Source organism: Oligoflexia bacterium (assembly GCA_035326705.1).
Lineage (GTDB): Bacteria > Bdellovibrionota_G > JALEGL01 > JALEGL01 > JALEGL01 > JALEGL01.
Genome location: DAOLES010000004.1, coordinates 192,008 through 249,678 on the forward strand (window position 1 = coordinate 192,008; position 57,671 = coordinate 249,678).

The window sequence follows — 57,671 nt, forward strand, 5'->3', positions numbered from 1 at the left end:
GATTGACATAGAAGACACGGGGATGAGCAAATTAAAAACGACGATTTTTAATTTGTGAAAGTAAAACCAATGTATATTTCATTTAATCAAGCACACACAGTAGCTTTTCTATTATAAAAACTACTGTGTGATAGATTTACATATTAATGAAAATAGGAAAATTCAGTACCATTATTTAATTTTGGAGCTTTGTCAGTAGAGGGTGAATCGTCGTCGTTGCTAGAAGGTGTATAGTAAAATGCGTGTTGAGCATTGAGTTTTGGTGTGATGGTGGAAGTGTGTTTTAGTCTATCATAAACTGGAAGTTCAGTTTCATTGTTGACAGTGGCGTTACAGGTTTCAGGATCTTCAACACTGAAAACATTCACTGTAATGTCTTGGCTGTAGCTGTTTGCATTAAGTCGTGAATAATTGATGCTTAATGACATATTGTTGATTGGATCATTTGAACAAGCAAAAAGTTGTGGCGTTTGTTCTTGGCCTAATGAAAGCGCTTCATTAATAATAAAGCGATAAGCGGGGTTGTCTTGCGGCCTATTATTTTTTATAGGCGTATTGTTATTGTAAATATTGACTTGGCCAAGGGCAATCAATTGTCTTGAATAAGGGTCATAAGTAACATTGATATCAGAGGTCATATAAAATAAGTTGTTATTGCTGCGATAGATGGGTAGAGCTTCCTTTGTAGCCGTATGATATACAGATGTATATGCTGAAGCATAGTTGTAATTATCAAACTTGTCAGTTTGAGTGAAAGTTTTAGCATAAAGAATATCTTCATGGTTGCAATGGGTTTCTATTTCTATCTTTACAGCATAGTTGTTATGGTGAATATGCGTATAGGTGATTTTTAAAGCAGCAGAGTCTTCTTCATCAGTTAAAAGGTTTTTGCTGTTGACGGAAAGTGTGGCTACACCAGCATTAAAAATAAGGGGGGTATTGCTTAGGTTAAAGTTATACAATAATGACGAAGTATCAGCATTTGTGTTGGGGCTATAAATTTTTACAGATCCATCCAAAGATGCGCTGTTTGAAAGACCAAATATTTGCTTTAAAATCAAGAGATGCCTCAAAGATATTATTTTTACTAACCAGGTTTTTTAAGCTTTTAACAGGATATATGCCGGCATGGGCAGCTCCTAAAAATAAAGTTATTATTAAAAAAAGCTTTTTCATGCGGTCCCCTTTAAGTAAATGTTTTTATTGACAAGCCAATAACAAAAAGCAAGTAAAAAATCAAGGGACGTGGCGTTAAGTCACATCATAAACGAATGATTTGCATGTCCTTAAAAAAAATAAGGGTACATACAGATAAAAATTTATTTACAATAAGTTTATTGATTCTTTTTAACGGCGACCAGATTGTATTTATCAAAGCCGGCTTCCGCTGAGGTAAAAAGAACAGCAGTTAATAGCCAGTAAGGTACCTCTTTGTCCGCAATGACCAAAATATTGCCTTCATAGGTGGTGGCTTTTTCATCACGAATTTTGGTTTCAGCTTTAACCATGGCGGCTTGTGTTTTTAAGGCTTTAAACAACTCAGGAATCATGTAATCTCTGTTACGCGCCTTGCGTTTCATGCTTAATACGGCTTTTGAATCAAGCGTGGCAACAATGTCATTATTGACAATGATTTGACCTTCACCGCTGTCATAATTGCTAACAGTGAGTTTTGTTGCATCTACAGGTGTGATTTGATGGGTTGACTTTGGAAATTGAAAGTTTTTAGTAGAATCCACAGTTAAGGTAGAACCAGAATAGCTTTTGAGCAAGAACACTAGAATGATTGTCATCATGTCCATCATGGCCACCAAATTAAGTTCTTTAGAATGACTGCTATCTAAGCCTCTGCCTCTGCGTTTACGCAAACGAGCGCGCCAGAGGTGAAGACTTGCATGTTGTTCTGTTTCTGCTGATGCCATAACTTTCCTTAGATTTTTTACGCCTGTTTATAAAACACTTAGTGTTACACTTGGAAACAGACCTTCATCTCCATCTTCTTCTTTATCGCGCAAGGCATCCATGGTTTTTATAATATCATCGTATTTCACAGACTCATGCGCTAAAATTAAAACCTTTTCTTCTTTAGGGAACAGAGCTTTGATCGAGTCGCCACGCTTTTTGAGCGCTTCAAACTGATATTCACCCTTCACTTTGGGAATTTGTGTTTTGGGCAAAGACTTTCCACCTTGTACGCTGGGATCTACTATAAAACCAGTTTCAGTTACCCTAACCATAAGCAAAAGCTCTTTTTTCTTTAACTGCTCTTGTGCAGTGGCAGCGTTGGGGCTTAATTGAGGGATAGAGGCATTTAGAATGGTAAAACTTAAAAAGCTGGTAATACTCATTAACATGAATAATACCAAGTTTACCATAATGTCCAAGTAGGGAACGAGGTTGAGTTCACCCACTTCAACTTCTAAGCCGCTTTCTCGCTGACCTCTGGACATAGATTAAGCAGCCTCACTCTCATGTCTGATGGTTAAAAGGTTTTCCAAACGACTGGTGTAGTAATCTAAATCACCAATAATCTTTTTAGCCCAGCCAGAAAGAATCAAGTGAGCAATGATACAGATTACAGCAATACTCAAACCCAACATGGTGTTGTAAAGTGCTTCAGCAATACCCACACCCATCGCTTCAGCTCTGGCTTCAGCAGAAAGACCGCCCAAAGCACCAAAAGATATACTCAATCCCCAAATGGTTCCAATTAAGCCTACCAATGTAGCAATGTTAGCAATGGCCCATAAAGAACCAATGCGCTTTTCAATCCTTGGTGTAACTTGCAATAAAGCTTCATCAATACCCATAGAAACGGCCATACCTCCAAGAGGAGCTTTGGCTAAGCCAGATTTTACAACAGTCGCCAAAGGAGATTTGCTGGTGTTGGCAAAGTTTCTGGCACTGTTTAAGTCATTGGCCAAAATATGGCGTTCAATGGTTTGCATGAATGAAACACCATTGACGGAGTATTTTGCCCAAAGCATATAGACACGTTCTAAGATGACACCAAGAGCGATAATAGAGACAATAGTGTTAAGCTGCATAAAACGACTATGCCAGTAAACATCAAAAAAAGATGACATAATTAAACCTCCAAATTTTTGTGTAAGCTATCATGTTGTACACAATTTTTTTATATTTAAACAATTATCCTATTGTATACCAATTGTATCAGTTGGCAACTTTCTGAATTTTTTCTGCAAGGTAATCGTGCTGGGGCCAGGTATGTTGAGATAAGTTTTTTTGTGGGGCGTGCAGTCTAAACCGACGTTTACAATGCAAAACCCTCTCAATAGAAGCTTGTAAACGTAAGGGATCTAAGGTCTTTTGTTCTAAAGCGTTAACAATGGCATTGTAAACATTTTCGGATTCCTGCAAAGATTTGCACACCAAAAGTAAATCAACACCAGCATTTAGCGCTTCAACTGCAGCAGAAGATAGGTTTTTATTTTTGGCCACAGCATGCATCTCCAAATCATCACTGACAATTAGACCTTCATAGCCAAGACGTTTGCGTAAAAGAGTTTGTAAGAAAAAAGGAGATAAAGTAGCCATGTTGTGTGGATCTATAGCACTGTAAACAATATGAGCTGTCATAATCATAGGCACCTTATATGCAATGGCTCTAATGAAAGGCTTAAGCTCGCGTTGCATCAGTGTTTTTAAAGAAGTATCAACGCTGGGTAAGGCCAAGTGGCTGTCTAATAGGGTGTCACCATGACCTGGGAAATGTTTAGCACAAGAAATAATGTTATTTTGATTAAAACTATCAACGCTAAGACCCACCAAATTGCTGGTTGTTTTTTGGGTGCTGGCAAAGGCTCTATCATTGATAATTGGATTTTTGGGATTGGTGTGAATATCTGCTACAGGTGAAAAATCCAAGTTAACACCAATGCTTTTAAGTTGTCTGCATATGGCATTGATTTGTTGCCGAGCCAATTTAGGAGATTGGGTTTTTTCATAACTTTGTCCCAAAGCTTGGTTACCGGGAAAGTGGGTAAAAGGTTTACTTAAACGTTCTACGCGGCCGCCCTCCTGATCTATGCCAATAAAAGGGGGTGTTGCAAAGTGTTGCCAAACTTCTTGTGATAAGGCTAGACTTTGTTCAGGGCTATCTAAATTACGCCTAAAATAAATTACCCCGGCAGGGTCTACTTTTTTGATGAAGCTGATTTCATCTTTATTTAAATACGTACTATCAAAACCAATCATCATGAGTTGACCCAAGCGACGTTTTAGAGTTTGAATTGGCCAAGAGCTTTTCTGTTTTTTGCGTGCATTTTGTTGCATATTCATTGCATTACCTTAAACTGATCCACAATGAAAATACCAAATAAAGTTTTAATGATTTTTCTGTCTTGCTTAGGCTGCTTCATGCATCCGCAGAAGGCTATGGCAAAAACACCTGCTGATAATCTTGAACAACGCATTGATTGGGTGCTTGATAAAGCTAAAATTAAACAAAATAATATTGGTTTGTATATGTTTAATGAACAGCAGGTTTTGTATACCAAACATGCACATAAAACTTTAAATCCAGCATCAGCAATAAAAATTTTGGTAACAGCGGCAGCTTTGGAGCATTGGGGACAAGCGCATGAGTTTTCTACCAAGCTTTGGTTGAATAAAGGGCAACTTTGTATCAAAGGAGGCTTAGACCCATATTTTGTCAGTGAAAATTTATGGTTGTTGGGACAAATGTTGCGTAGAGAGTCCATCAATAAAATTCAATCATTGATTATTGATAATAGTGACTTATCGGTACAGCATGGCCTAAAGAAAAATTTTTCTGGAGATGCCCACCGAGCATTTGTTGCCCCACAAAGTGCCTTGGCTTTAAACTTTAACTCATTGACGGTACATGTTTATCCTGCTGTCGCTAAAGGTCAACAAGCTACGGTTTTAATTGATCCAGATTTGCCTGAGGATGCTTATCATTTAAATGCTCAGGTCAACACGGTTAATAGTGCTGGAAAAAAAAGTATTGTTATGCAAGTAAGCTACGATGAAAAAAAACAACGCTTAAACATTAATGTTAATGGGGTCATAGGGATCAATGAAAAACATAGAACCTTGTATGGATCTGTGTCTCAACCAGAGTTTTATTTTGCGCAAGCTTTAAAAAATATGTTGGCTAAAGAAAATTTACTGGCAACAAAACAAGTTTTTGATGTGCAATACAAACCTTGTGCAACAATGGGTACTGCTTTGGAATTTAAATCTAAACCTCTGACCCATATTGTTTGGGGGATGAATAAGTACAGCAATAATTTTATGGCTGAAATGCTGTCCTATGCTTTAGCTAAAGACGGGGTTGATTTAAATGATTGGCTTAAAAAAAATAAAGGACCACTAAAAGATGCGGTTGTTTTAAACAAAGCTTCAGGCTTATCTAGACAAACTGAAATTTCTGCTCATGATTTAGCACAGTTATTTTTTGTTTCAGCCCAACATCCAGTATACGGCACTGAGTTTTTGCATGCCATGAGCGTTGCAGGCCAAGACGGAACTTTACGCAATCGCTTTAAAAGTAAAGCTATGTTTGGCAAGATAAGGGCAAAATCCGGTACACTTAACAATGTTACTGCTTTGGTTGGGCAGGCAAATACAAAAAAATATGGGGCTGTTTATTTTGCTTTTTTGTGGAATGATACCGGTCAAAGTGGTTGGCATCTGCGTGATCTTGAAGAAAAAATATTGGCGGAACTGTTTTAAAACAATCTTTAACACAAGGGCTATGGTACAATAAGAAGATGATGCAAAAATATAAAAATGTAGGCTTTTCTTTGATTGAACTAATGACCGTCTTGGTGATTGTTGGCCTTTTAGCTGCGATTGCGGGCCCTATTTATTTAAACTATATTCGTAAAGCCAGAACTTCAGAAGCCATCAACAATTTAGGTATTATTGCTTTGTATCAGGAAAGTTTTTTTGCAGAAAATGAAAGTTATGTAACCGTGGGGCCAAGCCCTGCTAAAGTACCCAATTATCAAACAGGGAGAGAAAAATTTAATACTTCAGTCTCCGGTTGGAATTTATTGGGTAGAGTGATACGCAATGGTGAAGAGGTGTATTTTCAGTATGAGGCAATTGCAGGGCAAATTGATGAATCCGGAAACAATGTGACCGGAGGTCTTGGCGATTTAAAAGCAATTGATGGCTCTTATACACCAGGAGGTTCAGACTGTAACCATAGTGCCATAACGCCCTCAACCACCCTTGGCATCCCAACTCCGGTGAGCAGCAACTGGTATTATATAACGGCCGTGGCTGATCAAAAGGGGCCGCTTAAAGACTGCTCCTTGTTTATTAAGGTCATTGATAGAAATGACATTTATGAAGAAGACCCTACACAATAAAAATACTTCTAATCAATTTTAGCTTTTGGGTTATTGCAGTTAATAAAAGACAATGCTGATTAGGTAATAAAACCGGGCTAACTTTTAAAAGTATTAATTGTTGTTGTAAATAATAGTTTTGGATTGCACCTGTTATCTGAGCAGGAGTCTAGGTAAAAATTAATTGTACCATTGTTTAACAGTTGGCCAGTAAGGCTTGAATTTTCATTTTCTCCATAAATAAACTGCGCTGGATTTTCTGGATCAATCTCAATATTCCATTGCAAAGTGGGAGTATTGTTTTTGTTTTTTAGCTGAATGTTTTTTTGGGTATCATTATAGACCCATGTCCAGCCGTAGTAATCTGTGTTGCTGATGGTTTTGCCATCATAGGATGGTTTTAGGTGTGCATCAGTGGAGCCGCTAACAGGTAAGAAGTAGCCCGTAGAGGTTGCTTTGCCATTCCATGTTGGACTTCCCTGAGCGTAGATTGAAAAAATACTCATAAACAACAGACATAAAAAAAGTTTAAACATGTGTTCTCCCCAGGAAAATTTTTATGAACTGGTAACATATTTTTAACTTTTAACGCAAGGGTATTATTTTTTCTGAATGTACTGCTTATCCAACAAGTATTGAAAGACTTTGGCGGTTTCTAAATCCGTGAGTTCACTGATGTCTAGGGCAGCTTGTAAGGTGCCTTCGTTGAGGATATTTTGTAAAACGGTTAAAACTTTAGGATGTAACCTAGATAAAGGTGCTGTAAGGGGTTTGCATAAAACAAATTTTTGCTCAAACTTGGGTAAGGTTGATTTTAACTTTTTAAGTTCATCCATTTGTCTAAAGGCTTCCATAAGCAAGCCTTCAATGTTTGCGCTCAGTGGTTCTTTGTTTTTGCTGGTTATTTCTGTTGCCAACAGCTGAAAATCTCCTTCATCCCAGCTTAGCATGCGATGCACAGCTTTTAAGCCGTTAACATTAGCAAGATCGGCCTGCATGATAGCGCCATTTTTTAGTAAAATTTTGCCGGTCTGTTTGTTTTTATCAATTTGTAATAAACCGCTGCGTTTATTTTGTGCCAAGTTTTGGAGTAAATCGGGTAAGCTCATTAATGAAAGATTGCCGGACAGTGCACTGGAAGCATTGTTGCTGATTTTAAGCTCTTGCTCTTCTTTTATTTTTGCAAAAGAAGCTTCATGATGGTTGACAGAGCGTTCAATTTCAAAATCTTCACTGACTTGTTCAAAGTCAATATTATCTTCTGCATTAAAAGTGTCATTGATAGAAGGTTGTTCGCTATTAACCGCTTCGTCTTCTATGCTTTCACTTAAATCAACCAAATCAAAGTCATCTTGCCCAGAACTTTTTTCATCAAGTGAGTTATCATGGACAAAGTCTAAATCATCCAATTGATCCTTATCACTGTCCAAATTAGCGGCTGTTTGTGGGTTTGATTGCGGTTCTGAAATAGGAACTTCTTCTTCAATTTTATGAGAAGTGTCAGGAAATTCCTGAATTTTATCTTGGGTGTTAATTTGATCAGAGTTGGATGTTTTGACAATGTTAGCAGCGTCTTCTTCTGATAAAGCAAAGGTTAATTTGATTTTACTGGTGCCAAGGCTCACCACATCGTTGTTGCTGGCTTTTTGTTTTTCTTTGAGAATATCATCGTTTAAAAATGTACCATTGGTGCTGCCTAAGTCTTGAACAAAGACGCCATTAGGTTCAACAGAAATTTGACAATGATTGCGGGAGATTTTTTTTTCACTGAGATAAATGTCACAATCTTCACCGCGTCCCATGACCAATGTTCTAGGAGGGATGATGCGCAGCTCTACGCCTTCATTTTCACCCTCTAAAAAAGTCAATAAGACTTCGTTATGCTTGTTTGCTTTACTCATGTTTGTATGTGTCTTCTAATCTGCCTTGGCGCTTTCAAAAAGTAAAATAGTTTTTCCAATTTGAATTTTATCATGCGGATTAAGCACCTTATTGTTAATCCGTTCCTGGTTGACAAATGTACCATTGGAAGATGCCAAGTCTCTAATAATCACTCTTCCCCCTTCAACAACTTCAATTATAGCATGTTTTCTGGATACGTCAGCGTCGTTGAGAGAAATATGGCAGCCAATGCGGCCAATAGCAAAAGACACTTTCTGAATGGCAAATTTTTTACCTTTGTCTGGGCCTAAAATAATACGCATACGAACCACACGTTCTTCAGGTTTGATGGGGCGTTGAACTTTACGATCCACTTGAGTTTTACTGGGTTCATAGTGAACAAACTCTTCATCAATAAGACCCGAAAGTCCGGAGTAACTTCCGGTTTTTAAGTTATGTGATGAGTTGGTCAGTTCACTGCTAATTCTAGGATTTTGTCTAATGCACAATAAGGTTTGACCAATTTGTATGGCTTGGCCAAGATGAATTTGTTGTTGGGTTATAGACTGGCCATCAATAAAGGTGCCGTTACTGCTTCCTAGGTCAGTGACCCTTATGTGTGGGCCATGAATTTCTATAGCCAAATGACTGGAAGATACTCGGATGTCACGGACCAATATATCTCCGTTTTTTCTACCCAAAATAATTCGGGTTTTGCCAATGGCAACCCGTCGGCCTTTTTCATTGCCTTCTAAGAATTCAAGGTAGTAACCCAGTTCAGGCGCAAGGTCAATGGCACTAAAATTTGATTTTTCTTCTGACATAGATTTGTTACTTCAATGGGTTCATCTTATGAAGTGAGTTTTTTGTCAAGTCGCAGGGTCATATATAGAGAGTAAAAAATTGCTCATTATCCATGAGCTTGATATGCAAAGCTTATGTCAGAAAAAGCATGTTGGGTAGAATATTCAGGGTCTAAGTTTTGGCTATTGGTTTTTGCTTTAGTGTATTTCCCAGTGGCCATTTTTTTAATTTTATTAAGAGGTAAGTTGCACGTCCACCAAGGCACCTATTACTTTGATTATACGGGTTCAGTGTTTTGGTTGGGTTTTTGGTTGTTGGTCTTCTTCCCTATTGGCTTACTGTTGGTGCTGATCAACGGCATCTCGTTTAAGCAGATTAATGGACAAAATCATAGTTCGATTAACAATGAAGCCATAGAATTTTAGGTGTAAATTTGAAGCAGCACGCACGAAGAAAAAGATTTTTGTACAACGAGTTTTGGCTGGCAAGCCAGCCAACAGGTTGAGCGGGTAGAAAAACTTTTTCTTCGTGGTGCGTATGTATGAAGGAGAAAACGATGGACTACAACCCGATTATGGTGGCCATGGATGTGGCTGATTTAAATGTGTTTGATGAGAATCTTGAGCGGCTTGCACCGTATGTAGGAACGTTTAAAATTGGCTTAGAGGCCATGACTCAGTTTGGCGCGCAGACTTTGGTCGATAAAATTCATAATGCCCGAAGCAGTGTATTTTTAGATGGCAAGTTTTGTGACATTCCCAACACTGTAGGTAAAGCCAGCCAAGTGGTGGCGGATATGGGAGCGGCGTTTTTTAATGTGCACGCCAGTTGTGGTTTTAAATCCATAGAAGCAGCAGCTAAAGTTAAAGGTGAAAGCAAATTATTGGTGGTGACCGTTCTCACCAGCATGTCTGAGCAAGATAGCCAACAGATATTTTCTGGTGCTACCCAAGATAAAGTGAAGCAGTTTGCGCAAATGGCAGTGGATGCTGGCGCTGATGGTGTTGTTTGTTCTCCTTTGGAGCTGGAATTGTTCAATGCTGAGCCTGGTTTGAAAGCTCTGCTTAAAGTAACTCCGGGTATCCGTCCAGAAAGTGCCCAAAAAGATGATCAAACACGCACACTGACACCCAAGCAAGCCATAGAACAAGGCGCAGATCATTTGGTGATTGGCAGACCCATCATGCAAGCTCAAGACCCCAAGCAAGCGGCGAAAGCGATTTTAGATAGCCTTCAAGCCTAAGTATGTGCATTGGGTAGTGGGGGGCGGTTAAATTGGCAAAGGAAACCGTAACTTACTTTTTTTAAAGAAGTAAAGTGCAAGAGCATGTAAAAAACTACTGAACTAGCTATAGTCAGGTTAAAAGTCTACCCAACACTAAACTGAAAAAACAAGTGAAATCATAGACCAACGTTAAAAATAAGGGCATAAAAAGTGAAGGGTTTGGTGCAACAAAAGCTTGCGTTTTGGGTTTATGTATGTAATATTCCTGCTCTGAAAATAAAAAAGTGTATACATTTAAGTAGGTTAGCAAAAAAACAAACCTACACAGATTGAATAAAATAAGGATTAATAACCGTGGAAAAAACAAAAATTATTGAAAAATTCAAGCAACATGAGGGTGATACGGGTTCACCAGAAGTGCAAGTGGCACTTTTAACCGATAGAATTTCACATTTAACAGAACATTTTAAAACCCATAAAAAAGACAACCACTCACGACGTGGTCTATTGAAAATGGTGGGTAACCGCAGAAGTTTGTTGGATTATCTCAAAAAAACCAACGTAGATCGTTATAAAAAATTGATCAAAGATCTTGGTTTAAGAAAGTAGATTACTGCTTTTTTAAACAGTTTTCTTATGTGCGGATTGATAAAACCGCACATATTCTCTCTGCATACGCTACTAAATGATACACCTTCTTATTTTCACAAAAAACTAACTATTAATTAATAAACCTATCAAAATTATATGGTTCTGGGAGAGAGGCCTTGTGCCGCATCTCCCCTGGGTGGGTTGAATCGATCAAAAACGACGCTTTTTGATCGAGAAGGGGGGAAGCTCCCCCCTTAGAGAAAAGAACCAGAGGAGAAATAATAGAATGATTAAAAAAACAATCGAATTTCATGGAGAGACCCTCAGTATTGAAGTGGGTAGAATGGCCAAGCAAGCCAATGGCTCTGCATTTATTCAGTATGGTGAAACCGCGGTATTGGTCACCGCAACCTGTGGTAAAAAAAATAAAGAAGGTATAGATTTCTTACCTCTATCTATTGAGTATATTGAAAAAATGTCTGCGGCAGGAAAGATTCCTGGCGGCTTTTTTAAACGTGAAGGCCGTCAATCTGAGCGTGAAATTTTAACCTCACGTTTAACCGACCGTCCAATTAGACCTTTGTTCCCAAAAGGTTACGCGCGTGAAACCCAAGTGATTACCAGTGTTTTATCCTATGACGGGGTGAATGATCCGGATGTGTTATCTTTGTTGGGTGCGTCTACAGCTTTGGCCGTGTCTGATATTCCTTTTGCTGGACCGGTTGCGGCAGTGAGAGTGGGCCGTATCAATGGTGAACATATTTGTAATCCATCGCATGAGCAAATTGAGCAATCAGACCTAGAGTTGGTGGTTGCCGGTAGTAAAGATGCTGTGGTGATGGTTGAAGGTGAAGCAGATATTGTTCCTGAAGCTGAACTGTTGGCAGCTATCAAGTTTGGGCATGAGAGCTTACAACCTTTGTTGCAAATTCAAGAAGAAGTGCAAAAAGAAATAGGGAAAATCAAATTTGAAGTTGTTGCGCCTGAAAATAAAGTTGAAGAATTGATGGCTTGGGTTGAAGAGAATCGGGGCACAAAATTAAGAGAAATTTTAACCATTAAAGAAAAAATTGAGCGTTATACCGCTTTATCTGTATTTAAAGATGAGGTTATGGACGTTGCTTGTGCTGAAGGAGCGGTGTTTGAAGGTTGTCAAGCAGACGCTGCCAGCGCCATTGATAAAATGATATCCAATCATATGCGCAGCAATGTTTTGGAAAATAAGATTCGTTTGGATGAAAGAAAACCAAGCGAAATCAGAGCAATTACTGCAGAAGTGGGTGTTTTACCCAGAACGCACGGTTCAGCATTGTTTACCCGTGGTGAGACGCAAGCTTTGGTGAGCACCACTTTAGGTACCAGTGAAGATGAACAGATTGTAGATACTTTGATTAGCAACGCGCGTGAGCGTTTCTTGTTGCATTACAACTTCCCTCCATTTTGTGTGGGTGAAACCAAACCTTTAAGAGGTCCAGCCAGACGTGAAATTGGCCATGGTTTCTTAGCCCGCAAAGCGGTGGAAAAAGTCTTACCAACAAAAGAAGAGTTTCCGTATACCATTAGAGTATTGTCTGATGTTCTTGAGTCACATGGCTCTTCATCTATGGCAACAGTCTGTGGCGCAACTTTATCCATGATGGATGCAGGTGTGAATATTAAAGCTCCTGTGGCAGGGATCGCTATGGGCTTGGTTAAAAAAGATGATAACTTTGTTGTTTTATCTGATATTTCAGGTGATGAAGATCATATTGGTGATATGGATTTTAAAGTGGCTGGAACCAAAGACGGAGTTACAGCGGTACAAATGGATATTAAAATTGATGGGATCAGTTGGGATATCATGGAGCAAGCCTTGCAACAGGCTAAAGAAGGTCGTTTGCATATTTTAGACAAAATGCAAGAGGGCTTGGGTGAAACCCGTGGTGATTTATCTGCACATGCTCCGCGTATTGAAACCATTCAAATTAAACCAGATAAGATCAGAGACGTGATTGGTACCGGTGGTAAAGTGATTCGTGGTATTGTTGAGGAAAGTGGTGCTAAAGTTGAAGTCAATGATGATGGTATTGTCAAAATAGCTTCTTCTGACAAAGCTTCTTTGGAAAAAGCCATGCAAATGGTTAAAGACATTGTTGCTGAAGCAGAGATTGGTAAAATTTATAAAGGTAAAGTCACCAAAGTCATGGACTACGGTGCCTTTGTAGAAATTTTACCTGGCAAAGAAGGCTTATGTCATATCAGTGAATTCTTAACCACGGAACCTATTGAAGATGCGTCAGAAGTGGTGAGTGAAGGTGATGAAATTGAAGTTAAAGTTTTAGACGTTGAAGGCAATAACCGAATTAAACTTTCTCACCGTGAAGTTTTAGAGCCAGGTTCATCTGACCATGTTCCAGGTTCTGGCAGAGACAGAAAACGCACTAGTGGTGGTGGCAGAGGCCGTGGCCGTAGTGGGCGTGACAGTCGTCCTAGACGTTAAGTCATTTCTAATAAAACCATTTGTTTGAGGGCAGAGCGGATTATGCTTGCCCTCAAGCTTTTTTGACTGGTAAAACAAGCTGTTCTAATATTATTTAAGTTCAAATATAGTCTGACAGTTTTTAAAAACTATCCAGTTATGCAAAATATAAAAATAAACCTTAAGGTTTATAGAATTACCTTATCATCGGATACTATGCTAGGCTTGATGAATGAATCTATGTTTAATCTGTAAGTCTAACAACACCCGTCAAGTCTTTGCTAGCCGGGTTTCTGTCACCTCCTGTTCCAAACCCATAGAGAAAAAAGTAGATGTTTTTTACTGTGAAGTCTGTGATTATGTTTTTAGTCCCAGTCAGCAGATAGACCCTGACTTTTATGAAAAAGAATATGACTTGTTGATGCAAGATGGTCAGAGTGAGTTTGTGGTGTTTAATCAGGGACAAGCCAAAACACTTTTTGATTCAGTTTTGGATTTTCTTTTTGAGCACATAGATCCTAAAAATATTCAGAGGGCGAAAAAAATTTTGGAAGTAGGAACCGGCAAGGGCTTGTTGCTCAAACGTTTGCAAGAAAAGCTAACAGTAAAGCATTCTGAGTTTAAGGTATATGCGGTTGAGCCCAATAAAAAAAGTGAACCCTTTCTTAAAGATAATTTAAAAGATGCCAATATCAGTATTTCATTGCTAGAAGATGCGCCGTTTTTTAAGGAGGACTTTGATCTTGTTTTAAGTCATGGGGTGCTTGAACATGTAGGTGATCCAGTTCATTTTTTACAATCTGTTCATGCTTGTATGCGAGATGAAACGCTCTTGTATATTGGGGTTCCCAATTTTGATTTAAATCCAACGGATATTATTACTTATGATCATCTGTCAAAATTTACGCCCTTGTCTATAAATAATCTGTTTAAAAAATGCGGTTTAGAAGTTGTGGCAAACAATGTAGAAGAAAAAAAATTGTTTATGTTTTTTTTGTTAAAAAAATCTCAAGCCAATTCTAAAATTGAAGAGCAAGCTTCTGATGTTAAGAGCCAATCTTTGCAGTCTGTAAAAAAAGTTGAACAAATGATTAGTCATTTTCAATCAGCATATACTTTGGCACAGGAAACCCATAAACCTTTTGTATTTTACGGAGCCGGAAACATTGGATTGTTTTCATTAAAAAAATACAACATTCCTGTTTCTCAAGTTGCTGGCATTTATGATGATAACCCTACGTTTTGGAATAGCAAAAGATACAATATTACAGTGCGTAATCCAATAGAACTCAATCAGGAACCAGAGGGAACAGTGATTTATATATCAGCAAACCCACTGTATGTTCCTGAAATAAAAAATAAAATCCAACAAAAACATGGTAAAAAATTTAGAGTTTTTCCAAGGGAATGAATCTTACGCGGCTAAGCTTATAAATCTAAAAACCAAGCATTTAAAAAATTTTATAAACTATAAAGTTATCGTTTTTTAAACAAATAGGGGTCTGAGTACTTGATAACAATTGATCATTGTTTCCCATTTGATGGCTTTGAATAATTCTGTACTGGCCGTTAAAATTTTCTTTATCACACAGAAATTCTAAATTGTAGCCGTCTAAAATAGAGTAAGTGCATTCAGTAAGGGTATAAAGCAAAGAAGATTGAATGTGTTGAACACTGTTATGAGAAATATAGCGAGCCCCTTCAATTTTAGGGCAAGATTGAGCATATGATACATTAGACAAATAAATAGCAGCGAACAACAAAACCATTATCTTTTTCATCAGCAAAATTTAACAAAAAACAATACATAACGCAACGCATGTTTTTCAATTGATTTATGCTAAAATTAAATCAATAAATGCGCCTTTGAGGTTGATTTTAGCCAGTTTGACACGGTAGGTGTCCCCGAGTTTTATTTTATGACCATTGCGTCGGTTTTGGAACATCATTTCTTTTTCAAAAAAATCAAAAAAACCTTTTTTAAAATCTTTAATGGCTAAAAAACCTTCTATGGGCACTTGTTCAAATTTCATAAATAAACCACGACTATTCATGCCTACAACGTATGCTTTATAAACTTTACCAACTTTATCATACAAAAAACGTGCAGATTTTCTTTGATACATGTCTCGCTCTGCTTTTTGTGCCACACGTTCTTGCGCTGATATGTGCACACAAACATTTTCAAGCGTGTTAAATTTTTGAGGGAAAACATGAGCGGTGTCTTTATTATGAAGATGGTTTTTAATAATTCTGTGTACAAGTAAGTCTGAGTAACGCCGAATAGGGGAGGTGAAATGTAAGTAGTGGCTAAAACCTAACCCATAATGACCACTGTTGTTTACGGAATAAAAAGCTTGTGACATGGCCCTTAGGGCCCAGGATTTAAAAACTTCAGATAAAGGGCTGTCATCCAAACTGCTTAAGAATGCATTAAATTCATGTGGGTTGGAAATGCCAAAGTCTCGTGGAAGTTTGTAATTGTAAGTTTGTAAAAGATGGATCAAGTCTTCAACTTTAATGGCCTCTGGTTGTGGATGCACACGATATACTGCCATATCTTGGGTGACATCTTGTGAAAGTTTTTCTAAATAATGAGCCATACAAACATTGCTGCACAACATACATTCTTCAATCAGTTGTCTCGCTAAAGTTTGTTTTTTTTCTGCTATATGCGTAGGTGCAAAGTTTTTATCTACATGAATCACATGATCTTTTAAGTCAAAGTCAATGGAGCCTTCTTCAAATCTTAATGCCCGCATGTGTTGGGTTAAGGTTTTTAAGGCAGTTAACATTTTTCCGGTTTCTGCATGTGCAAAAGGAACAGCAGTGTTGGGTGCATCAAAATAATCATCCACTTGATCATAGGTTAAGCGTTCTTTAGACTGTATGATGCCTTCATAAAGATCAAAGTGATCAACACGGTTATCAACATTAAATTTTATTTTTAGCACCATGGCATATTTATCTTCTTTTGGACGTAAGCTGCAGAGCATATTGGATAGAAGTTCGGGTAACATAGGTATAACCATGTTAGGAAAATAAAAACTATTGCCACGAAAAGCAGCCTCTTTATCTAAAGCTGAATTGGCATGAACATAATGCGCAACATCCGCTATGGCTACATATAAATATTTTCCGTCAAAACATACAGCATCATCAAAGTCTTTTGCATCAGCACCGTCAATGGTAACAAAGTTTAAATCCCTAAAATCTTTACGTTGTTTTGAAACTTTAATGCTTTGGTCTAAAAGATCTAACTCGTCATGAATTTTTTCTGAAAAAAATGGGCTAAGTTTGTTTTCTGCCATAATAATTTTATGGTCGGTGGCTGGGTCATGAATAGAGCCCAGTAGATTGATTTTTTGAGCAATAAAAAAAGGGCGTCCCTTGACCACTTTTTTTTCAATATCAATGTGATAAATATCATCAGAGTTGATTTTTTTAGGGAGTTCAACTCGTTGTGAAAGATGTAAACGTAAGGCTTGACGTTTTTTTAATGGGAAAAAAATAAATGTATTGTTTCGTTGGTTGCTTAAGCTGCCAATAAGCTGGTCTTCTAGGGGTTTAACAGTGGCATGTGCCATGTGTTTGCTTATGGGTTTATCAAGAGGATGTTTTTTATATGTCCTTTTGCTTTTTTTACTGGCTTTAGAGCTGCTATTTTCTGGGTTTTTTAATGCAATATAGGTATCACGCTTACTCACAGTGAGGTATCCTTCACGTTCAAATTGAAAAAGCAAAGCCTTTATTTTTTTACGTAAACTACCACGCGCTTTCCAGGACCTGCAAATTTGACTATAGGTTTGTGGCCGGTATTCGGGGTCTTGGAAGTAAGCTAGAAAATTTTTTTTATTCAGTGGCGGAATAAGAAATCCCTTGTTTAAAGATTATATATTTTACAGTAAATCTGTCTGTTTCATATTCATTATAACAGCAATAACAAACATTGGAACTTTAAAAAACATGTCATATCAAAAGGTAGGCCGTATCTTTTGATAGTGATATACTTGATTTGTATGCGTAATAAAAAATTTATTGCTGTGGGTAGTCAAACAGTTGATAATGAAGATGTGGCCTATGTCTCGGCTATGCTCAAAGATGATTTTCTAACGCAAGGTCCGCAAGTTGAGAAATTTGAACAAAGCTTGTCCAGTTTTTTACAGGCGCCTTATGTTAGCGCTATGTCCAGTGGGAGTGCAGCTTTACACATTGCCTGTAAAGTTTTTGGCTGCGATCAAGACACGATCTTGTATTCTTCACCCATCACTTTTGTTGCAAGTCAAAATGCTGCCCTGCACTTTGGGGCAAAAAACCAATTCATTGATGTTAATCCTTCTACAGGAAATATGGATATAACGGCTTTAGAGCAAACCTTGGCACAAAGTAAAGCTAAAAACAAAATCATTATGCCCGTTCATTTTGCAGGTTTGGCTTGTGATTTAGATGAGATTAATGCTTTGGCAAAGCATTATGATGCAAAGGTCATAGAAGATGCTTCACACGCTTTGGGAGCAAAGTATAAAGGGAAATTTATTGGAGCGACTCACGCTGAGCATTTGGTAACTTTAAGTTTTCACCCCTTAAAGCATATCACTACGGCAGAAGGAGGGGCTGTTACTTGTATGGATTCAGAGCAGTTGCAACAATGCAACTTGTATCGCAGCCATGGTATTGATAAAAATATACAAACCATAGAAGATCAAAAAGGCAAACTGTGGCACCATGAGATGCATGTTTTAGGCTTTAATTATAGAATGTCAGAGATACATGCAGCTTTGGGTGTAAGCCAAATCAAAAAGTTGCCAACTTTTTTAGAAAAAAGAAAAAATATGGCTTCTGTGTATTCCAACCAATTAAAAGAAGTTGACTGTCATTTGCCCAGCACTGAAGCGGATAAAGAGCACGCGTGGTTGCTGTACATGATCCAAGTTGATTTTAAATCTCGCAAGCTTGATAAGAATGACTTTATGTTAGCATTAAGAGAAAAAGGTATTGGCTCGCAAGTGCATAACATACCTGTCTATAGGCAGCCATACTTTATAAAACTATATGGTGAACAACGGCATAAGTTTCCTGGGGCAGAAAAGTTTTTTGAGCAAACTTTATCTATCCCTTTGCATCCTGGTTTGACCGAAGAAGATCAGGCTTATGTGGTTAAAACGTTAAAAGAGTTATTGTAGAGACTATGCTAAGTTAAAAATTATTTGCAAAATTTAGAGAGAAAACCCGATCAGTCAAATGGCATGAAAACTTTTTTAAGCATAATGGAGGGTTTGGATTGTTGGTGTTTCAAAAACTTGCATAAGTTTGGCTCTGCGCCTATACATAGGACATGATGAAAAAAGTATATGTTGTTTTGAGTTTAACATTAATGGGAGCATTGTCATCTTGTGGGATTCAAGCGATTCCTATGGCCAAGAATGAAGTGGATGCCACTTTGTCTGAAGTGACCAATCAGTACCAACGTAGAGCAGATTTGATTCCAAACTTGGTCAAAACCGTTAAAGCTTATGCTGAGCATGAACAAGAAACTTTAGAGGCCGTGGTTAATGCTAGAGCCAAAGCCACCAGTATGAATATTGATCCCAGTAAAGCAACCCCAGAACAATTAGAATCCTTTGCCAATGCGCAAGGAGGACTCAGTCAGGCTTTGGGCCGTTTGTTGTTGGTTGCTGAGCAATATCCCAATCTAAAAGCCGATCAAAATTTTAGAGACTTGCAAGCTCAGTTGGAGGGGACGGAAAATAGAATTACCGTGGCCCGCAACCGACACATTGAAGCCGTCAAACACTTTAACAACCAAATTACGGTTCCACCCAGCAGTTGGGTGAATAGCTTGTTTTACAAGTTCAGCAAAATGCCACAGTGGACCAGCACAACAAAAACGCCGGAGCAACTTGAAACAGCACCAGCAGTGGAGTTTTAAATTAGCGTCTTGATAAAAACGATTCAATTGTATGTTTTAACGCTTGTCTTGGCAATGCCAGTGTTTGCGGTTGGAATTGATATTCCTGTATTGACCGGGCCTGTGGTTGATCAGGCAGGTTTATTTAATCCGCAACAAAGAGATGAGATAGAACGTTTTTTATACACTTTGGATCAAAAGACAGATGTTCAAATTGCGGTATTAAGTGTTCAATCTTTGCTTGGAGAAACAATAGAGCAGGCTTCTATCCGCGTTGCGGATCAATGGCAGCTAGGCCATAAAAAAACCGATAAAGGTCTGTTAATTTTAATTGCCAAAGATGAGCGCAGGGTTAGAGTAGAGGTGGGGCAAGGCTTAGAAGGTGATGTCCCGGATGCTTACAGTAAAAGAATCATTGAGCGCTACATTGTCCCTAATTTTAAACAAGGTCTGTTTTACAAGGGAGTGATGCAGGGAGTGTTTCAGCTGTGTAATTTGGTGTTGAGCCCAGAAGAAAAAAAGATTGTTTTTGCACAAGGGGATCAATTTAAAGCCTTAAATAAAAGTACAAATCAAGAGTCTATCCCTTGGCCATTTGTTTTATTTTTTATTGTGGCCATTGCTTTAAAGCTTTATTTTGCAAGATCGCGTTATTCCCAGCAGGGTTCTGGCTATAGACGCAACCGCAATGGTTTTGACCATTTTGATGATTTTTTTGGTGGTGGTTTTGGAGGAGGTTCCTCCTCAGGCAGCGGTTTTGGTGGGTTCCGTGGCGGCGGTGGAGGTTTCAGCGGCGGTGGAAGCTCGGGTTCTTGGTGAGGAGTATGTGTAATGCAAAACAATGAACAACAACCCTTATGGATTCAAGACTGGATTAAAAAAGATTTCTCGCAAGCCATTGAACAGGCAATTGAAAACGCAGAAAAAAAATGTGCCTTGGATTTTTTTCCGGTGGTGGTGAAGAGTTCAACAACCTTAGGCCACATTTTTCCCTTGTTAACCTTGCTGCTATTTGCAGTGTATGTGAGTGCGCTTACCTTAATACCATTGCCCAAACTTGGCTTGTGGGGTGTTGGTGTGCACGGCATGATGGTTTTGATCATGATGATTTTGGCTTACAGTTTAAGTGAAAACCTATGGCTTGCCCGTTGGCTAACAGCCAAAAAGGATCAGCGCTATTCAGTTGAGCAAGCGGCGCGTTTGGCTTACTATGAGCATGCCATTGATCAGCATCCCAGTGTATTAATTTTTGTGTCTCTGATGGAGCGGCAAGTTGTAGTGTTGTGCAATGAAAAAGTGCAAGCCAAGCTTAAAGGCGATATTTTTAAAGATCACATTAACAAGTTATTGCCCTTACTTAAAAGAAAACAATTACAACAGGCTTTGTGTCAATGCATTGCCGGTTTGGCCAATAGTATGCAACAGGCTTTTCCCTTACAAGGAGAAAAGCCCAAAAATGCCTTAAGCAATAAAGTATTGCTTAAAAAACCAGATGATGAACAAGCTTAGTAGTTAGCACTGGCTTGCATGATGACATGAAAATCAACAATTTCAGGTTCATTTTGTCTGGTGTCTACTTCAGGATCTTCAATGTAGATAGTCAAATAACGGTTTGCTTTATTCACAACGGTTCTTAGACGAAAACTTTGTCCATACAACCAAACATCCTCTGCATTTTGCCAGACATCCTCTTGACCATCAACTTTTTCAAAGTCATTGATTTTAATGCTTAATGCTTTGTTTCTGCTTTCTTGGGTGAACTCAATGTTAATGGTCCAGTCACCCAAAATGCGTAAAAAATTGGCTTGCAGGTGCAGTTGGTCATCTTTGCTGTAATCTATGGTTTTATCAATAAGATAGGTGTGTTTGTGCTGCGCATAAGAGGCAATAGCATTGACAGGTGCTTGCGCATGAGCGTTGCTTAAAAAAGCAAAGATTGAAAAAAATGTTAAAAAGCCTAGATATAAATGTCTCATAATAACCCCATTTGAATATGTTTAATAAAGAATAAACAGTTAGCTAGAAACCATATAAAAAGAAAATAAATAAAAATTATATATCTATAAAAATTGTCTATAATAATAGCTTTTTAAAAAGGTTAATAAAACTAAATCCTTAGGAATCCTAAATAGAAAATATTGTCTTTTTTACTTTATAGTCTTGCCAAATTGGCTTTGATCTTTAATATGCCTTCTCATGAATTTTGAAACATGGATCAAACAGACCTGTCCAGGGGTTAGTTTTAAAGCAGCCACTGCCGTACTGGAGTTGAGTGCAGAAGGCGCAACATTACCGTTTATTGCGCGTTATCGTAAAGAAAAAACTGGAGGCCTGGATGAAGTGGCCATACAAGCTGTTTTAGATGCCAAAGAAAATTTTGAAACCATCATCAAGCGACAAGCCTATATTGTTGACGAAATTGCCAAACAAGAAAAGTTAACGGATGAATTAAAAAAGAAGATTGAAAGCACCTTTGTTCTATCGGTTTTAGAAGATTTGTACCAACCTTATAAACTCAAGAAAAAAACCAAAGCCACTGTTGCTAAAGAAGCCGGTTTAGAGCCTTTTGCCAATTGGTTGTGGGATTGTGGGCATGGCGTCGCCAAAGCCCAAGATGGAGAAATCGCTGAAAAAGTAGCTTTAGCCTACCTTAATGCTGATCATAAAATCAACAGTGCTGAAGATGCCATCAAAGGCGCACAAGATATATTGATTGAACGTTTAAGCGAAGACGCGGACCTCAAACAAAAAGTGAGAGACATTGTTTTTCAAAAAGCTTTTTTGCACAGTGAAAAAGGTAAAAATGCCAAACCGCACAGTAAGTTTGAGCCCTACTTTGAGTTCTCACAAGCTGTGCAAACCTTGATGGAAGAAGGCAGTTCGCACCGTTACTTGGCCATTCGACGCGGTTGGATGGAACAAGAGTTGAGCATTAAGTTTGATTTTGCCCCAGACAGCGGCCAAAGCTTGGAAGATCATTTGCTTGAATTGTATTACGCGGCAGCGTGTAGCGAGGAAAATTTTTCAGAAAAAGACCTCTTGCATAAAGCGGCGCGCATGGCGCTAAAAGTCTATGTGCTTTCCAGCATAGAAAATGAAGTACATAAAGAGTTAAGAGAAGCCGCAGATATTGCAGCCATTACTGTATTTGCTGAGAATGTAAAAAAACTGTTGTTGGCCGCACCTTTTGGGCCTAAGGCTGTTTTGGGTGTTGACCCTGGTATTAGAACGGGTTGTAAATTGGCCGTGATAGATGCCTCAGGCAAATATGTGTCTGATGCGGTAATGCATTTAAATACAGAGGCCAATAAGCAAGCGGCAGCCAAAGGTTTGTTGGCTGTGATTGCAGCTTATGACATCAAGGCCATTGCCGTAGGCAATGGTACCGCAGGTCGTGAAACAGAAAGTTTTGTTAGGCAAGTGCTTAAAGATGCCGGTGTAAAAGTGGATGTGACCATGGTCAATGAGTCTGGAGCTAGTATTTACAGCGCCAGTGAAACGGCAAGGGAAGAGTTTCCCAATTTAGATGTGACCGTGCGCGGAGCCATTTCCATTGCCCGTCGTTTGCAAGATCCTTTGGCGGAGCTGGTCAAAATTGAACCCAAAAGCATTGGGGTAGGCCAATATCAGCACGATGTCTCACAAACGGCTTTAAAAAAACGACTAGAGTTGGTGGTGGATGTTTGTGTGAACTCGGTTGGCGTTAACTTGAACACAGCTTCCTATCATTTGCTTTCTCGTGTGGCCGGCATTGGTCCAAGTTTGGCTAAAACCATTGTTGATTACCGAGCGCAAAACGGCTTGTTTCAATCCAAGCAAGACTTGTTAAAAGTTTCACGTTTTAGTGACAAAACCTTAGAGCAAGCAGCAGGCTTTTTACGCATCCCAGAAGCCAAAAATCCTTTGGATAACACCGGTGTTCACCCAGAGCGTTACAAGGCATTGACGGAAGTTGCTGAAAAAATGGGGCAAACCTTAAAAAGCTTAATGGGTGCTCAAGGCGTACAAGCTTTGAGAAACAGTGAGCATGGTAAAAACTTAAAAGCTTTGATGGGCGAGTACACCTATGAAGATGTGCTTAAGGAATTGGAAAAGCCAGGCCGTGACCCGCGTGAAACCTTTGCTGTATTTTCTTATCGAGATGATATCAGTGAGGTCAAAGATCTTAAGGCGGATATGATTTGTCCTGGGATTGTCACCAACGTCACCAACTTTGGTGCTTTTGTGGATATAGGAGTGCATCAAGATGGCTTGGTGCATATTTCACAAATGTCTCATGACTTTGTCAAAGACCCTAGAGATGTGGTGAGTCCAGGGGATCATGTCACGGTAAAAGTGATGGATGTCAACTTGGATAAAAAGCAAATTGCTTTGAGCATGCGCTTGTCTGAGCAAGGAAGTCAACAGCAAAGTCCCAAAACGTCCGCGGCGGACAGACCTTCTGCTGCAAACAAAGAATCAAGAAAATATAACCCTGGACAACGCTCCGGGGGTGCTCCGGCAAAGCCAAAGCAAAACGGTCCAGCCAAAGCCACCCATAATCCATTTGCGGCCTTGGCAGATTTTAAAGTGAAAAAGTAAGATCATGTCAGGCTATGGTTTTTAATCACTAAGGAATATATGGATAGTACAAATAAAGAGATGACGTGGTCGAGGCGGTTATTTCACTGTTGCCAAAGCCTAAGATAGGCGTTTCTTCGTTCAATAAATTGCGGAAAGAATACGATAAACGGCGGATGCTGTCGCTGGGGTTGGCTTGAATATTTTGTGCTTCTTGATACTGGGCATCTCTGAGCGTATTAAAATTAAAACTCATGACGCCCGGTGCTGCCGGCCTAATGGCATAGGATAAAATACATTGTTCAATGCAGACATTGCCTCTAACATCAGGATAAGCGGGAGAAAACTCAATGTTAACCCCTTCTTCAAATGTGGTTGAGGTGTCGTTTGTTCGGTAATTGATAAAACTGACGGCTTCTGGCATGCGAATTTGTTGAAACCTAATGCCGCCTTGCGGATCAATAATGCAAACGTTGGCTTTGTTGATGGGGCGTAAATCAATGTAATCAGAGTAATAACCAACATTGGTGTTGGTGCTTTCTTTATAAGGCAGTTGTCGACCATTGATTAAAACTTTGTAACCATCGTCTAAGCGTAAGAAAGATGCGGGTTGACCAATGGGATTAATTTTAATCTCAACATAAACACTGTTAAAAATAGCATAAGAGCTTAATAAAGTGAGTCTAAAATTACTATTGTTTTCCTGGCCATTGACCGGGTTGGTCACTGTAGGCGTTACAGAGTCTGGATGGACGCCGTTGGGGTAATTGTCTAAATCTTGGCACAAGTCATTGATTTCTGACTGGCTGAAGCTTAGCTCTTGATCAATTAAAGGTTCTTGAATGACCTCTTCATATTGAGTGAAAGTGTTTGGATCACCAATGCTAACATTTGAACATGCGTTTAATAGCCCTGCTGTTGTCAATAAACTGACAGCAAGAAAAATATTTTTTTTCATTATCAACCTTTGTGTTATCTTTTATTTAAAAATCCCCAATAACATTTATAGTCTAGCAAATTTTTTTAAGGTAAGTAAAGTTAATATTTTAAGTATTTGATATTAAAAGATTTTAATTTTATATGTCAATTGTAGCATGTTTTTAAAGGCTAAATATTTTTTTGAGAGGCTTATGATCTTGCTACGAAGGGCTCAAGTTATACGACTTAATCGTTTCCAAAGCATGGATCGACAATCAGTGAAAAATCATGTTTTTGCAAAAGATATTGCAAGTGACTAAAGCGCGAGGCATCAATAAAAATATGAAGGGTGTCATTGGGGTTTAATCTTTGCGCAAAGTGCTTGATGTTTTCAAACGCAGTGTAGTTTGGAATAATTAATGTATACAACATATAGTCTTTGGGTTGATTTTGATGGGATGGTTCTAAGGCAGGTAAATCCAGCATAAGCTGTTCTTGGAAGCGTTGCAAATCATAAGTATGGTATTGATGGGGGAGTTCTATTAAAGTTTGTTTGTAGAGTGGTAATACATGGCTGAATCGTTTTATATCTTTTTGCAATTGTGACAGATTAAAAGGAGCGCCGTCAACCCTAAGCATATGAATGATTTGCGCAACTGTATCCAATGTGATGCCATTGTCCTTGAAAGCTGAAAACGTTAAACACTCTGGGTTTTCGTATTTTAGGTAATAATGAAAAAGGCGCAATGAATCTAAAAGCGTAAGATAATGCTGTTCAAGTTTAGGGTGCTGGGGCTCACCAACGCAATAGGCTTTTAAGTTTTCGGGCTTGAGTTGGTTTAAATGTTGTTGAAAATCTAAGACTTCAAACAAACTTTGCATCAACAAACTGTAGGTGTCTTGTAAACCAAAGATTTTTGATTGCTCAAAAGATTTAGCTAAGTCTTGAAGGGTGGTGGCCAACAAGGTTTGTTCAGTGTCAGCAATATTGAAGAAGGTATTGGGTTTAAAGCTTTCTTGATTGGCAGCGATAAAACCAAAACTGTGATCAAAATAAGCATGGTCGTACATCAGGTAATGTTGTTGAGAACTGTCGTTTTCTGGGTTTAAGCTGGACTTGATCACATCAACTTGGTTTTGCAAGCAAGCACTATGATTGCGGGCATGCAAGTGGATGCTTTGGGCAAAAAGAGGGGTCCAGAACCAGCAATACAACAAAAGCGTAAGCAATGATTTTAACATTGAAATCAGCTTAATCTAATTTTCTAAAAAAATGCAAACAGTTTACGCAGTGTATTATGAGTTGGCGCGTAAAAGTGACCATATATGGTACCATATATGGTCACTTGTCCACAGCTGTGGACAAAAATAATAACAATAAAAACAAACACTTAAGTTAATATAAAGGAGCTTGTACCAAAGCTATCCACAAAACAAAATCCTTTGTCATAAATATTGTTTTGTATGATGAGCGCGGGTAGACTGTGGCCATGGTGAGCAGAGCATTTGAAAATACCTATCTTACGGCCAAAGGAGAGCCTAGGGCCAAAGTAGAGTTAAGTGCATTACAGACCTTGTGGTTGAATACCGGAACCTTATGCAATTTAAGCTGTGAGCATTGTTACATAGAATCATCACCCAGAAATGACAGACTGGCTTATTTGTCTGCCCAGGATGTTGAGCCTTTTTTGGATGAAATCAAAACCCGTCAGCTAGGCACCCAAATGATAGGTATTACAGATGGAGAACCGTTTATCAATCCTAGTATTATAGAAATTTTAAATTTATGCCTGTCACGTGGTTTTGAAACCTTGGTTTTAAGCAATGCGTTTAAAGTGTTAAACAAACATGAGCAAAGTTTGCTTGATTTAAATCAGCATTACCCAGAGCAGTTTTTTATTCGTGTATCTTTGGATCATTATAGCAAAGATAAGCATGAAGAAGAGCGGGGTGAGGGAACGTTTGAAAAAACCATGCAGCGTTTACAATGGTTGCATGCCAATGATTTTCAGCTTTCAGTGGCAGGTAGGGCCATGCTGGGAGAAAATTTAGCGGATAGTCAAGCAGGCTATAAATCTTTGCTTGAGTATTATGCAATTGATTTAGACTTAGAACAAAAGTTAATTATTTTTCCTGAAATGGCCAATGATAAAGATGTGCCTGAGATTAGTACAGCTTGTTGGGATATTTTGGGAGTAAAACCTGAACAACAAATGTGTGCGCATGAGCGCATGTTGGTTAAACATAAAGGTGCAACAAAACCAGTGTTGATGCCCTGTACTCTATTGGCTTATGATGAGCAGTTTGTCATGGGCAATACTTTGCAAGAAGCAGATAAACCAGTTTACTTAAATCATCGTTTTTGTGCCCAGTTCTGTGTGCTAGGGGGGTCCAGTTGTTCTGGCGTCAAATAAAGGTGCTATTGCTAGTTTTAGGCGGCATGGTGCGGTCTGCAGTGGCGATTGATTTGGATGTACAGCAATGGGAGTTGATTAATTACCGCAAAATCAAAGCCAATACCGTAACTAACGTCAATGATCATATGCTTATCAACGTTGATCAATCATCGTCAGCTTTGGTGTATCCTTTTGCAACAGCCAAAACAGTTAAAGGCATAAAGATTCGTGCTCAGATGCAAGGTGATCTGAACTACCAAGACATGGTACCGGGAAGCATGGGAGCCGATGATTTTCCCTTACGAATAGGTTTGATTGAACAGGGAAGCAAAAAACTTAATTTTTTGCAAAAAGCAATGGCCCCCCAGTGGTTGAAAACCTTAAATGCTTTTTCTGCTAACTATGGTGGGTTAAATCAAGTGTACAGCTTGCTGTTTTATACCCAATCCCCAGACTTTGAAAAACGTGAGCATCCATTGGCAAAATACTTTTTTGAAGTTGCTTTAGCACAATTTAAAAACGGTAAGCTAGAATACAGCCATCAATTTGAGCAACCAACACAAAATATTGGTCTTTGGATCAGTTCTGATGGCGATGATACTTTGTCATCGTACAGCATAAGGATTCATGCCTTGCAATTGATTGAGTAAATAAAATACAATGATTTCAAGGTAAACTATAAAAGCATGTGCCTGTAATTTATATCTAATCTGCATAAAACTATTGTTAAAAGCCTAAGCAAGCGATAAAGTGCCCTCCATGTTGATGACCACAAGGGTAGGAACATTAGAATTGCGCAATCCTATTTTGGGAGCCTCCGGTACCTTTGGTTATGGTTTAGAGTTTGCGCAACTGATGGATTTAGAAAGCATTGGCGGCTTTGTCACCAAAGGCTTATCCATGCGCCCACGTTTGGGTAATCAACCCCCACGCATTCATGAAACACCATACGGAATGCTTAATGCTATTGGCTTACATAATATTGGCGCCAAAGCTTTTGTTAAAGAAAAACTCCCCCAGCTCAGAGAAATTGATACACATGTTATTGTCAATGTTTATGGAGAAAGCCCGCAAGACTTTATTGATGTGGCGCAATATTTGTCTGAACACGAAGGTATCTCCGCTTTAGAAATCAATGTGTCCTGCCCTAATGTTAAAAATGGTTTAGATATTGGAACAGATCCAGCACAAGCGGAACAACTGATTGCTCAAATTAGAGAAGTAACATATTTACCTCTGTGGGCTAAGCTTACGCCCAATGTTACGCATATTACTGCAATAGCCCAAGCGGCCATCAATGGTGGGGCAGATGCCTTGTCTTTGATTAATTCAGTCAAAGCCATGGCCCTAGATTGGCGCAGAAACACGCCACATTTATCCAATATTTTTGGGGGTTTGTCTGGCCCGGCCATTAAACCCATTGCTTTAGCCAAGGTGTTTGAAGTGACTCAAAAATTTGATATTCCGGTTGTAGGCATAGGGGGCATAAAAAGTGCTGAGGATGTGGCTGATTTTTTAGCTGTTGGAGCCTGTGCTGTGCAAGTGGGAACGCATAATTTTGCCGATACTGCAGCAACTGAGCATATCGTTCAGGCTTTAAAAAATACTTTACTGGAAGAAAAAACAAGCGTTTCTGAACTCAAAGGACGATTTTTGCGCCGGGAGACAAGGTGAGTCTTAATTATCCTGTACGTTCCAAACGCTATGCGGTACGCATTCAATTAGGTCAAGCAGCGCAGGAGTTGTTTTACGGTAGCCAAATCATGAATATCTCTAAAGGTGGGGTTTTTATTAAAGCAGATTTGGTCCTACCGGTGGGCAGTATTATTGATTTTACTTTTACTTTACCCAAAACCAATCAAACCATCAGTGTTACCGGAGTGGTGGTTTGGGCGCGCAAAGCCCTGGCCAAACAACAGGAATCCTTCCCCAATCATCCCAGTGGTATGGGAATTCAGTTTGTTCAAACATCCAGTGAGATTTTGGATAAAATCAGTCAAGAATTGCAGTTACACAGCGCCTAAAGCATGAATTTTAAGCATTAAAAACAATAAATTGTGACCAGTGGGTCTAGTATTTGCTTTAAAAAACTGGTATATTGCGACCTTCATGTCAGTCATTAAAAAGAAAGAAGTAGTACGCAAAAAAAAGCCAAAAATGCGTACAGATGAAGACACCAACTTTAAAATTGGTGATAAAGCCGTTTATCCGGCCTATGGTGTGGGTCAAATTGAGCGGATTGATGAAAAAGAGATAGCGGGCACAATCATGTCATTTTATGTGGTCCGTATTTTAGACAGCGAAATGACCTTGATGGTTCCGGTCAATGGCGTAAAAAATGTTGGTTTACGCCGTTTGATTAAGGCTTCCCAAGTCAAGCGTGTATTTGATGTGTTTAAAGAGAATGATGTGGTCATTGACACCACCACTTGGAATCGCAGACAACGCGAATACAATGAAAAAATAAAAACCGGCTCAGTCTTTGAAATTGCTGAAGTCATGCGTGATTTGTACGTTTTAAAAAAAGACAAAACCTTGTCCTTTGGTGAGCGCAGCATGATGGATAAGGCTAGAACCTTATTAATCAAAGAATTGGCCATAGCCAAAGAATCTGATGAAGAAAGCATTGAGAAAAAAATAGAAAAATTTTTTGAATAATTTTTCTGTGCTCAAGCACACGTTTTACCATGTCTATAGCAAAGCATAAACTGAGCGTCGTTATTCCAGCTGGAGGCTCTGGCACTCGAATGCAATTGGGCCAAGCCAAACAATATTTAAAAATTAACGGAAAGATGGTGCTTGAATACACCTTGCAAGCCTTTGAAAGCCATGCATGGGTGGATGAAATTATTTTGGTTTTGCCAGAAGAAGATTTGGCAAGCAAACCCGTATCGTTTTGGCGTGATTTAGGGTTTTTAAAAGTCAAACACTGCGTGGCTGGCGGACAAAGCCGGCAAGAATCTGTGTGGCAAGGTTTACAACAAACAAATCTAAACAATAACTATGTATTAATACATGATGCAGCTAGATGTTTATTTAACAGCGAGGACTTAAGTGAAGCTATTCAGGTCTGCGACGATGCAGATGGTGTGATTTATGCTTCTCCGCTCAGTGACTCCATTAAGCATGTTGAGTTGAGACGAATTAAAGAATCCGTGGATCGCAGTAAACTCTGGGCCATGCAAACCCCGCAAATATTCAAACGCAGTTTTATTACGCAAGCGTATGAAAAAGCCATCCGCGATCAATTTTTTGCAACGGATGATGCACAAGTGGCAGAATACAAACAAGGCTTGGTTAAGGTATTTCCTTCTAGGCACATCAATTTAAAATTAACCCAAGCAGCCGATGTTGCATTGTTTGCCGCATTGTTGCAGTTAAAAGAGAGGCAAGATGTTTAGAATAGGACAAGGCATAGATATTCATGCATTTACATCTGAACGAAACAATATTGTTTTGGGTGGTGTAGAGATTGAACATGATATGGGGCTGGCAGGGCACTCAGATGCCGATGCCTTGATTCATGCCATTTGTGATGCCATGCTCGGCGCCTTGGCCATGGGTGACATTGGCCAATATTTTTCTGACACAGATCCCGCCTATAAAAATGCCAACAGTGAAATGTTTTTACAAAAGATTTATGCCATGGTTTTGGACAAAGGTTGGCATATGGCCAATATTGATAGCACCATCATGACTGAGCAACCCAAAATTGCACCGTATGTTCCCAGTATGCAACAAAACCTAGCCAAAATTTTAGATCTTAATACCAATCAAGTCAGCATCAAAGCGACAAGAGCGGAGAAGCTAGGCAGTTTAGGCAGGCAAGAAGGCTTAATGGCCATGGCCAATGTGCTGTTGTATAAAAAATAGTGAGTCCACGAGGCTGCTTTATGCAGCCGAGTGCATAGTGGGGTGAAAAAAGCAAAACCACGTTTTGCTTTAAACATACTTTTCAGTCAATACAAAAATCTACTTACAAACAGGATGAACAAAAATATCATCTGCAGAAAGGGTAGAGATGGTGTCAAGTAGTAAGTCCTTGAAGCCTATGGAGTGTGACTCCCCTATCATTAATTGAATGTAAGTCACTTCATCAGATGTATCATCATGGGTGTTGATTTCAGATAAAAGGTGCTTAACAATATTTGCCCAATGATAATTACGCCAAAGAATGGTATATTTAATATAATTTTCTGCTTCGTTTGGATATTGATTAAACAGTGCATGACTGTATGTTGGATGCATAGATTTTACCATATCAAAATAAGGATTCATGTTTTTAGGATAGGTTTTCTTGGATTGGGCAAGAATTGTTAAAAATTCTTCCATCTTAGTTTTAAGAAAAGTGATTTCTCTTTTGGCATCATCAAGGGCTTTTTTAAGATTAATACCAGTAAATTTTTGTCCATTGGGGTATTGCCCTTCTTCAAAAGAGTAGTTTTCTGATGAATATTGATTGAGTTTATCAGAAAAATTTTTATTATAGAACTCAACCGTAGTTGGGTCTTTACCTTCTAAAAAAGTAGATTGAATGAGTTCCCATTGAGAATGCAACAATTTTTGAAAATCAGATGTCATTGGATCACTCAAAGGCATAATTAAATTATTAGGAATTTCGTCTAGGTTGGCCATGGTTTTTATCTCGTTTTCTAGGCTTTGAGATTGACCAGTCATAAAGAAAATAACTTTAGCAAGTCCACCCAAGGCAAGAATTTTTGGATCTTCTAAGCCAATGATTGATTTTGTATCATCATTGATAATTTGATCACGCAATTCGAAAAATTCAGCATTAACAATAAATGTATCTTTAAGCCGTCTGTTTTTCTCCCAAATAAAACCATCTACCGCGACGTAGTAATTTTCATGATCAAGTGCAAATGCCATATGATCATGTTTTACTCGTTTACAAGTAGGTGAATGGCGTTCAGGGAAAATTTCTACAATAGTTCTTGAAAAGGCATTGTGCGCAGCAAACAATCCTAGGATAAGAAAAATAAAAACTTTACTTTGCTTCATAACATAATGACGCATAGCATTTACTGAAGATGAATGCAAATATAAGTTTACGGTTTTTGGATTAAGTTATTACTCTTAGGATTATTTATTTTTGCCGGAGTTTTTTTAACTGTTCTAAACGTTCAATTAAAGCAGTTTCTTGGCCTTGTGTTTTACCTTCATAATACACCTTATCTTTTAGGGCTTCGGGTAAGCAAGTCATGTTGGTTGTTGCTTCAGCATGATTGTGCGCATATTGATAGCCCTTGCCATAGTCTAAATCTTTCATCAACTGTGTTGGGGCATTTCTAATGTGCAAAGGCACGGGATAAACTTCACCGGATTTTAAATCTTTTTGTACTTTTTTGTAGCTTGCGTACACCGAGTTAGATTTTGGAGCAGCACTCAAATAAATCACCAGTTGGGCCAGGGCCAGGGCGCATTCAGGCATGCCCAAAAAGGCACAGCTGTCTTTGGCTGCAATGGCTAAAGTTAAAGCTTGTGGGTCAGCATTACCAATGTCTTCACTGGCAAAACGAATGAGGCGTCTTGCAACATACAAAGGATCATCGCCAGCTTCAAGCATATACGCCAACCAATACAAAGCGGCATCAGCATCGGAGTTACGGATACTCTTGTGTAAGGCAGAAATAATATTGTAATGTTGCTCTTGGTTTTTATCATACAAGAGCGTCTTTTTTTGAATGAGGCTGGCCAGTTTTTTTTGATTGAGCGTTTCATCTTTTTTTAAAGCATGCAAAGCTGTTTCAAAAATATTAAGTGCATAACGGGCGTCGCCATTGGCCAAGTGTGCTAAATACGGAATGAGATCATTGTCAACGCGATTAGCAAATACATGCAAAGCCTTATCTTCTTTTATGCAGCGTTTAAGTAAATATTCAATTTGTTTGTCATTAAGAGGAGGCAAGGTGAAAACTTGCAAGCGGGAGAGCAAAGCCGCATTGATTTCAAAAGAGGGGTTTTCTGTGGTGGCTCCCACTAAAATAATTTCACCCCGTTCAACAGCAGGTAAAAACGCATCTTGTTGTGATTTATTAAACCTATGGATTTCATCCACAAATAAAACACAGGCTTGGCCATAATCTTCAAAACGTTTTTTGGCCCGGGCCATGACGTCTTTGATTTCTTTGATACCTGAGAGTACTGCTGAAAAAGATAAAAAGGGCAATTGACAAGAGCTGGCCAAAGCTTTGGCCAAGCTGGTTTTGCCACAGCCCGGCGGCCCCCATAAAATAAAAGAAAAAGGTTTTTGTGTGAATTGTTCCAGCATGCCTTGGCGTTTGAATAAGTTTTCAAGCCCCAAAAAATCATCCACAGTTTTAGGACGCATGCGCTCTGCCAAGGGGGACTTTTCAGAATGTTGGTCGGCAAAAAGGCTGTTGTTCATCATGGCTAGGTACTATAGATGATATTTGCCAGAAAAAGAAGGGTCAAAAAATCAGTTAAATTTGGGCTTGCATTGCGTTACGTTTTATTGATACAGTGCGTCCATTATGTGGGGAAAATTATTTTTATTAAGTCTAGTATTTATTTCAACGGCGTTTGGGCAAGTCAATAATATAGAGCCTATTGCGTGCGGACAAGATTTAGACGCCAATGACAATTTTGATACCGAGTACAGCCGTTATTCCTTTGTCCATCCGGCAGGTATGGCCAAACATTATGATTTTTCATTGCATGCTTATTTAGTCCCAACCTTTGTTAGGGTGAGCAAGAATGATGAAGAGTTGTTTTATTTTTGGTGGGGACCAACATGTGAGGAGAATGGCCCTGGAGATGGGAGCTCAAGCGGCAATTGTATGAAAGGTCCATTGAAAGCGGTCTATGATGGTGTTGGTTTAACAAGCACAAGTGCATCAGAACTTGCAGCAAATGGTGGGTTAACCATAGATAATTATCCTGTAGGTTTCAACGAAGCAGCTTTTGTCCCCATTCCACAGCCATGGTCTCCTGAGCTACAACAACACATGAGTTTGGGTACGTTTTTACTGGAACTCAACCTTCCGGCATCTGAGACTTGTGACGCTTATAAAATTGAGCTTATTGCCTACCAGTTTTTTACATTTCCATACTCGAGCCGTGTAGCTCTGGACTGTCAAACTACAGGATGTCCTACACAGATCCCTGCTGAAAGTATTGTTATGGAAGATAAACCATGCGGAAAAGAAATCGGTTTTTGTGGTGATACCAGCAACATTTTTTGGATTGCTCCCAATGGCAGACGTTACGATGATGTCAACTATGTGGCCCAGGAATCGGGAATCCATCAATACAATGTTGAATACCCTGGGTGTCCTGTGGTTACAGGTGAACTTGAAATTGATGTGAATGCCGTACAAGATCCAGTAGGATCATTTGAACTTGAAAGCAAACGCTACAACTGTATTGGTGGCACAGGGTTGATTACTTTGGAAGAGGCCCAAGGCCTTAACTATCCTATAAATATACAGTGGTATCAAAACAATACGCCGCTTGAAAACACCGGTAATTGGAATGCTTTTGAAGTTCCAATCAATGATGCGAGCAATTTGCCAGGATACAGAGCAACCATAACAGACAATCAAGGCTGCCGTGTGGAAAGAGATATTGATTTAGAATTCTCTACCCCACCCACGGCAACCGCTGATGGAAACTTATGTACAGGAGAGGATGTGCAAATTCATACTGAGCCCAGATGGTGGAATTTAGATACAACGTATCATGATAATGTAGAGACTTCTTGGACTCGACCTGATGGTAGTACACAGGATACCAATGTTCTTAATGTTGAACTGTCAGATGCAACCGAAGGAGAGTACACGTATACCATGACCTTTGATCGTGCTGGATGCACAGTGTCTAATACCTATGATCTTCAAGGCAGTGATATGGAAGCCAATATCGTTTCACCAGGACATCTCTGTGAAAATGAAGGCTTTGCCACGGTCAATGTGACCAATGCTGAAGGTGAAGTGGTTTATGAGTGGAGTAATGGAGAAAGTACTCAAGGTATAGAAAACCTTTCCCCGGGTCATTATACGGTTGAAGTTACGGATGATAAGGGTTGTACTGTTGAAGATAGAGTCCATATTACAACAGCCAATTATAAAGCAGAATTTAAGGTTCCAAGTTCGTGTCCTTACCCTTTGAAACCTGTGGTGGTTGTCACTCGTGATAATTATCAGGTTAGACAAACAGCACTTGATATAACAGCGGAAGACCTAGGGCAGGTCACCTTGTTAGAATATCAGTATGCAGGCTGCCAATTTGAAGAAGAGTTAGAGATGCCGGATCGCCTGTATGCCCATCCAATTTATATTCCTAATGCCTTTAGTCCTAATGGTGACAACATCAATGATGTTTTTAAAATATACAATGATGAACGCCCAAATATTCATATTGTTTCATTTGAAATTTATACACGCAAAGGCGATTTGTTCTATCGTGAAGTGGATAAAGCTTTATCAGAAATAGAAGGATGGGATGGGGGTCAGCAAAATGGAAGACCTGCCAATACCGGAGCTTATGTTTATAAAGTTGTTCAGCAAGTAGAAGGCTGTGATGAGCAAATCCATTCAGGAATTGTGAATCTTATAAAATAATAAACAAGGGGGTTACTTTTGTACTCAAAAATTAAAAATACAAAAGTAACCGGCTACCTTTTAGAAAAACCAAAGCAATGATACAGAAAAGTTTATGTCAGAACGATTAAGCAAAGCGCCAAGAGAATCTTATGTAGAAATGATCCAGCAAGTATTGCCTGGGGATACCAATCCTTTAGGGACTGTTTTTGGTGGAAAAGTGATGATGTGGATTGATACGGCTGGGGCTGTAGCAGCCATGCGTCACGTCAGAGGCAATGTGGTGACAGCCTCCATTGATAAAGTGGATTTTCATGCTTCTGGCCATGTGGGTGATATCATGGTTTTAAAAAGCAAAGTCACGTATACGGGCAGAACATCGCTTGAAGTCAGTGTAGAGGTTTTGGCAGAAAATCCAAGAACCGGGAAAAGACAATTAACCACGGATGCATTTTTAACGTTTGTGGCCATTGATGAGAATCATAGACCTATAGAAGTTCCAGAATTAATTCCGGAAACTGAAGAAGAACAAAGAAATTTCGCCCAAGGCAAAGCCCGCAGAGAAGCGCGCAAAAAAGCCGAGAAGATGCAAGCTGGATAAGCGAGTCTGCTTTATGCAGGCGAGCCCACGGGGATGAAAAAACAAAACCACGTTTTGTTTTTGAAGGGGGCGTGAGCCCCCTTGTAAAAGAGAGCGAAGCGGGAAAAGCCGAGAAGATGCAAGCTGGATAAGCGAGTCTGCTTTATGCAGGCGAGCCAAGGAGACGGAAAGTAAGCTATACGTCAAACTTTTCTTATCAATACATTGCGTTCCAAAATGGATATGGTATTTGCACCAAATAAATACAGTTTTAAGTAGTTTGGAGATCTATGCCCGTTAAAAAACCGTTTATCATGGTGCTTGTCGCCTTCTGTTTATCAAGCTTGATATCATGTCTTGGTTTTCAGGTTGTTCTCGACCAATTCAATCCTCAAACAGATGTCAACATATCAGTGCACTATCCCAATAGCAATGCGGTGACCTCGGCATCAATGCTTGTTGTAAGAGGCAGCTTAGAAAGCGATGGCCTTGTGTCAGAATTTGTCCTTGGTGGTGTTGATGTCCAACCCTTGGCAGCAAACTATGCACTCTGGGAAGTTTCTTTGCCTCTTGATTTGGGAAGTAATAATTTTGATGCACATGTTGTATTACAAGATGGAAGCCAATACGAAGAACAAAATTTTGTTACTCTTGTCAGGTCAGAGGTGTTTTTGTCTGCGCAAAACATGGTCTTTGACAGCAACCAAAATACACTCTACGTTGCTGATGCAACATTAAGGGCAGTTGTCAGGGTTAATACAAATACAGGGCATAGAGAGGTTTTTTCTGCTTTTGATGCGGGTACAGGGGACAACTTTACATTTCCAGTAGGGTTGGCCGCAGATTTTTTAAATGATGTATTGTTTGTCAGTGACCGAATCAATAATGCGGTTTATTCAATTGATATAAGTTCTGGTAATCGAAGTGTTTTGTCCAGCAGTGCGGTTGGAACAGGCACAAACTTTTTATTTCCTGCTGGGCTTGCATTTGATGCCAGCTTGAATCGGATTTTGTTATTAGATACTTTTAACGGTGCAGTTTTTGCTATTGATGTAACTACAGGAAATCGAAGCGTACTTTCTAGCAGCAGTGTAGGAACAGGCACCAATTTTTCTCAGCCAAATGATATTGCATTTGATGCCACTCATAATCTTGCATATGTTGTGGATGCTTCACTCAATGCTGTCTTTACCGTTGATTTAACCAATGGCAATCGAACAATACTATCAAATGCTTCAACCGGTCTTGGACCCAATTTGATGGGAAGCAATGGATTGGCACTTGATGCAGCAAACAACCAACTTTTAGTTGCGGATACTGCGCAAGCAGCATTGATTGCTGTCGATATTGTATCAGGCAATCGAACTATTGTATCAGACAGTTCAGTTGGCTTAGGTTTAGATTTTACGGCACCTGTAGATGTGGTACTTAACCCAAGTGACATCAATCAGCCTTGGGTGGTTGATCGGGACAACAACATTATTTACTCAGTGAGTGTTAGTAACGGTGACCGTACACTTGCATCTCAAGCCAACCTTGGCAGTGGACAAAACTTGGATTTTATTGAGGCAGTTGAATTGGATTGGGTCAACAATAGGGCTTATGTCTTAGATCGTTTGGCACATACTTTATTCAGTATTGATTTAAATACCGGTGACAGAACAATTGTATCAAGTGATAGCGTTGGTGTAGGGCCCAATTTTACCAGCCCAAATGATTTGGTTTTAGACTTACCCAATAATCGTGCTTTTGTGTGTGACAATAGTTTAGATGCTCTGTTTGTTGTGGATTTGATCACCGGCAGTAGAACCATTATTTCTGATAGTATGACAGGTACAGGAAGCAATATAGCATTGCCTTTTGGTATAGCTTACAATGAAAACAACAATACCATCTATCTGGTCGATCGAATTCTTCATGCGGTTTTAGCCATTGATGTGCTTACCGGTAATCGAAGCATTGTTGCTGACGCATCTACGGGGTCAGGAGATGATTTTAGTCAAATGACGGATATTGTTTACAATTCCAATAATGATAGGCTTTATGTTGTTGACTCTTTGCTTGCTGCAATTTATGAGCTTGATCCAATTACCGGTGATAGAGTGGTTGTTTCTAGCAATAGTGTGGGTACTGGAAGTTCATTATCGACAACTGAAGCAATATCTCTCGATGCTGATAATGCAAAAATCATCGCCTTAAATTCAAATGACGATTTGATTGTATCGGTGGATATGGCAACAGGTAACCGGACCGATATTGTTGATGTTAATGACCGTTTTGGTCCAGTTAATCTTATTTTATCGGATATTGTTGTTGATCCCGTTCATCAGAGGGCCTTGTTTATTGGCTGGAACAGTCTCAAAGCATTATTTAATTTAAACTTAGATAATGGTGAATTTGTTTATGTGAGTAAATAAAATTCAAATTTAAAACTTAAAACCAAAACCCAATAACCACTCCATAGTGATTGGGGTGCCACTGGCACCAGCTAGACTGGTAAAGAAGTTAATATCACTGGAGACTTCATAATGATCACCCAGAGGTAAAACAATCCCTGTTCCTAAACGCATATCCAAAGTGTTTTGATTTTCAAGCCGACCATAACCAAGACCCAATAAACCATGAAATGATGCAGGGCCAATATATAAGTAATCATAACGTAGGCTAGGAATCATTTGAAAACGAAAGTTATCCCCAACGCCTACCAAGGTTAAAAAGTTTACACCCATGTTGTAACCCATTTCATAATCAAACTCACCACCAACGCGTAGTTGATCTTCCCAGTTTTGGACATTAAAAGCTGGGCCCATTTTAATTCGCAAAGAATAATCACCAGGAGCAGAAGTCATTTCTGCTTGAACAGATGGGACAGAGAAAAGAACAATAATCAGTAATGCAGCAATTTTTTTAAACATACTACATTTATATTGCGCAAGGCTACGCGCGTCAATGATTTTCTCAAAAGGTACGGCCTTACTTTTGAGATTGGCAAAATTTTTGCTTCGTAGGTTAAACCATATGCCAAGAAAACACCTTATAAGAGTAGCAGAGTATCCGTATCACGTGTATGCACGTTCCAACAATAAAGAATGGTTTTATATCCCTATTGACGAAGTTTGGTTTTTGGCCGGACAAGTTTTAAAAACGGTTACTGACGTTTATGATGCCAGAGTACAGGCGTTTGTTTTAATGAACAATCATTTTCATATGGTGTTGTGGACACCTCAAGCTAATATAGATGCAATAATGAATTATTTCATGCGTGAAATGAGCAGAAAAATTGCCTATAGAGCAGGCAGAATCAATCATGTTTTTGGTGGACCCTATAAATGGTCACTGATTGCAACAAGCTTGCATCAAGCCATTGTTTATAAGTATGTATATAGAAATCCAGTTGTGGCCAACTTAAGTGAAAGTGTTTTAGATTACACATACTCAAGTCTAAGGTTTGTTAAAAAAGAAACAGAAGCATTATTTCCTTTGTTTGATGACTATGAAGGTAAACTTGCCCAGGAGATACCCAAGAACTTTAAAAAAAGAATTGATTGGTTGAATAAGCCATTCAATAATAAACAAAACAAGCTTATTGAGACCTCATTGCGGAGAAAAGAGTTTAGTTTTTCAAAAAGCAATACTTTAAAAACGGTTGTACGTTCACTCGTGACTCAAAAGTAAGGCAGTACCTTTTGAGATTATATTTCTGTGGTCCAGACGCCGCGCTCAGTGGTGCTTTTGTTTTTTTCACTGAGTTCATCTTCTTCACGGGGTTCATAGGCTGGCATATCAAACTGCGGAATATAAAGAGGAATCGGTTCAAATTGTTCTTTTGAACGTTCTTGTTCTTCTTTTTGTTTAATGATGTGATTCATAAACAACCCCTTTCTAAAGTGTCTTGCTATATTATATTGCAAATTAAAAGCCAAAAACGGCTTTTGTTAAATGCTATAATTACAGACACTTATAAGGTAATCACCGGGACATTGCGGTCAAGGGGTAGCTTTAATTCAGCCTAGGTGCGCAAAAAGTGTCACTATGCCAGCAACGTAAAGGGAGTAAATTTTCTTTGCTTTTGACTTAAAAATAAAATAGAAAGCTAAGCATGATGAAAAATAAATTCTTTTTAACAGTTCTTTTAGGCATAGGTTTAGTTAGCTTCACAGCAAAAGCACAAGAAAACAATGGCTTTCACGTGGCGGCAGATTTAAACTTTGGTGTTGGTGTGGCCGCAGATAGTGGTGAAACTGATTCTGATACAGGTGTTGGTGTTAGCTTAAGAGTAGGATATCAACTGACAGATGAATGGATTGGTATGCTAGACTTGTTTACAACCGGCTATTCAAAAAATGACGTTAACACAAGCAATAACGGATTTATGTTGGCGGGCCAATATTATTTGCAAGACAATGCTTACATTAGACCTTCTATCGGTTTATCCAAAATAAAATTTAAAACGGATGTTTTAGGAACCAGTGTCTCAGCAGAAACTGACCTTGGTTTGGCTTTAGGGTTTGCCGGTGGTTATGAGTTTCCTGTGAATGAATTTTTGGTTGCAGGTCCAACAGCTAGAGTGATTTATAACAATATTGCTGACGGTGGAACCTTTTGGAATTTTTCTGTGGGTGCAGAAATTAAAGCAACATTCTAAATACAAAAATTAAAAATACTATAAACTAAAAAAGCCCGCTTATGCGGGCTTTTTTATATGTAGCGGTAGTTTAGGGTTTACTTTCTCTAACAAGCTTTAAAAATTATTGGCACAGGTAAATGTTTTTATACAGATTAAAGGTTAAAAATAAATTGTTCCAGTTGCCAGCGAGCGGGAACGGGGCTGGATTTAAATTGTGTATCTAGGTGATTGAGCTGTGTAAACACTTGGTACAATTTCTGACCGGATAAACGTTTTGCTTGCTGTAAATATTTTTTAACAGTGAAGGGGGGAATCCCAGCTTTTTTGGCTATGCTGGCAGGGGGGCTGGCTGCAAGAGTTTTGCAGAGCATAAGAATACGGGTATGTCTAATCAGTAAGCTTAAAACAACCAAAGGATGGTCACCCTCTTGTAAAATGAATTTGAGTGTTTCAAGAGCAGCAGGTTTTTTTTGTTCAAAAACCAAATCAATCAATGAGAAAAGATCTTGTCCACTGGACTGTAAAACAACCTGATGAATGTCTTCTGCGTTTACTTGGTTTTGAGGATGTTTGTACAAGGCAAGTTTTTCTAGACTATGAAATAGCTTTGCTAGGTCAGCTCCAATATAATCCAGTAAAAGAGTGGCTGCTTGTGGATCAAGACTTAAGTTTTTTTCTTGGCTGAATTGCTTTAACCAAGAACTCATTTCATGAATAGAGGGTTGAGGACATTCTTGTAAAAGCTTGTGTTTTTGCAAAAGCTTGGTCAGTTTTTTGCGTTTATCCAGCTTGGGGGCAAAGACAATAATTTGGGTAAAATCAGACGGTGATTTTAAGTAGCTTTCCCAAATTTTGCTATCCTCTTCTTTAAAATCCTTGTTTAAATAGACCTTAAACAGTTGTTTGGGGGCCATCAAAGCAAAGGTGTTGGCTTGATCAAAAATGGTTTTCCAACCGTCCTGTTCAGCATTAAAATTGACTTCATTAAAGTCACCCATTTGTGCCAAGCTTTGCTTGGTTTTTTGATATTCAAGGTTTTGTAAAAAGCGGTTATCGCCAAAAAGAATGCGTATGGGAGGAGGGGTTTGCACAGCATTGTGATGCCTGTATTTATGCAATATTGCAAGGAGAATTTGCATTTGCTGATTCGCTTGGTGTAGTAAGAGCCCATGAAGCGTTTTTACATGACCACCCCTCTCTATTATGTCAATGATACTCCCCATATAGGCCATGCCTATACCACAGTGGTAGCAGATATTTTGACCCGTTATCATCGTTTGTATGGCAATGAAACTTTGCTGTTAACAGGAACAGATGAACATGGGCAAAAGGTACAAAAAGCAGCCTTGGCAGCCAACAAAGACCCTCAAAAGCATTGTGATGAGATGGCTCAGAACTTTACGCAAATTTGGCAAGAGTTAAACATTGATTATGACATTTTTTATAGAACCACAGCCACTGATCATAAAGCGGTTGTGCAAACATGTTTGCAAGAATTGTTTGATAAGGGAGAAATTTACGCCAAGGAATATGAAGGTTGGTACGCGCAAAGTGAAGAAGTGTTTTATACAGAAAAAGATTTGGTTGATGGTAAAAGTCCGCAAGGCAATGACGTAGAAAAAATCACAGAACAAAATTATTTTTTTAAAATGTCAGCCTATCAAGATCAATTGGTGGATTACATTGAAAGCCATGATGATTTTATTTTACCCAAAAGTAAAAAGAACGAGGTTTTAGGCTTTTTAAAAAAACCTTTGAATGATCTGTGCATTAGCCGTCCCAAAGAGCGTTTAAGTTGGGGAATAGAGTTACCCTTTGATAAAAATTATGTCACCTATGTTTGGTTTGATGCTTTAATTAACTATGCTGCAGCAGTTGGACTAAAGCAAGATGAACAACAAGAAACATTTAAACAGTGGTGGCAGCGTCCCAATGGTGCCATTCATTTGATTGGTAAAGATATTTTGATGACGCATGCTGTGTATTGGCCTACCATGCTGATGGCATTAAATGTGGACTTACCCAAAACCATTTTTGCCCATGGCTGGTGGTTAACAAACAATGATGAAAAAATGAGCAAATCCAAAGGCGCGGTGGTTAAACCCTTGGATATGAAAGATATGGTAGGCGTGGATGCCTTACGTTATTTTTTAATCAGAGATATTCGTTTGGGCAATGATGCGCAGTTTTCTCAAGACTTGGTGGTGACTAGAATCAATACGGATTTGGCCAACAACTTAGGCAACTTACTTAATAGAGTCAGTAATTTGGTGAGCAAGTATTTTGATGGCAAGATGCCAGCCATGCAAGACTTGAGTGAAGAAGAAAAACATTTAAAAAATAAAGTCTTGGCCTTAAAAGCTGAAGTGAAAACTTTAATTGATGATATGGCTCCAGATCAAGCCGTGGCAAAAATCTTTGATGTATTGACCTTGGTGAATCAGTATGTGGATGAAAAAGCGCCATGGAAAATGGCCAAAGAAGACGTGTCTGCAGCGGGGCATGTTTTAGGGTTTTGTATAGAAACCATTAGGGTCTGTGCCATTTTGTTACAACCGGTGATGCCAGAAAAAATGCAAAATCTTTTTTGTAGACTAGGTGTAAAAAATACAAATATTGATCAAGCAGAACAATTTTCAGTGCTCAATACGGATGTGAAAATTGAAAAGGCAGACCCCTTATTCCCTAGAATTGATTTGCCAAAAAATTAAATTTAAAAAGAAAATAATAAATCTTATAATTTGCAAATAGAATAAGACGGTCTGCTATAGATCATGGTTTTACATAAACTGTAAGGCTCGTTGTGATCTTCTGCAATAAAATCAACAGATGAAAATAAAGTGTAATTATTGTTGTAGGGAGGAAAAATTAAGTAAGCATTTTGTTTTAAGTCTATGGACGTATCTGTTTTTTGAAAAAAATAAAAACTATGCGGCATAAAATCTATAAAAGTTAAAGCTTCTAAGCCGTAGTAATAAGAGTAAAAATAAAATATACTTTTTTCTGGCAGCTCCTGCTTAATAAAATCTGCCACCTCGCTTTGCGGTTTCCAATTGAGTATATGATTAACCGGTAATCCTATACCTCCTTTTGGACGAGCTGAGTGCCGTTTTACATGCCATAGTTCAAACTTTTTTTGAGAGATGTTAAAAGTATGAGAGTAGGTTGGATAATCTAAATTAAAGCCAATCAACACAAGCGCGGCCAAGGCAATAAGACGTGCACTTAAGGGTTTTTTAGATGGATCAAACAAAGCATGAATCAATAACGATAAAAATATTCCAAAGAGGCACCAAGCAAAAAACATAGGCCCCCAAAGATGTCTAAACCAACCGGTTTTATTTAAAATAATAAACCAAGCAATGTAAAAAAAATGGCTCAAGTACAAGGTGTTAAGACAAAAGATTTTTTTCAGTGTATCCTGTTTTTTATAAAGCACAAAAGCAATGGCAAGCCAAAAGACAAGAATGCTGTACACCCCAAGATCATATGACACGGTTATATTGGTTTGAATCTGTTTGAATATTTTTTCTAAATCAAAATGATTAAAGGTTGAAGTGCCAGAGCCACCATAAGAAAACTTAAGAAGACTTGCAGAAAAATAGGTTTTTACTGCTTGAAAAGAAAAGATGTTAATAATGATAATGATTTTTATCAATAGCCAAGAAACAGGGCTGATGAGAAAAAATGTTAAGTATTTAAAACTGGCTTTTAAAGGCTTTTTTAAAAAAACAGCCACTAAAAAACCTGATGCTGGAATAAAGTAGATGACTTTGCATAAAACAGCAAAAGATAAAAATAGACTTGATAGGTTGAGTTGATTTTTTTTATAAAATAGTAAGGCCAATAAAAAAAACAGTAGTCCGGTAGATTCAGCATAGTTTTGATAAATATATTCCATGTAAATTTGAGGTAAAGTGTAGAAACATAAAAAAACACAAAAGCAAGCCAACTTGCCAAAATGTTTTGCAGTTAGTCCAAGCACAAGCATGAATAAAAGTGTCATCACCATAAATGGGATAAGGGCAGCGGAGAATCGATTGCTGCCAAAAATAAATACAGTTATAGCTGCTGCAAGGGTATGAACAGGGCCCACAGTCGCATGCAGGTCAAACCAATTGAATCCGTGTTCATCAATAAGCGCGCAGGTGGCAAAAATATCATTGATACAGTCTTGTTTTTGCGGAGTGTAATTGCTGTCTATTGGCACAAGGGAGGATGCATATTTTCCATGCAGCGCAAGATTGTGTGAAGTACTGTAAAACCAAGCACTGTCTTGGCTGATTCCACCGTAGGTATGAAAAAAGACCAAACCTTTTAACATCAGAATAAAGGTCAGCGTGACGGTTAAGCAAAGGGCTTGATTTCTTTTTTGCAAACAATAATTGATGATATTGTTTAGAATAGGATTAAAAGAGGTATGTTTTACTGCTGGAATAATACATCATGCTAACAAAAAATAGGGTGTATACAAAGCAAAATTAAAATTTGTTAAGCCGCTAAAGCCAGAAATTTTAATCAGTGTTTAATATGCAAAGTTGATAAAACTCTTCTGGGAGGGTTTTTTGTTGTTCTTGGTTGTCAGCAAATACTTCATCAAAACTTGTATGGATAATGTTTCCTTGTTTAAAGCCTAAAATTTGATTGAATTGTTTTTGTTTAATCAACTCAGCAGCTTTTGCAGCCAATGAAAAAGCCAGAATTCTATCCATAGCACTGGCTGCACCACCGCGTTGCAAATGGCCCAGAACCAAAGAACGGGCATCCCAATCAACAAAATCATTCATCCAGTCACTAATATAATCAGCTATGCCGCCATAGCGTATACCGCCTTTGGCACTCATGCCTTTAAAGCTTTCATCTTGTTCAAAGATTTGTATTGGCTTATCATTTTCATCCAGCAATATGGCCCCTTCAGCTACGGCAATCAGCAAGTATTTTTTTTGCCCTTCAAATCGCTTAAGAATATTTTGTTTGAGCTGATCCAATCGAACGGGGTGTTCAGGAACTAAAATAATATCACAATTTGAGGCTAATCCAGCATAGGCTGTTAAATGACCGGTATGTCTACCCATCACTTCAATGACCATGGCACGACTATGGCTTTTTGCGCTGGTTTTAACTTGCTCTATGCTTTGGCAGACAGTTTCTACAGCGCTGACAAAACCTATGCTAAAGTCATTGTGTGGGATATCGTTATCAATGGTTTTTGGGATGCCCATGATGGGGATGCCAAGTTTTTCATGAATTTGCTTGGCTACATAGAGGGTGCTATCCCCGCCAATGATGACCAAAACATCCAAAGCATGTTCCTTGATGGTTTTGGTGATGTTATCCAATTTGTCTTGTGAGTTGAGGGGAAAACTTTTGGCACTTTTTAAAATGGTTCCACCTTGATGACTGATTTCATCAATCATGCTTGCGTCCATAGGAATAAATTGATTTTCAATTAAACCATTCCATGAACGATAAAAGCCAATGACCCGGTTGTCAGGTAAACTGGCTTTGATTAAGCCGGCTATAGCGTTGTTAAGACCGGGACAGTCACCGCCTCCTGTAATAAGGCCTATATTTAAAGCGTTGTTTGTTTTTGACATGATTCTAACATCCATTGTTGATAGTTTGCATCGACATGACTCAGATTAATGCTGATAATTTCAGGGCAATCATAAGTATGATGCTGTTTAATGCATTCATATAGCTTTTTTTCTAAATGCGATAAAGTTTTAAAGTAAACTAAATATTCTTGGCTTTCTTCAATAGTACCATCCCATTTATACAGGGATGTCATAGGACTTTGAATTTGTGCGCAGGCGCAGATATTTTGTTCTATACAAACTTGAGCTACTTTTTTAGCCAGCTCTTTAGAGGGAAAACTGCTCATAATTATGAGACTGTGTTTTTTCATATGAGAAAGCTAACAAAAATACAAAAACATGGCCAGTGCTATTCAATCTATGGATTGATTTTGCTTAAGTTTTAGCACTTTTTATACACAAGCTTTGAAATAAATAGATATTTTTTTAGCCAAGGCAGTTTAATTTGAATTGTTTGTACTAAATATATTTTCATAACTTGACTTGCTAATAAAACCATAACGTTTAAGAAGGTAGAGTTTATTTTGGTATTTATCTGCGCAAACATTTTGTTCAGCATTAACCAGTTTTGACCACCATTGCGGATGAGGATGTCTTTTAATCTCTTCAACATAGGTGGCAACATCTTCTTGGAGTGAGAAGTTCCCATATGGCCGGATATATCCACAAAATGGCCTTTTAGAGAGATCGTGCAACAGTTGGTTTTCAGTATGGGATAGGTTTTCTCCACTTAATATTTTTGAGTAAACAGCAATAGCTTCAGCAGAAGCCTTTAAATCATGATTCCAGACTTGAAAGTAAAGATCTTCATTGCCAAATACAAGTTGTTTGTAATCTTCATCATTCACTTTTTGCCATAGATCGTTAAAATATGACGATTGATCATAAGTGAGTATATTATGGTAAGCATGTGCAAGTTCGTGAAAAAATTCTGGTAAACCCATGCTAGGAGAAAAGTTGATTTCTTGGTTTACAATATGGGTATACACTTTCTTTGATCCCACAGAGAAACTAAGAACTGATGCTTGAGTGTCTGCTGAACTTAAGTCGTGGTCTGAACTGTTCTTAATAAAAATTTTGGTTAATTTGGGTAGGGGTGGATGATCTTTTGCCCAGCTTTGTAAATAATTCAGCAGCTGATAAAGTTCTTCATTGGCGATGCGGATCATATAATAGTTGCGACCAGTCTGTTTTACAAGGTGTTCGTTGGTATAACCACTGTCATCAACTTGCCTTAGATCAGGGTAATGGTTTTGTAACTTTTGAATGATGTAGCTCTTGGTAATTAGTCTGGCAAGCAATTGGCTTGCAGAAAGATGTTTCTCATTTAAGGTTAATCCAGATGAATTGTGGGCTGAGTTCAGTAGGTAACTATGCAATTTGATATCTAAATATCCAAGGGAGTGCTCATCAGACAAGTAGACGATAGGTGTAAATGTTTTTTTATCGCCGTGTGCAGTAAAACTTTTGAGTTGAATGGGAATAGGGTTTTGTGTATGCGCAATGCCTTCAAAGTTTAAGGGTGCATGCAGTTTGTTACTGTAAAGTGAAAAAATGGGTGTATTAAGTTCGTCATTAAAATAAAGTTCAAGTTGGGCTGGATTATCGCTGTATAAAGACAGTGTATGTTGAGTTGAGTTTTTTTGATAGCGCACATAAGCGTGAGGATCAATTTCTAAACTAAGGTTTGCCAAGCTATCATGGATCATAGGTTGATAATCCGGCTTGAAAGTAAAACTAACTGCCTCATGCTTTCCAGGATAATAAGTGAAGGATTGATTCTCAGTGTTGTTGTAAAAACAGGCCAAAGATAGTTTTGAAGAGCAATTTTCAGTCAAAGCAATCTGATAGGTAAAATCAGGGAGGTAGTCAGGTTTGAAAATAGATAATGTAAACCCATTGAGCATAAGTTTTTTATTTTTATTAATATAAACAGATAATACATTGGAGTACTTATCATATACACAATCATCGCATTCAATATGATGGTGTCCTAGCATTTGGTTGATATTGCCAGCAAAGCTTGTGCTTAGTAAAACAAAACAAATTAGTACAAAAAATCTCATGCAATGCGTCTTATAATAATCAATAATAAAAATCAAAGGGTTTAGACTAAAGTTAAGATGGGTGGATGATTCTTGGGAACTTAGGTATAATGATCTTTCAATGAATATAAAATTGAAAATAGTTCAACTAGGCCTTATTTTTTTTGTAGCAGTGGTGCATGCCCAAGATTACTGTGAGCCACCTGTGCGCGGTGTTTATGAATCTGGACCTGATTTAAAAGATATTTTTTCTTTTCAAGCCAGCGAGGTTCCTGTGTTTGTAGAAGATGATTTTTTATTGGAACCAGGAAAACAGGCGGGGCAGTTTTTTTTAAAGACAAGTGTGGAAGATATAAAAGCCAAGTTGCCTTTGGGAGAAGGAAAAAATAAAGCCAACCCCATCAATCAACAAAATAATGTTTATTATGAAAGCTATGCAGAGGGTTTAGGGTTTTATTTTAAGCAAGACAACTTGGTTTTGATTGAAGTGAACAATGTGGATTATAAAACACGTGATAGCTTGGCTATTGGAGCAAGTGAAAAAAAATTACAAGACATCAAAGACTGTCAGGTCAGTAAAAACCAATACCAATGCGATGGCATTAACTTTATTTTATTAGATGAAGTCATAAAAACAATTCACATTTTTGTGAAAAACGATTAACCTTGCAGCATGCAATTAACAACACCCTATGTATTTAATGAAGAATCATCCCAAATGTGCTCTGGGCAAATTTCACCGCAAGATGTTCCAGTCTTAAAACAAGAAGGTTTTGCGCATGTGATTAATTTAAGAGGGCAAGATGAAATGCCTTCACCGCTTGAAGAAAAAACATGGTTTGCTGACACAGGTATACAATACCATCATTTGAATATTGCCAGTGCCAATGATTTATCCAAAAGCAATGTTGAGGCTTTTAGTCAAATGCTTGCAAATATTGGTTCTGAAAAAACATTGGTTCATTGTGGAAGCTCCAATCGTGTTGGAGCCATGTATGCCCTAAAAGCCTACTGGTTAGATGGCAAAAATAAAGAAGAAAGTATAGCTATTGGTGAGCAAGCTGGATTGACCAGTTTAAAAGAGACCGTTCTTGCCTTAATGGCTTAAGAATTACTTGAGCTTAAAACCACTTTATGGATTGTTTAAAATACTAGGTTTAAAACAAGCCATGAGTGTTTTTCGAATATAGTACAAGGCAGCAAGACCTGCAAAAATGTTGGCAAGACCGGCAGCATAATAAATGCCACTGAGTTTAAAAAAATAACTTAAAACAAAGGCTAAGGGAATATACAAGATCAGCGTTCTTAAAATGGTAATCCACAAGGCAAGTTTTGGTTTTCCCATTGAAATTAGAGAAGAATTGGTGTTGGCCAGAAAACTCAAAAAAACATAGCTTAGGGCAACTGACTGCATATAAATGGTTGCACTACGGATAACCTCGGGATTGTTACTAAAAAGCTGACTAACATTTTGGGCAAAAATCACGCAGATTAAACCCATAATCAATAAAATTACAGTTGAGCTTTTATTGGCAAAAGCAATGCCTTGTTTTAAACGATCATTAAGGTGAGCACCAAAATTTTGTCCAGCATAAGGGCCAAGACCAGCGGCTATACCCATCAAAGGAATGGTGACAAAGGACTCTACTTTTGAAGCCACTCCAAAACCGGCAATGGCCTCAGGACCGTATTGGGCAATCATTTTGGTGATGATGGCAATAGAAATAGGGCCAATCATATTATTTAAGGCTGCAGGAATGCCCAAGCGTATGAGATCACGTATGTGTTGCAAACTTTCTTGTATGTTTTTAAACGGACGAACCAAAAGCTTTTCTCGATAATGTAAAACCAAAAGTCCGGCTATAAGGGTAAAAACTCTAGAGATAACGGTTGCGTACGCTGCGCCCTTAATGCCAAAAGCTGGAAAACCAAAGTAGCCAAAAATTAAAATAGGATCAAAAATAGCATTGACGCCAGCGGCAACCAACATAACAATGGCTGGAAACAAAGTGTCTCCCAAGCCTCTAATGGCACCATTGCCCATCATGGGGATTAACAAAAATATAATGCTGTAGTACCAGATTTGCATATAGTCTTTAATTAAGGGCATTAAGTGGTCTTTGGCGCCAAGGCTTTGAAAAACCCAATCTAGGCTTAATTGACCAAAGAGTGAAATAAACAATACAATGACCAAAGCAAAACACAGACAATCAGAAACAGTTTGTTTGATTTTTTGACTTCTTTGTTCACCCATCAGACGTGAAATCATGCTGGTCATGGCCATGGTCATGCCAAAAGAAATGCTACCCACCAACATCACTACAGGAAACGTAAAGCTGATAGCAGCTAATGCATCTGTTCCTAAACGACCAATAAAATAGGTGTCTATCAAATTAAAGACCATGATTGAAAAAACACCCACCATCATGGGTAAAGCCAGTTTAATGATGTGAGCTGCAACAGGCCCTTGTGTTAAATTTTTACGTTTCATAAAGAATCCGTTAAGTTAGCATTGTGTGTATGTGGTGGTAAAGGTATATTTGTTTTAATGAATACAGGGGTTAAAAAAAGCTCTCTTGAGCAAGGACAATTTTTTAAAAAAGTTTATTTGCAAGTAAAAAAAATACCTTATGGTCAAGTATCAACCTATGGAGAAATTGCCAAACAAATAGGCTTTAAACATTATGCAAGGCATGTTGGCTATGCGCTCAATGCAGTTAAAAAAGAAGATGGTGTGCCCTGGCATAGAGTTGTCAACGCACATGGTAAAATTAGTCTCAGAAAAGAAGGTTTAGCAAACTTTTTACAAAAAGAATTGCTAAAACAAGAGGGCGTTGTGTTTGATGATTCCGGTAAAATTAATTTAAACCTATACAGGTGGCGTCCTCAAATTTAGCTTTGCTACTCTTTTTCCCAAGTTAAACTGTTTTGATTCCATTTAAATATGCGTAAAGGATCTGTGGTTGTAGACAGTTCAAGGCTACTGGCGTTTTTACCGGAGTAAAAATAATTTGAATTGCTGTAAACAATGCTGAGTAAATCGCCATTGCGTAATGTTTTTAAAACTTTAACCAGCTGATTCAAATTATTTACGGCAATACCATTGATTTGTGAAATAAAAATAGCACGCTCATTGGTTCGCTCACCATCTTCTTTTAGACGCCCTGATAGAACATCAAATGTACTGCCAACATCGGCCGAATTTAAAAATACACCACTTAAGTCACAATTGTAATAAAAACATATGCTAGGGGTAACCTGGTGAAAAACGGCACCTGCATATTTTACAAAACGTTTAGGAAGATGTTTATGCGCATCCTCCACATTGAGAGAGACTTCAAAAAAATGTGAAGGCTTTTTATTTTGTCTATAAACACGCAGGTTAATTTTTTTTCCTACATTTTGATTTACCAGCTTATCAAATTCATACAAAGAGTAGCCTATGGGAAGGTATTGTTTTTGATTGTGACCTTTGATGCCCACAATGATGTCTCCTACAGACAGTTTTTTTGAAGTTTCGCTGTTGCTGATGAGTTTGGAGATTTGCAAGACATAGTGTAAGTCTTTGTTTTCTTTTAAACCAGCTTGAATGTATTTTTCCGGCAAGCCCCAAGTTTCAATAGCTGTTGAGGCGCGTAAAGTTTCTAGATGCATCAATAGATCACCGCGCTGGGGTTGTTTTTTCTGTTGCAGTAAGGCAAGCGCATCTTGGACATAATCAATTCTTAATTCATAGCTTTCATCATTTTTCCCACTGGAATGCAAACCAACAACTTCACCGTTTTTATTCCACAAAGGTGAGCCACTGGCTCCGCCAGCTCTGGGCAAAGATAAATGCAGGTGGTGACTGTACCTTGAGCTATTGGTAACCGCAAAGCTAACAAAGGGTTTGTTAACATTGCCATATTTTATGGAATAATCTGAACCAGAAGAATGCCCAATCATCATCAGTTTTTCTCCTGGTTTAACACTTGTGTGTTGCCCTAAAACAACTTCTTCCAATTCAAATGTAATATTTGCATGTTTAGGATCAAACTGAATAAAAGCAAAGTCATGCCATGGATCAACATAAAGAACCTTGCCAGGAACTGAGCGGTTGTTAAAAAAATAAATTCTCAATTGTGTCAGAGGGCTGATGCTGGTTACATGTCGGTTGGTAGCAATAATGCCTCTTTTTTTATCAACAATAAAACCTGTGGCTGTTCCGCTGTATGGAAAATCATTGTCCAAGCCTATGCTGTTGGCTACATACAGTTTTACAACTGTAGGGCGCATTTTTTGTTCAAGCTCTTGCCAAGCTTGATTTTGAGCAAGAACTAAGGATGTAAAAAATATGTAAGCTACAATCAATTTTTGCATAGCATTTGCTTGTAATTTAAAAAAGATAGTTTGGCAAATGTATGAATCTACTCTCAATGAGAGCTTTATTTTTTTAAACCTTTATACAATCTTAATATTTTTTTGCTACTTGTACGACAATGAATGATTTGCATACTATACTCAGCTCTTCTGCTAATGTAAGTACGGAGTTTGTAACATTTAATTTTTTAATTATCACAATATCCAGTTTATTATCAGCCGTTAATCCTCTTGGGGCATCCATGTTTTTTATTTCTCATCCCAGCGTTTTATCTTCTAGAGTGATGCAAAAAAAAATGGCAAAAAAAACAGGGCTCAGTGTTTTTTTGATTTTGTTACTGTTTTCTTTAGGAGGAGAACTGGTTTTTAAGTTGATGGGGATCACATTGAATGCCTTTCAGATTGCTGGAGGTATTTTTGTTTTTGGTGTTGCTTTGGACATGCTTAAGGGAAAACATGTAAGAACAAAAACACTGCCTGAAGAACAAGCAGATGCTCTTGAAGAAGAGGATATTTCTATTATTCCATTGGCCATGCCACTCTTGGCTGGACCAGCGTCTATTACTATGGTGATTGTTTTAAAGGCAAAGGCTTACAATGTATATGAAGTTGCAGCGGTATATGGATCTATTTTATTTGTTAGTTTGTTAACTTATTTTGCGTTAAGGTATTCACATGTATTGCTAAGGAAAATAAAGCCATCAGGGATAAGAATTGTTAATAGAGTGATGGGACTTTTGATTGCAGCCATTGCTGTACAGTTGGTTTTGGATGGTGTGATTAAAGCGTTTCCGGGTACAAAAACTATTTTGAGTTCTACTCAGTAACATTGTGTTTGAGTTAAAAAGTATTTAAAAGTAAAAAGCAGTGAGGTAAATCACCTCACTGCTTTTATTGATTGAATAGAAATTATTTTTGAGTTTTTAAAACGATATCAAGTACAATTTCATCTTTAATCAACTTGTCTCCAAGTTTTTTAACAGAAAAAAAGCTTCCTGAATTGTATTTAACATCAAACTCAGCTCTGTTAAAGGTAACATCTTCAGCTTTGGCAACAGTAACACCATCTTCTTGCATCACATCAGCATCAAAGCTAATAGGTTTGGTTTTATCTCTGATGGTCAAATCACCGGTAATAGAATGTGTGCCATCTTTTTTTGCTTTTACATCAGTAATGACAAATTTTGCTGTAGGATGTTTTTCAGCAGCAAAAAAATCATCTGATTTAAGGTGGTCAACCAATTTTTTATTGTATTTTGTGTCTTCAACATCAGTATTAACAATGCTAGACATATCAATAACAAACGATCCACCAGTTAATTTATTTTTTTTCATTTCAAGAGAACCTTCACTGATGGCAATGGTTCCAACGTGGGTATCACCTGTGATTTTTTCTCCTGTCCAAGAAATGGTGCTTGCATCTTTATCAACAGCAACAGTTTGCACTTTTTTTGCGGCAAATGCTGCCGGGACTAAAGCCAAGCTTAATAAAGTTAAAAATATTTTTTTCACAAAAACTCCTTTGCTAAAATGTGATCAATAATTGCTGTAGTTTAAGCACATAAAATAAATTAGCAAGGTCTTATGTAAAAAATATATTTATATTTTTAAACGCTATTGTAATCATGAATCAAAACGGTAAACCCAAGAATGACTTTTTCCTAAATGGTTAAAATTCAGTTTATTTAAAGCAATAGCACTCTTAGGAGAAGATTCACTGACAACAAACGCTGCCCCATGCTGATGCGCGAATTGCATTCTTGCCATTAAATTGGCTTTGTATAGGCCTTTTTGTCTGAACTTTTCTAAAGTGCCACCGCCAAACAAAAAGCCAATTTTGTTGTATAGCTTTACCCAACCCACAGCAGCTGGTTGCTTGTTCAGATAGCTAATATAAACGCTAACCAAGTTTTTTGAATCAGCCAGTTCATGTTTTAAACCATTGTTCAAATACTCACTTAAAGTTTCTGAAGGGGGCCCAAAAATTTGTTCTAACAAGGAAAGTAAAAGCTTAAAATCTTGCTCGGACTCAACTTTTTTATTGTTGATATGCTGAGAATAAGCAATGGAAGCATCTGCTTTAGAATAAAAAAAATCTAAAATACGAGGGGGTTTAAAGTTTAAGTCAGTAAGAAGTTCAGGTGAAAAATCAAGTTCAGGTATGGGAAAAAGTCTTAATTCAAAAGCTTTTCTTTGTCTTTTTTGTGCCAAATCAATTTCATCTTTAACCAGGTGCATAAAATCTATACGTGAGCAGGCTTTTTTTAAATGCAAAGCATAATAAAAGGCAGCATCTCCCGGCCCAATATAGCGATCAAAGTATTCAGTGCTTTCTACGTGCATGTTTTTATCTGGCATAGGGGAATGTTGTGCAAACATATTTAAAAGTTCTGTTTCAAACGGTTTGGATTTTTTTTGCATGATCAAAGCTTACTTTCTTTTGCTGAGCTTTTTGCCTATTTTGGTCATGGATTGAAAAATGGGTACCAAGTCTTTGCCTACAGGGCCCAAGCTGTATTTAACTTTGGGTGGTTTACAAGGAAGGACAGTGCGTTTAATAATTAATTCTGCTTCAAATTCTTTAAGTCTTGTGGCCAATACTTTTGCTGAAATGTTGTTTAAAACATTTTTGAGTTCGCCATAAAATAAAGGACCATTGCTAAGGTGATAAATAATCTCTAAAGCCCATGCTCTTGAGATTATTTTTGAGCAGGTGCGAATAGGGCAAATTTCTTTTGAAGAATTCATGGTTACTTTTAATCAGATACTTACTAAAAGTTATCTTATGTGTTATAAGTTTGTCAATTGAATCTGTTTTTGTATTGAATTTTTAATAAGTAATTGTGAAAATTCTCAATGAAAGGGTGCGTATGAGTCAAAGAAAAAGTCATAGTAGAAAATTAAAAAAACAATTTATTACGCGTTGGTCCCCCCGGTCGTTTATGCACAAGGATGTTGAAATTGCTGATTTAGAAGCATTATTTGAAGCTGCACGATGGGCACCTTCATGTTTTAATGAACAACCGTGGATGTTTGTTTATGCAAAAAAACAAGATGATTTAAAACGCATGCAATCTATTTTGGTGGATAGCAATCAGGTTTGGGCCAATCATGCACCGGTATTGATTGCTGTATTTGCCAGAAGAAATTTTAACTCAACCGGGCAAGAAAATGAGTGGGCAGCTTATGACACGGGAGCAGCGTGGATGTCATTGTGTTTACAAGCGCATGCTATGGGTATGATTTGTCACGCTATGGGTGGTTTTAAAGCCAATGAGATTTATGATGTGCTTAATGTTGATCAGGAAAAGTATCAGGCGATATGCGTTGTTGCGGTTGGTTATCAGGGAGAAAAAGAGAACTTGCCAGAAAATTTAAGAGAAAAAGAAGGGCCAAGCCAACGCCAACCAGTAGAAGCCTTTACATTTGAAGGTAAGTTTTAACTTTGTACAATAATATATGAACTAAAAAACTCTATACATGCAGTGAAAACAGTATAATAGCGGTTTTATGCTTAAGATTTGGATAAAGTAAAACATCGTAGTATGTAATTTTAATGGATATTTTGTTGGATAATTTAAATGGCTTAGATTACGTAACACCCATATTAATCTTTTTTGCCCGTTTATTGGATATGACCTTGGATACGGTTAGGGTGATTTATGTAACACGTGGAGAAAAGTACACAGCTGCAATTTTAGGCTTTTTTCAGACCTTGATTTGGGTTTTTGCTATATCACAGGTGATCGCAAATTTAGGCGGCTTACTCAATGCTTTTGCGTATGCGGCGGGATTTTCAGCGGGCACATTTGTTGGGATTTTTGTAGAAGGAAAATTGGCTTTAGGTAAAGTGATGTTAAGGTTGGTTACAAGAAAAAATTCTGATGACCTGCTAAGTGTTTTAGAGGAAGCTGGTTATGGCTATACTGTATCTAAGGGTCACGGGCATCGCGGAGAAGTCAGTATTATTTATATTGTTGTGGTCAAAAAGCTTTTAAAAAAATGTATGGATTTGATTCGTCAAAATCATCCGCGAGCGTTTATTTCTGTGAGTGATGTAAAGGAAGCTCAGGAGGATATTATGCCGCCGTATAAAAAGTATTCTACAGGTTTTTCCTGGATGCAAATGTGGAAACGTTAGACTCACATCTGCCCAGCTTTTGCAATTAAAAATGTTTTTTAAAATGTAAAAAAAATAAAAAATAAAAAGACAAATAGAATAAATAAGGCAGAATATTACATCAGCGCATGGTGCGCACGGAGGATATTTTATGAAAAAAATAATGTTTTTGGCTTTAATGTTTGTTGTATCAAGTGCATTTGCTCAAACACAAATCACAGCAAAATCAGGTAATGTTAATATTAGAAACATACCAAGCACAAAAGATACGGCAACAGAAAAAACCAGAGTTGTTGGAACCATCAATGATAAAGAAACCTACACGGTTGAAGATCGTCAAGAGGTATCAGGTAAAACTTGGTATAAAATCAACGAAGGTTGGGTTGCTGGTTGGTTGGTCAGTGAAGTAAAAGACTTGTCCATTCACGGTGATGGTAGTTCTTCAAGCGATGATTCATCCTATGATGATAGTTCAAGTTCAGACAGCGCTACAGATACAATGGATTCATCAGCGTCTTCAGATGACAGTGTTTATGATGAGACGGGTACTGGTGATGATGACAGTGGTATTGATGATGTTGCTGGTGATGACGAAGGCAACGAATAAAAAATTAATTTAAGCTAAAAACAAATTAAATTATATGCTTTAAATAAAACGCAGTTTGTTTTTATGAATGAT

General features: G+C 38.1%; 59 protein-coding genes. 32 read left to right on the forward strand and 27 right to left on the reverse strand.

Annotated elements, in window-relative coordinates; translation table 11 throughout:
* Positions 1-143: 143 nt before the first annotated feature.
* The 5 genes from PKC21_07500 to nagZ form a co-directional block, all read right to left on the reverse strand.
* Complete coding sequence (locus PKC21_07500) at positions 144-1,061, reverse strand: hypothetical protein (protein ID HMR25181.1); 918 nt, start codon at positions 1,059-1,061, stop codon at positions 144-146.
* Between the two features lie 273 nt (positions 1,062-1,334).
* Positions 1,335-1,922 (reverse strand): biopolymer transporter ExbD, encoded by a 588-nt coding sequence (locus PKC21_07505; GenBank protein ID HMR25182.1) that lies wholly within the window; start codon positions 1,920-1,922, stop codon positions 1,335-1,337.
* A gap of 27 nt (positions 1,923-1,949) precedes the next feature.
* On the reverse strand, positions 1,950-2,450 hold the full coding sequence (locus PKC21_07510) for a biopolymer transporter ExbD (protein HMR25183.1): 501 nt from the start codon (positions 2,448-2,450) through the stop codon (positions 1,950-1,952).
* A gap of 3 nt (positions 2,451-2,453) precedes the next feature.
* Positions 2,454-3,086: a MotA/TolQ/ExbB proton channel family protein gene (locus tag PKC21_07515; GenBank protein ID HMR25184.1), complete on the reverse strand. Its 633-nt coding sequence runs from the start codon at positions 3,084-3,086 to the stop codon at positions 2,454-2,456.
* Positions 3,087-3,174: 88 nt separating this feature from the next.
* Positions 3,175-4,302 (reverse strand): beta-N-acetylhexosaminidase, encoded by a 1,128-nt coding sequence (nagZ, locus tag PKC21_07520; GenBank protein HMR25185.1) that lies wholly within the window; start codon positions 4,300-4,302, stop codon positions 3,175-3,177.
* 96 nt (positions 4,303-4,398) lie between these two features.
* Here nagZ and dacB point away from each other — a divergent pair, with 96 nt between their 5' ends.
* Positions 4,399-5,721, forward strand: a complete 1,323-nt coding sequence (gene dacB / locus PKC21_07525) for a D-alanyl-D-alanine carboxypeptidase/D-alanyl-D-alanine-endopeptidase (protein ID HMR25186.1) — start codon at positions 4,399-4,401, stop codon at positions 5,719-5,721.
* A 38-nt stretch (positions 5,722-5,759) separates the two neighbouring features.
* Positions 5,760-6,365, forward strand: a complete 606-nt coding sequence (locus PKC21_07530) for a prepilin-type N-terminal cleavage/methylation domain-containing protein (protein ID HMR25187.1) — start codon at positions 5,760-5,762, stop codon at positions 6,363-6,365.
* Positions 6,366-6,442: 77 nt separating this feature from the next.
* Here the strand turns inward: PKC21_07530 and PKC21_07535 are convergent, their stop codons facing one another.
* From PKC21_07535 to PKC21_07545, 3 genes are all read right to left on the reverse strand, one after another.
* The gene (locus tag PKC21_07535) at positions 6,443-6,880 is read right to left on the reverse strand and encodes a hypothetical protein (protein HMR25188.1); all 438 of its coding nucleotides are present in this window, start codon (positions 6,878-6,880) and stop codon (positions 6,443-6,445) included.
* 63 nt (positions 6,881-6,943) lie between these two features.
* Positions 6,944-8,245 (reverse strand): DUF4388 domain-containing protein, encoded by a 1,302-nt coding sequence (locus tag PKC21_07540; protein HMR25189.1) that lies wholly within the window; start codon positions 8,243-8,245, stop codon positions 6,944-6,946.
* A gap of 15 nt (positions 8,246-8,260) precedes the next feature.
* A complete protein-coding gene (locus PKC21_07545; protein HMR25190.1) occupies positions 8,261-9,049 on the reverse strand; it encodes an FHA domain-containing protein in 789 nt (262 codons plus the stop codon).
* A gap of 114 nt (positions 9,050-9,163) precedes the next feature.
* Here PKC21_07545 and PKC21_07550 point away from each other — a divergent pair, with 114 nt between their 5' ends.
* The 5 genes from PKC21_07550 to PKC21_07570 all read left to right on the forward strand — a co-directional run bounded on the left by PKC21_07550 (position 9,164) and on the right by PKC21_07570 (position 14,714).
* Positions 9,164-9,454 (forward strand): hypothetical protein, encoded by a 291-nt coding sequence (locus tag PKC21_07550; GenBank protein ID HMR25191.1) that lies wholly within the window; start codon positions 9,164-9,166, stop codon positions 9,452-9,454.
* A gap of 116 nt (positions 9,455-9,570) precedes the next feature.
* On the forward strand, positions 9,571-10,272 hold the full coding sequence (gene pyrF / locus PKC21_07555) for an orotidine-5'-phosphate decarboxylase (GenBank protein HMR25192.1): 702 nt from the start codon (positions 9,571-9,573) through the stop codon (positions 10,270-10,272).
* A gap of 330 nt (positions 10,273-10,602) precedes the next feature.
* On the forward strand, positions 10,603-10,863 hold the full coding sequence (rpsO, locus tag PKC21_07560; protein HMR25193.1) for a 30S ribosomal protein S15: 261 nt from the start codon (positions 10,603-10,605) through the stop codon (positions 10,861-10,863).
* Between the two features lie 268 nt (positions 10,864-11,131).
* Positions 11,132-13,324 carry a polyribonucleotide nucleotidyltransferase gene (gene pnp / locus PKC21_07565; GenBank protein HMR25194.1) on the forward strand — a complete coding sequence of 731 codons (2,193 nt, stop codon included), beginning with the start codon at positions 11,132-11,134 and terminating at the stop codon, positions 13,322-13,324.
* A 211-nt stretch (positions 13,325-13,535) separates the two neighbouring features.
* Complete coding sequence (locus PKC21_07570) at positions 13,536-14,714, forward strand: class I SAM-dependent methyltransferase (protein HMR25195.1); 1,179 nt, start codon at positions 13,536-13,538, stop codon at positions 14,712-14,714.
* Between the two features lie 40 nt (positions 14,715-14,754).
* On the opposite strand, the gene PKC21_07575 is transcribed toward PKC21_07570, so the two are convergent.
* Together PKC21_07575 and PKC21_07580 are read right to left on the reverse strand one after the other, a co-directional pair.
* Positions 14,755-15,084 carry a hypothetical protein gene (locus PKC21_07575; protein HMR25196.1) on the reverse strand — a complete coding sequence of 110 codons (330 nt, stop codon included), beginning with the start codon at positions 15,082-15,084 and terminating at the stop codon, positions 14,755-14,757.
* Between the two features lie 54 nt (positions 15,085-15,138).
* Positions 15,139-17,046 carry a VacB/RNase II family 3'-5' exoribonuclease gene (locus tag PKC21_07580; protein ID HMR25197.1) on the reverse strand — a complete coding sequence of 636 codons (1,908 nt, stop codon included), beginning with the start codon at positions 17,044-17,046 and terminating at the stop codon, positions 15,139-15,141.
* A 276-nt stretch (positions 17,047-17,322) separates the two neighbouring features.
* Here PKC21_07580 and pseC point away from each other — a divergent pair, with 276 nt between their 5' ends.
* The 4 genes from pseC (at position 17,323) to PKC21_07600 (ending at position 20,720) form a co-directional block, all read left to right on the forward strand.
* The gene (pseC, locus tag PKC21_07585; GenBank protein HMR25198.1) at positions 17,323-18,486 is read left to right on the forward strand and encodes a UDP-4-amino-4,6-dideoxy-N-acetyl-beta-L-altrosamine transaminase; all 1,164 of its coding nucleotides are present in this window, start codon (positions 17,323-17,325) and stop codon (positions 18,484-18,486) included.
* Between the two features lie 155 nt (positions 18,487-18,641).
* Entirely contained in the window at positions 18,642-19,232 is a 591-nt protein-coding gene (locus PKC21_07590) for a LemA family protein (protein HMR25199.1), read from the forward strand.
* Between the two features lie 9 nt (positions 19,233-19,241).
* The gene (locus tag PKC21_07595) at positions 19,242-20,030 is read left to right on the forward strand and encodes a TPM domain-containing protein (GenBank protein ID HMR25200.1); all 789 of its coding nucleotides are present in this window, start codon (positions 19,242-19,244) and stop codon (positions 20,028-20,030) included.
* Positions 20,031-20,042: 12 nt separating this feature from the next.
* Positions 20,043-20,720, forward strand: coding sequence for a hypothetical protein (locus PKC21_07600; GenBank protein HMR25201.1), 678 nt, complete (start codon positions 20,043-20,045; stop codon positions 20,718-20,720).
* Here the strand turns inward: PKC21_07600 and PKC21_07605 are convergent.
* A complete protein-coding gene (locus tag PKC21_07605; GenBank protein HMR25202.1) occupies positions 20,717-21,187 on the reverse strand; it encodes a hypothetical protein in 471 nt (156 codons plus the stop codon). The two genes, PKC21_07600 and PKC21_07605, sit on opposite strands and share 4 nt — an antisense overlap.
* Before the next feature lie 220 nt (positions 21,188-21,407).
* On the opposite strand from PKC21_07605, the gene PKC21_07610 reads away from it, so the two are divergent.
* A complete protein-coding gene (locus PKC21_07610; protein ID HMR25203.1) occupies positions 21,408-23,792 on the forward strand; it encodes a Tex family protein in 2,385 nt (794 codons plus the stop codon).
* 28 nt (positions 23,793-23,820) lie between these two features.
* On the opposite strand, the gene PKC21_07615 is transcribed toward PKC21_07610, so the two are convergent.
* Both PKC21_07615 and PKC21_07620 read right to left on the reverse strand, forming a co-directional pair.
* On the reverse strand, positions 23,821-24,729 hold the full coding sequence (locus PKC21_07615) for a hypothetical protein (protein ID HMR25204.1): 909 nt from the start codon (positions 24,727-24,729) through the stop codon (positions 23,821-23,823).
* A gap of 206 nt (positions 24,730-24,935) precedes the next feature.
* Positions 24,936-25,931, reverse strand: coding sequence for a hypothetical protein (locus PKC21_07620; GenBank protein HMR25205.1), 996 nt, complete (start codon positions 25,929-25,931; stop codon positions 24,936-24,938).
* A 248-nt stretch (positions 25,932-26,179) separates the two neighbouring features.
* Here PKC21_07620 and PKC21_07625 point away from each other — a divergent pair, with 248 nt between their 5' ends.
* The 7 genes from PKC21_07625 to ispF all read left to right on the forward strand — a co-directional run bounded on the left by PKC21_07625 (position 26,180) and on the right by ispF (position 30,958).
* A complete protein-coding gene (locus PKC21_07625; GenBank protein ID HMR25206.1) occupies positions 26,180-27,103 on the forward strand; it encodes a radical SAM protein in 924 nt (307 codons plus the stop codon).
* 8 nt (positions 27,104-27,111) lie between these two features.
* Positions 27,112-27,735, forward strand: a complete 624-nt coding sequence (locus PKC21_07630; protein HMR25207.1) for a hypothetical protein — start codon at positions 27,112-27,114, stop codon at positions 27,733-27,735.
* 109 nt (positions 27,736-27,844) lie between these two features.
* Positions 27,845-28,759: a dihydroorotate dehydrogenase gene (locus tag PKC21_07635; protein ID HMR25208.1), complete on the forward strand. Its 915-nt coding sequence runs from the start codon at positions 27,845-27,847 to the stop codon at positions 28,757-28,759.
* Positions 28,756-29,109 carry a PilZ domain-containing protein gene (locus tag PKC21_07640; protein HMR25209.1) on the forward strand — a complete coding sequence of 118 codons (354 nt, stop codon included), beginning with the start codon at positions 28,756-28,758 and terminating at the stop codon, positions 29,107-29,109. Before PKC21_07635 ends, PKC21_07640 begins: the two co-directional genes overlap by 4 nt.
* A gap of 133 nt (positions 29,110-29,242) precedes the next feature.
* A complete protein-coding gene (locus tag PKC21_07645) occupies positions 29,243-29,743 on the forward strand; it encodes a CarD family transcriptional regulator (protein HMR25210.1) in 501 nt (166 codons plus the stop codon).
* 29 nt (positions 29,744-29,772) lie between these two features.
* Positions 29,773-30,486: a 2-C-methyl-D-erythritol 4-phosphate cytidylyltransferase gene (ispD, locus tag PKC21_07650; GenBank protein ID HMR25211.1), complete on the forward strand. Its 714-nt coding sequence runs from the start codon at positions 29,773-29,775 to the stop codon at positions 30,484-30,486.
* Entirely contained in the window at positions 30,479-30,958 is a 480-nt protein-coding gene (ispF, locus tag PKC21_07655) for a 2-C-methyl-D-erythritol 2,4-cyclodiphosphate synthase (protein HMR25212.1), read from the forward strand. The genes ispD and ispF overlap by 8 nt, the downstream gene beginning before the upstream one ends.
* A gap of 99 nt (positions 30,959-31,057) precedes the next feature.
* Here ispF and PKC21_07660 read toward each other — a convergent pair whose 3' ends face one another.
* Together PKC21_07660 and PKC21_07665 are read right to left on the reverse strand one after the other, a co-directional pair.
* Positions 31,058-32,119: a hypothetical protein gene (locus PKC21_07660; GenBank protein ID HMR25213.1), complete on the reverse strand. Its 1,062-nt coding sequence runs from the start codon at positions 32,117-32,119 to the stop codon at positions 31,058-31,060.
* Between the two features lie 70 nt (positions 32,120-32,189).
* A complete protein-coding gene (locus PKC21_07665) occupies positions 32,190-33,494 on the reverse strand; it encodes a replication-associated recombination protein A (GenBank protein HMR25214.1) in 1,305 nt (434 codons plus the stop codon).
* A 103-nt stretch (positions 33,495-33,597) separates the two neighbouring features.
* Here PKC21_07665 and PKC21_07670 point away from each other — a divergent pair, with 103 nt between their 5' ends.
* The 3 genes from PKC21_07670 to PKC21_07680 all read left to right on the forward strand — a co-directional run bounded on the left by PKC21_07670 (position 33,598) and on the right by PKC21_07680 (position 38,661).
* Positions 33,598-35,685, forward strand: coding sequence for a gliding motility-associated C-terminal domain-containing protein (locus PKC21_07670; protein ID HMR25215.1), 2,088 nt, complete (start codon positions 33,598-33,600; stop codon positions 35,683-35,685).
* A gap of 94 nt (positions 35,686-35,779) precedes the next feature.
* Entirely contained in the window at positions 35,780-36,265 is a 486-nt protein-coding gene (locus tag PKC21_07675) for an acyl-CoA thioesterase (GenBank protein HMR25216.1), read from the forward strand.
* Between the two features lie 269 nt (positions 36,266-36,534).
* Complete coding sequence (locus PKC21_07680) at positions 36,535-38,661, forward strand: hypothetical protein (protein ID HMR25217.1); 2,127 nt, start codon at positions 36,535-36,537, stop codon at positions 38,659-38,661.
* Between the two features lie 9 nt (positions 38,662-38,670).
* On the opposite strand, the gene PKC21_07685 is transcribed toward PKC21_07680, so the two are convergent.
* Complete coding sequence (locus PKC21_07685; protein HMR25218.1) at positions 38,671-39,159, reverse strand: hypothetical protein; 489 nt, start codon at positions 39,157-39,159, stop codon at positions 38,671-38,673.
* A 103-nt stretch (positions 39,160-39,262) separates the two neighbouring features.
* Between PKC21_07685 and PKC21_07690 the strand changes: the two genes are divergently transcribed.
* The gene (locus PKC21_07690; GenBank protein HMR25219.1) at positions 39,263-39,919 is read left to right on the forward strand and encodes a hypothetical protein; all 657 of its coding nucleotides are present in this window, start codon (positions 39,263-39,265) and stop codon (positions 39,917-39,919) included.
* Between the two features lie 17 nt (positions 39,920-39,936).
* Here the strand turns inward: PKC21_07690 and PKC21_07695 are convergent, their stop codons facing one another.
* The gene (locus PKC21_07695) at positions 39,937-40,113 is read right to left on the reverse strand and encodes a hypothetical protein (protein HMR25220.1); all 177 of its coding nucleotides are present in this window, start codon (positions 40,111-40,113) and stop codon (positions 39,937-39,939) included.
* 230 nt (positions 40,114-40,343) lie between these two features.
* Here PKC21_07695 and PKC21_07700 point away from each other — a divergent pair, with 230 nt between their 5' ends.
* Positions 40,344-40,889: an outer membrane beta-barrel protein gene (locus tag PKC21_07700; protein HMR25221.1), complete on the forward strand. Its 546-nt coding sequence runs from the start codon at positions 40,344-40,346 to the stop codon at positions 40,887-40,889.
* A gap of 134 nt (positions 40,890-41,023) precedes the next feature.
* On the opposite strand, the gene holA is transcribed toward PKC21_07700, so the two are convergent.
* Entirely contained in the window at positions 41,024-42,010 is a 987-nt protein-coding gene (gene holA / locus PKC21_07705) for a DNA polymerase III subunit delta (GenBank protein HMR25222.1), read from the reverse strand.
* Between the two features lie 30 nt (positions 42,011-42,040).
* On the opposite strand from holA, the gene metG reads away from it, so the two are divergent.
* Positions 42,041-43,582, forward strand: coding sequence for a methionine--tRNA ligase (metG, locus tag PKC21_07710; GenBank protein HMR25223.1), 1,542 nt, complete (start codon positions 42,041-42,043; stop codon positions 43,580-43,582).
* Between the two features lie 23 nt (positions 43,583-43,605).
* Here metG and PKC21_07715 read toward each other — a convergent pair whose 3' ends face one another.
* The 4 genes from PKC21_07715 to PKC21_07730 all read right to left on the reverse strand — a co-directional run bounded on the left by PKC21_07715 (position 43,606) and on the right by PKC21_07730 (position 48,534).
* Positions 43,606-45,249 carry a hypothetical protein gene (locus PKC21_07715; GenBank protein ID HMR25224.1) on the reverse strand — a complete coding sequence of 548 codons (1,644 nt, stop codon included), beginning with the start codon at positions 45,247-45,249 and terminating at the stop codon, positions 43,606-43,608.
* A gap of 136 nt (positions 45,250-45,385) precedes the next feature.
* Positions 45,386-46,468, reverse strand: a complete 1,083-nt coding sequence (locus PKC21_07720; protein HMR25225.1) for an ATP-dependent 6-phosphofructokinase — start codon at positions 46,466-46,468, stop codon at positions 45,386-45,388.
* Positions 46,444-46,755 carry a divalent-cation tolerance protein CutA gene (gene cutA / locus PKC21_07725; GenBank protein HMR25226.1) on the reverse strand — a complete coding sequence of 104 codons (312 nt, stop codon included), beginning with the start codon at positions 46,753-46,755 and terminating at the stop codon, positions 46,444-46,446. The genes PKC21_07720 and cutA overlap by 25 nt, the downstream gene beginning before the upstream one ends.
* Positions 46,756-46,908: 153 nt before the next feature.
* Complete coding sequence (locus PKC21_07730; protein ID HMR25227.1) at positions 46,909-48,534, reverse strand: hypothetical protein; 1,626 nt, start codon at positions 48,532-48,534, stop codon at positions 46,909-46,911.
* A gap of 100 nt (positions 48,535-48,634) precedes the next feature.
* Between PKC21_07730 and PKC21_07735 the strand changes: the two genes are divergently transcribed.
* Together PKC21_07735 and PKC21_07740 are read left to right on the forward strand one after the other, a co-directional pair.
* Positions 48,635-49,177 carry a hypothetical protein gene (locus PKC21_07735; GenBank protein ID HMR25228.1) on the forward strand — a complete coding sequence of 181 codons (543 nt, stop codon included), beginning with the start codon at positions 48,635-48,637 and terminating at the stop codon, positions 49,175-49,177.
* A gap of 9 nt (positions 49,178-49,186) precedes the next feature.
* The gene (locus PKC21_07740) at positions 49,187-49,621 is read left to right on the forward strand and encodes a sulfur transferase domain-containing protein (GenBank protein HMR25229.1); all 435 of its coding nucleotides are present in this window, start codon (positions 49,187-49,189) and stop codon (positions 49,619-49,621) included.
* Between the two features lie 24 nt (positions 49,622-49,645).
* On the opposite strand, the gene PKC21_07745 is transcribed toward PKC21_07740, so the two are convergent.
* Positions 49,646-51,004, reverse strand: coding sequence for an MATE family efflux transporter (locus tag PKC21_07745; GenBank protein HMR25230.1), 1,359 nt, complete (start codon positions 51,002-51,004; stop codon positions 49,646-49,648).
* A gap of 57 nt (positions 51,005-51,061) precedes the next feature.
* Between PKC21_07745 and PKC21_07750 the strand changes: the two genes are divergently transcribed.
* On the forward strand, positions 51,062-51,409 hold the full coding sequence (locus PKC21_07750; protein ID HMR25231.1) for an MGMT family protein: 348 nt from the start codon (positions 51,062-51,064) through the stop codon (positions 51,407-51,409).
* A 5-nt stretch (positions 51,410-51,414) separates the two neighbouring features.
* Here the strand turns inward: PKC21_07750 and PKC21_07755 are convergent, their stop codons facing one another.
* Positions 51,415-52,872: a trypsin-like peptidase domain-containing protein gene (locus tag PKC21_07755; protein ID HMR25232.1), complete on the reverse strand. Its 1,458-nt coding sequence runs from the start codon at positions 52,870-52,872 to the stop codon at positions 51,415-51,417.
* Positions 52,873-52,991: 119 nt separating this feature from the next.
* Here PKC21_07755 and PKC21_07760 point away from each other — a divergent pair, with 119 nt between their 5' ends.
* Positions 52,992-53,699 (forward strand): MarC family protein, encoded by a 708-nt coding sequence (locus tag PKC21_07760; GenBank protein ID HMR25233.1) that lies wholly within the window; start codon positions 52,992-52,994, stop codon positions 53,697-53,699.
* Between the two features lie 82 nt (positions 53,700-53,781).
* On the opposite strand, the gene PKC21_07765 is transcribed toward PKC21_07760, so the two are convergent.
* From PKC21_07765 to PKC21_07775, 3 genes are all read right to left on the reverse strand, one after another.
* On the reverse strand, positions 53,782-54,384 hold the full coding sequence (locus PKC21_07765; protein HMR25234.1) for a YceI family protein: 603 nt from the start codon (positions 54,382-54,384) through the stop codon (positions 53,782-53,784).
* A 111-nt stretch (positions 54,385-54,495) separates the two neighbouring features.
* Positions 54,496-55,293 carry a hypothetical protein gene (locus PKC21_07770; protein HMR25235.1) on the reverse strand — a complete coding sequence of 266 codons (798 nt, stop codon included), beginning with the start codon at positions 55,291-55,293 and terminating at the stop codon, positions 54,496-54,498.
* A 9-nt stretch (positions 55,294-55,302) separates the two neighbouring features.
* Positions 55,303-55,620 carry a helix-turn-helix domain-containing protein gene (locus tag PKC21_07775; protein HMR25236.1) on the reverse strand — a complete coding sequence of 106 codons (318 nt, stop codon included), beginning with the start codon at positions 55,618-55,620 and terminating at the stop codon, positions 55,303-55,305.
* A 122-nt stretch (positions 55,621-55,742) separates the two neighbouring features.
* Between PKC21_07775 and PKC21_07780 the strand changes: the two genes are divergently transcribed.
* The 3 genes from PKC21_07780 to PKC21_07790 all read left to right on the forward strand — a co-directional run bounded on the left by PKC21_07780 (position 55,743) and on the right by PKC21_07790 (position 57,599).
* A complete protein-coding gene (locus tag PKC21_07780) occupies positions 55,743-56,315 on the forward strand; it encodes a nitroreductase family protein (GenBank protein HMR25237.1) in 573 nt (190 codons plus the stop codon).
* 113 nt (positions 56,316-56,428) lie between these two features.
* Complete coding sequence (locus PKC21_07785; protein HMR25238.1) at positions 56,429-57,013, forward strand: DUF5698 domain-containing protein; 585 nt, start codon at positions 56,429-56,431, stop codon at positions 57,011-57,013.
* A 130-nt stretch (positions 57,014-57,143) separates the two neighbouring features.
* Positions 57,144-57,599, forward strand: a complete 456-nt coding sequence (locus PKC21_07790) for a hypothetical protein (GenBank protein HMR25239.1) — start codon at positions 57,144-57,146, stop codon at positions 57,597-57,599.
* Positions 57,600-57,671 lie beyond the last annotated feature (72 nt).

Coding starts and splice junctions, on each gene's coding strand:
- PKC21_07730 (HMR25227.1), bottom strand. CDS start 48,534: ATGAGATTTTTTGTACTAATTTGTTTTGTTTTACTAAGCACAAGCTTT.
- PKC21_07700 (HMR25221.1), top strand. CDS start 40,344: ATGATGAAAAATAAATTCTTTTTAACAGTTCTTTTAGGCATAGGTTTA.
- PKC21_07550 (HMR25191.1), top strand. CDS start 9,164: ATGTCAGAAAAAGCATGTTGGGTAGAATATTCAGGGTCTAAGTTTTGG.
- PKC21_07745 (HMR25230.1), bottom strand. CDS start 51,004: ATGAAACGTAAAAATTTAACACAAGGGCCTGTTGCAGCTCACATCATT.
- dacB (HMR25186.1), top strand. CDS start 4,399: ATGGCAAAAACACCTGCTGATAATCTTGAACAACGCATTGATTGGGTG.
- cutA (HMR25226.1), bottom strand. CDS start 46,755: ATGAGCAGTTTTCCCTCTAAAGAGCTGGCTAAAAAAGTAGCTCAAGTT.
- PKC21_07590 (HMR25199.1), top strand. CDS start 18,642: ATGAAAAAAGTATATGTTGTTTTGAGTTTAACATTAATGGGAGCATTG.
- PKC21_07635 (HMR25208.1), top strand. CDS start 27,845: ATGTTGATGACCACAAGGGTAGGAACATTAGAATTGCGCAATCCTATT.
- pnp (HMR25194.1), top strand. CDS start 11,132: ATGATTAAAAAAACAATCGAATTTCATGGAGAGACCCTCAGTATTGAA.
- PKC21_07740 (HMR25229.1), top strand. CDS start 49,187: ATGCAATTAACAACACCCTATGTATTTAATGAAGAATCATCCCAAATG.
- PKC21_07625 (HMR25206.1), top strand. CDS start 26,180: ATGGTGAGCAGAGCATTTGAAAATACCTATCTTACGGCCAAAGGAGAG.
- PKC21_07620 (HMR25205.1), bottom strand. CDS start 25,931: ATGTTAAAATCATTGCTTACGCTTTTGTTGTATTGCTGGTTCTGGACC.
- PKC21_07600 (HMR25201.1), top strand. CDS start 20,043: ATGCAAAACAATGAACAACAACCCTTATGGATTCAAGACTGGATTAAA.
- PKC21_07780 (HMR25237.1), top strand. CDS start 55,743: ATGAGTCAAAGAAAAAGTCATAGTAGAAAATTAAAAAAACAATTTATT.
- PKC21_07545 (HMR25190.1), bottom strand. CDS start 9,049: ATGTCAGAAGAAAAATCAAATTTTAGTGCCATTGACCTTGCGCCTGAA.
- PKC21_07790 (HMR25239.1), top strand. CDS start 57,144: ATGAAAAAAATAATGTTTTTGGCTTTAATGTTTGTTGTATCAAGTGCA.
- PKC21_07735 (HMR25228.1), top strand. CDS start 48,635: ATGAATATAAAATTGAAAATAGTTCAACTAGGCCTTATTTTTTTTGTA.
- PKC21_07575 (HMR25196.1), bottom strand. CDS start 15,084: ATGAAAAAGATAATGGTTTTGTTGTTCGCTGCTATTTATTTGTCTAAT.
- PKC21_07760 (HMR25233.1), top strand. CDS start 52,992: ATGAATGATTTGCATACTATACTCAGCTCTTCTGCTAATGTAAGTACG.
- PKC21_07505 (HMR25182.1), bottom strand. CDS start 1,922: ATGGCATCAGCAGAAACAGAACAACATGCAAGTCTTCACCTCTGGCGC.
- pyrF (HMR25192.1), top strand. CDS start 9,571: ATGAAGGAGAAAACGATGGACTACAACCCGATTATGGTGGCCATGGAT.
- PKC21_07750 (HMR25231.1), top strand. CDS start 51,062: ATGAATACAGGGGTTAAAAAAAGCTCTCTTGAGCAAGGACAATTTTTT.
- PKC21_07605 (HMR25202.1), bottom strand. CDS start 21,187: ATGAGACATTTATATCTAGGCTTTTTAACATTTTTTTCAATCTTTGCT.
- PKC21_07540 (HMR25189.1), bottom strand. CDS start 8,245: ATGAGTAAAGCAAACAAGCATAACGAAGTCTTATTGACTTTTTTAGAG.
- PKC21_07610 (HMR25203.1), top strand. CDS start 21,408: ATGAATTTTGAAACATGGATCAAACAGACCTGTCCAGGGGTTAGTTTT.
- PKC21_07510 (HMR25183.1), bottom strand. CDS start 2,450: ATGTCCAGAGGTCAGCGAGAAAGCGGCTTAGAAGTTGAAGTGGGTGAA.
- PKC21_07680 (HMR25217.1), top strand. CDS start 36,535: ATGCCCGTTAAAAAACCGTTTATCATGGTGCTTGTCGCCTTCTGTTTA.
- ispF (HMR25212.1), top strand. CDS start 30,479: ATGTTTAGAATAGGACAAGGCATAGATATTCATGCATTTACATCTGAA.
- PKC21_07615 (HMR25204.1), bottom strand. CDS start 24,729: ATGAAAAAAAATATTTTTCTTGCTGTCAGTTTATTGACAACAGCAGGG.
- PKC21_07685 (HMR25218.1), bottom strand. CDS start 39,159: ATGTTTAAAAAAATTGCTGCATTACTGATTATTGTTCTTTTCTCTGTC.
- ispD (HMR25211.1), top strand. CDS start 29,773: ATGTCTATAGCAAAGCATAAACTGAGCGTCGTTATTCCAGCTGGAGGC.
- PKC21_07665 (HMR25214.1), bottom strand. CDS start 33,494: ATGATGAACAACAGCCTTTTTGCCGACCAACATTCTGAAAAGTCCCCC.
- PKC21_07675 (HMR25216.1), top strand. CDS start 35,780: ATGTCAGAACGATTAAGCAAAGCGCCAAGAGAATCTTATGTAGAAATG.
- PKC21_07535 (HMR25188.1), bottom strand. CDS start 6,880: ATGTTTAAACTTTTTTTATGTCTGTTGTTTATGAGTATTTTTTCAATC.
- PKC21_07515 (HMR25184.1), bottom strand. CDS start 3,086: ATGTCATCTTTTTTTGATGTTTACTGGCATAGTCGTTTTATGCAGCTT.
- PKC21_07785 (HMR25238.1), top strand. CDS start 56,429: ATGGATATTTTGTTGGATAATTTAAATGGCTTAGATTACGTAACACCC.
- PKC21_07775 (HMR25236.1), bottom strand. CDS start 55,620: ATGAATTCTTCAAAAGAAATTTGCCCTATTCGCACCTGCTCAAAAATA.
- PKC21_07695 (HMR25220.1), bottom strand. CDS start 40,113: ATGAATCACATCATTAAACAAAAAGAAGAACAAGAACGTTCAAAAGAA.
- PKC21_07660 (HMR25213.1), bottom strand. CDS start 32,119: ATGCGTCATTATGTTATGAAGCAAAGTAAAGTTTTTATTTTTCTTATC.
- nagZ (HMR25185.1), bottom strand. CDS start 4,302: ATGAATATGCAACAAAATGCACGCAAAAAACAGAAAAGCTCTTGGCCA.
- PKC21_07770 (HMR25235.1), bottom strand. CDS start 55,293: ATGCAAAAAAAATCCAAACCGTTTGAAACAGAACTTTTAAATATGTTT.
- holA (HMR25222.1), bottom strand. CDS start 42,010: ATGCAAATTCTCCTTGCAATATTGCATAAATACAGGCATCACAATGCT.
- PKC21_07645 (HMR25210.1), top strand. CDS start 29,243: ATGCGTACAGATGAAGACACCAACTTTAAAATTGGTGATAAAGCCGTT.
- PKC21_07720 (HMR25225.1), bottom strand. CDS start 46,468: ATGTCAAAAACAAACAACGCTTTAAATATAGGCCTTATTACAGGAGGC.
- PKC21_07755 (HMR25232.1), bottom strand. CDS start 52,872: ATGCAAAAATTGATTGTAGCTTACATATTTTTTACATCCTTAGTTCTT.
- PKC21_07690 (HMR25219.1), top strand. CDS start 39,263: ATGCCAAGAAAACACCTTATAAGAGTAGCAGAGTATCCGTATCACGTG.
- pseC (HMR25198.1), top strand. CDS start 17,323: ATGCGTAATAAAAAATTTATTGCTGTGGGTAGTCAAACAGTTGATAAT.
- PKC21_07670 (HMR25215.1), top strand. CDS start 33,598: ATGTGGGGAAAATTATTTTTATTAAGTCTAGTATTTATTTCAACGGCG.
- PKC21_07530 (HMR25187.1), top strand. CDS start 5,760: ATGATGCAAAAATATAAAAATGTAGGCTTTTCTTTGATTGAACTAATG.
- metG (HMR25223.1), top strand. CDS start 42,041: ATGAAGCGTTTTTACATGACCACCCCTCTCTATTATGTCAATGATACT.
- PKC21_07570 (HMR25195.1), top strand. CDS start 13,536: ATGAATCTATGTTTAATCTGTAAGTCTAACAACACCCGTCAAGTCTTT.